This window comes from Faecalibacterium sp. AM43-5AT (assembly GCF_003603345.1).
Classification (GTDB): domain Bacteria; phylum Bacillota; class Clostridia; order Oscillospirales; family Ruminococcaceae; genus Faecalibacterium; species Faecalibacterium taiwanense.
The window spans coordinates 57,672-113,856 of sequence record NZ_QVGZ01000003.1; the positions used below are offsets into that span (position 1 = coordinate 57,672).

A 56,185-nucleotide genomic window follows, 5' to 3' on the forward strand; every position below is an offset into this window, starting at 1 on the left:
GATGCGGTATTTCTTGCGCAGCAGCACGCCGGCATCCTTTTCTTCATAAGCGGTGTTCCAGTAATCGTCAAAATATAAGCTGCGAATGAAGTAGCCGCCGTTCGTTGCATGGGGGTCCAGTTTGAGGATAGGGGACATCCGCGCGGTCAGCTCGGCCTTGTCAGCCCACGAGATAAGATACTTTAGTTCATGACGATAGTGCTCTGTGCCTGTGCATCGTGGAGGAGCCAACAACTGATGATACAGCATCGATATCTGAGGCTTAGACATCTTCATAGGTGTCCTCCGCAATGCTGCCGTCCGGCTGGACGTAAAAGCAGAGCATGCCATAATGCTTGCCTGCTTCGGTAACATAGTAGTCAAAGGCATCCTGCGTATAACCAGAGGCATTGGTCGCTCTTACGCGCAAAAAATACTGCCCGGCCGGGAGCGTATCCATGGTAAGCTCTGGCAGGATCAGATTCTCCTGCCGAAAGAACGTAGTCGTAAACAGATAATCCTTTGCAAGCTCAACAGTATAGTAAATGTTTTCAATCTCGAAGTTATAAGAGGGGTCCCAGGTCAGCAGAAGGGAGCCGTTTACCACCTGCGGCTCGCCAATATAAAATGGCATGGGTTTGCGGTAGCTCTCCCAATAGTAATTATAATTTTCATCAATTTCCGGCCAGATACTTTTCAGGACCTCTTCGTATTCGTCATGTGTGATGGGAACGTTCATTCGGTCCGGCATCTGCCAGACATATTTTTCCGTTACGCTTCGGTAATGCTCCATCATGGACTGAATGCGTTCCTCATTCATGTAAGCATAAAGCTCCTTCATGGCGGTATCCAGCATATCGCGGTAACTTTGCGTTTGCAGACAGCGCCGGAACAGGACATTGCCCCAGTAATTGCTTACACCACGTTCCCAACTTTCGGAGTCGGAGAAGTTAATGATCTCACGTTCCCGGCGGCGGAGCATACCGTCATTGTCCCAGTCCCACAAGTACCATTTGCTGGAGTTTTGAGGGCTGTACAAGTAGACGTTGCGATTTTGGGTGTCCGTATTGCCGGTTAACAACTGAAATGCCATCCAATATGCAATGTTTTCTTTATCAAAGTACGTTACAAATAGCTCATCGTCCATAGAAGAGGATTCATCATTGAGAACATCCAGCATTTTGATCAGTTTGGAATGGTCGCTGTTTCCTTTTATCTCCAAGTGCTTTTCGAACGCAGTTTGGTCATATGCTGGGTCTGTTGTAAGACGAATGACATCTTCATATCGGTAGAACTCAAAAGAATTGATTTTATACAGCTGTCCGTTTGGATCCACACCGTGCGCCTTAAGGGCTGTTTTATTCAGCTGTTCTACCTGCGTGTACAAACCATAATCCTCAAAAACACCGCTGGCGCTATCGGTCAGATCCTTCACATAAAGATGAACGAACTGGGTGCGCAAGCCCATCATCTGGTCGATGCCTTTAATAAGGTCATAGGCCATTTTGTTACGGAAGCGCAGTCCCTCACCCTGATGCTTATTCAGTGCGATCGTGCGCTGGCCTCGCCAGCTGCCTTTGTTTTTCTTTAATTTGACCTTGTAGTTTTTCTGAGTATAACGGCTGGAAGTCTGACCGCGTATTTGTACCGTGGCATTTGGGGCAAGTGTATCGTAACCAACTTCGCCGGCAAGGGGGCCGTTTTCATCGCCCACCTGCAAAAGACCATTCACCTGATAGCGTGCTACGCCCATCGCCGTGTAGTCGTAAGCGGAATAATGGTTGATCTCTGCCCAGCTGTGGTTTGTATTTTCGCTGTCATTGCCGCGGCTCACGGTAAGATACATCGTCACAATGCCGCTGTCATCGTAGACGTTGTACAGCTCTGCGTTGTCGCGCAGGTGGACACTGTTGATTTCAGATGCGGGAGCCTTTTCAATGGACTGGTTGCTTTCTGCACTGGCGGCAGCGGATCCGGCGCTGTCACTTTCCACAGGTAAAACTGCGCAGCCTGCGCACAGACCAGCCAGCGCAACGCTCAACCCCAGCATCCTGCGGCGCGAAATCAGAAACTCCTCATTCATGTGATCGATTTTCCCTCCTGATGGTCTGCCTTGCTGTTTTTGGCATCCTGTTTTTCAAGAAAAATGCCAAGGCGTGTAAAAAGATGTTCTTTGGTTTCGGCTACGATAGGCTGCTGACCCAATACCCGATAGGGCAGGTTGGCGGTAAAGGCATCCAGACGAAACAGAGCAACCAGATAAAAAAGCGCTGCACCTGCCAGAAATCCGAAACCATAAAATGCTGTGTTGAAGAGCAGTGAGAGCAGGGTAAAGGCAGTGGTGCTGGCTGCAAACACAGCTGCCGCCAGAACAGCACCCAGATAATCTGTAAAGTAAAGCAGGATCAGCAGCACCGTATTGCCAACGGCGTATAAGCCGTATCCCACGCACAATGTCCGGAAATAGCCATGCATCAGATCATTGAAGCCAAGCGGTAAAAGATTCAGCAGCGTGCCCGCCAGTGAAATGACCCCTGCCGTACAGAACAGCTGCTTGAGGGCAGTGAAGCGAAGCTCCCGGTTGAGCACTGCCAGCATTTCTTCTTCAGCGGTAACGATATCGCCCACAACACCGCCATCGTTGAACAGGCTGTAATAATCCCGGTATTTCGGATAGAAGTTTACCTCTACAGACACCACAAAGTTGATGCTGGTGATCAGGATGCTTAAAAAGGCGATCAGAGCCGGAACGTCGTAGTAAGGTGCGCCGTAAAACAGGCCCTTTACCTGCACGCCAATCGGCCCGGACCAATACAGGACCAGATGGGAGAACAGGCCGAGGTTTGTGCACAGGCCGGTAAACGCCAGAGGCAGAAACCGATCGACCCAGCGCAGAAAGGTCCATGGGCTGTCATCACTTTGCGGGAAATAGCGGTAGAGCAGCACCACATCCCACACCATCATCAGGCCATACCCCATCGTAATGGAAAACAGCATGCCTTCCAGTACAGGAGCACCCAGAATAAAGACGAGCAGATATCCCAGCCCGAAAGACAGCGCGATCGCCGCCAGAAAAGAGCACAGGATGCCCCGGTAATCTTTGATAGCGGTCAGGTAGCTCATGCCGTTCCAGTTCAGGATCATCTCGGCAAACAGCCATAAACATAACAGCCCCTGCAGGAGCGTTGCTCCGGAGAACAACAGAAAGATGCCGTACAGGGTGCAGCCAATCAGCAGCATCAGGACGCTGGATCCCCAGAAAGAGGGGAGAATTGCATCCTCGCGTTCTTCGTACAGCATATCGGCCAGATAACGGGTCACAGGCATGGAGAAAAAGCTGGTGACAGTCAGCGAGGACAGCAGCGTATAGGTGACCATACACACCAGCAAGTCCTGCTGGGTACGCTCGGCCCCGGCCCAGCTGCACAGCAACAGAATACCAAGCTGCAGCGCAATACCCAGCAGCATCGGTCCGGTGCAGATGATGCCGGCATAGCCGTAGGCGCGCAGCCATGCAAACAAACCCTTGCGCCGAAATAACTTTTTTAATTCAAATCCGATTCCTGCCATTTGTTACTCCAAATGAAAATGCTCTGCAGTTGCCTGGTACATCTTCCGATAGTTGTCTAACATTTGTTCGTGATGAAAATATCGGTCTACGCGCTGCTGACCGATGCGCCCCATTTCTTCCCGACGGGCACGGCTGGCACACATCCGTTCCATGGCATCCGCCAGACCCTGCCGGTACATGGGCGGCACACAGTACCCTGCTACCCCCAGATCATCGCCGGGCGCGCCTTCCAGCAGTTCCCGACAGCAGCCCACTTCAGTCGTCACGCAGGGGCGGCGTGCAGCCATGGATTCCAGTACGGAAAGTGGCTGACCTTCCGAGATACTGGTCAGGATAGTAAAGTCCAGCTTTTGCATGTACTGCACCACGTCCACACGTCCGGTAAAGATCAGATTGTCCAGCCGGAGCTGCTTCACCAGGGCATAACACTCCTGCGCATAGTCCTCATCGTCCACGCCGCCCATGATGTGCAGGCGAACCTGCGGAACCCGGGAGGAAAGCTCAAAGAAGGCGTAGATCATGGTTTTGATATCCTTGATAGGGGCCAGACGCACTACAGCGCCAATATCGACCCAACCGTCCTCAGGCTTGAGCGGGATGTCGCAAAAGCGCTGATACTGCACGCCATTGGGGATAACGATGCATTTGCTGCCATCACAGCCCATTTCGATCTGAGTACGGCGGGCGTTATAGAACAGACTGCTTACCCGGAACGCTCTGCGGTAGATATCCTCGGACAACATATAAAAGAAGCGGATCCAACGGCTTTTGAAAGAGGGAACGACCCAGTCGGCACGGATGATCTCTTCTTCGCGCTCGCGCGTATAGATGCCGTGCTCTGTCAGAAGCACCGGCGCATGGTTCATGCTGCCGCCCAGACAGGCCAACAGGCCGCCATATCCGGTGGAGATCGCATGATAGATCTGCGCTTTTGGCACGCGTCCGGTCAGCAGGTACAACACCGGCAGCAGCATGGAGCGCATGGTGTGAAAAGCGTCAGCATAGGGGACATAGGGATATTCCTCCAAGCAGATATCGGTAAACAGTTTCATAAACTCCCGGCTCTGCAAAAAGGAGAGAGGATGCACCTTTTTCTGCTGAAACAGCCGGAACAGCACGTCCCAGTCCGGCGTTCCGAGCCGCAGTAATTCCCGCAAGGCAGTACGCTCTTCTTCGGTAAACAAAACGGGCACATGTTCTCCGTGCAGGCGTAAGGCATCGTCCAGAAATACCTCTTCCACCTCAACAACATTGGATGGAAGGTCGTAGACGAATTTGCCGCGTCCTTCCGCTTTTGCGCCAATGACCCACAGCACAAACTCGTGCTCCTGCATGGCCTGAATATAGGCGTGCATCCAGGTGGAAACACCTCCATGCACATAAGGGTAGGAACCTTCCAGAATCAGACAGATCCGCATTCAGCTCATGCTCCTTTCCGCTCAATGTGCACCGTTCCGGCGGTGGCCTTCAGCAAGTAGAGATCTCCGGTCAGGTGGGTCAGCTCGCCATTTGTTACCCGGCCGGGCGTTCCTTCATTGGCACGGAAGAAAAGCCATGCTTCATCGATAAAATTGCCGAGATGCAGGGTCCACGCGGTGTCGGTGCTGTCCAGCGCAACGGTCAGCTGCGCGTACCGTTGGATGGCACCGGAACACTCGGTCCCGGTCTGACGGCGAAGATCCGGTGCAGAGGTGCTGAGCCATTTCAGATAGTCCTCCAGACCGCCTTTGTACACTTCCCAGCCTTCCGCTGCACCGCGGTCTTCATCCAACAAGTCATCCGGGTGCATAAAATGCGTGCTGACATAGTGCATATTCAGCTCACTCATAGCCGCTAGGCGCATATAAGTATCACCAACCATACCACCGGACACGATACGAGGCTGCTCCACGATACCATCCGTTGCCACACCGAACTCCTGTACATAGGGCAGATCTGTGCCGTCTTTAAAATAGGTGCTGGCAATGGTACGGATCTGCGGAACTTTTGTGCCAAGCACCCGTCGGCCTTCGGCAGAGAGAATGTTGGAGGGCGGAACATATACCGTGCCATTCGTGTAAGGGAGAACGGTTTGCTGAAATTCAATCAGCTCTTCCATGGCGGCTGTAATGGCTTCTTCGCTGGGCCACTGCCGATAGGCGTACAGACCCTTGTAATCGGTATTTGGCAGCACCAGAGGCTGGTGGTTGTAACCGTGAAACCCTATCTCGCCGCCCTGCCGCAGCAGAAGGCTTCCAAAATAACGAAACTGCTGTGTATCTTTTTGACGCGTCGGTTCATCCACGGTGTCATCCTCGTAGTTTTCAATCATGACACCGGTAAAACGAACTCCGTATTTCTGCGCCAGCTGCACCAGATCCGGCCACCAGACTTTGCTGTAAAAGTCGCTGATGCTCATGCTGTAATCTCTGCGGATATAGGTACCATCACCGCCGGGAACAGGAGAAGGAAAATCGTCCAGATAGAACACGGAACCGTTAATGACAGGGTAAGCAGTGGCATCGCATAGCAAGCTGAAGGATGCTGCATAGATACCGCGCATGATTTTGTCGTAAATGCCGATATTGTCTACCACGATTCTTCCGCTGCCCAGTGAAACACTCCACACCAGCGGCGTGCCCTCGTCTCCGGTACGGGCATGCACTGTGGCTTCTTCCCGGAGGCTGACACTCAGAGCGGATTCAAACGGGTCGCTGAATTCATAGCGCTGTCCACCGCCAAGCATAAATTCCTCCGCAGGAACGATGCTCTCTGCAAGTTTATAGTTCCAGGAAGAGGAAAGCACACCCAGTTTCAGAGAAATCACGTCAAAATAGGAGGTTTTGCTCGGCGTCATAGCAAACAGGATGCTGCCGCCCTGTTGTGCCCAGTTCATCAAAGTGATCAGATCCTGTCCCAGTACATCCAGATCAGGCACTAACACCACAACCGTCTTGTAATTGGAAAAGTCCGGAAGGAGAGTGGACGATTTGGAAATATCCACTGTCTGTGTACTGACTTTCATGTCCAGAAGGATCTGATCAAACTGCTTTTTTGCCTCGGACACATTGTCTTGGGTACTGTCATACAACAGGAGATTGGTGACTGGCTGGCCAAATAACGCATTTTGAGCCGGCAGCACAGAGGTCCGGCTCAGGTAATCGATCTTGAAATTGGTTGATGCATACTTTATGCCGCAGCGCTCTGCAAAAAGCACGCCGGCAATCAGCAGAAATACCAGCCAGATCAGCAGCAGTTTGCTCCAGCGAAATTGTTTTAGTTTTGATAGAAAGCGGAGTTTCATTTGGAATCCTCTTTGCCATACCAGAAATTTACGATTTCCTGTCCTTTGGAGGTAAGATAGACATTCTGCTCCTTGATTTTGTGCAGAATGTCCTGGATCGCAGTGCCATTGTGCAGTATGGCGGCCATTCGCAGCTGGAGCAGCCAAGGCTCTTCTCTCTGCGGCCAGCGTTCGGAAAGTGTGTCAATGGTCTGGCGGGCGGTATCATATTCCGCTAAGTCTAACTGGACAGAAGCCAGCTTGCACCCCAAGGTAAAATCCCGACGCGTGCCGATGCGTTTTTTCAGCAGCCGCTCCAACTGGCGCTGCTGGATCTCGGCCGCACGGCCCTGCACATACCCGGATTCGATGTAGCTTTCCAGATAATCGCAGTAACTGCACAGGATATCAGGGTCGTCCGGGTCAGAAGCATATTGCTGTTCATGCTGTTGCAGTGTGAGATCAGCTTCCTTGGAAATTTGCGCCAGAGCAGTGGAAGCATAGTGCACAACCTCACTGTCGTTATTCAGCCGGGCCTGCTGCAAAAGGTGATAATAACTGGTAGGAGCTTCTGTCAGAACTGAGAGGATCAGCTGCCGCTTTTGAAGGGGGTTGTTTACCAGAAGAGCTTCTTCCAGCGGAATGACCTGCTCCTCGTCTGCGTTTCCGGGAACAAGAATGCTTCGGTGGATCTCTTCGTTGATGTGCATTTTTTCCAACGTCTTTTCCAGCAGGTCATCGCCAAATAATGCCCGGTTGGTGTGCAGGATCAGAACACACAAAGGTCCCCAGATGGGGATCAACAGAATCACCGGAAAAAAGTATCCCTTTATATCCAGAATGCCGCAGCGTATAAGCAGCCATAGCACAAGACAGACCAAAAGATGAAGAAGTAACAATACCAATGTTGAAATACTAGCATTCATTAGCAGGATCCTTTTTTGCAGCAGCGATCAGGCGGTGCTGTCCATCCAACGATACAGATGTGACCTGAAATCCTTTTTCGGCCATGCGCTGGGTAAGGAGCGGCAGGTTTTCCTCTGTGGCCTGATTCAGCAGCAGGTAAACGTTCTCGTCTGTGCCAAGTCCGGCAATATCGCTGCTGCGGATGCTGCGCTCCAACTGCGCATAAAATTCCTCTGAAGTTGCAAACTTACCGGAGACGCGCAGCAGCAGATGCTGCGCCATCTTGTCCTCCTGTAAGGTGCAGGCGTTTGCGAGCTGCTCCGCGAATGGCACGGGCCGCATCAGACAGGTGCCCGGAAGATACCATGTTTCCTGAATGGCGCTTTCATATTCAAAAGCGCGGATCAGTGCGGTTTCTACCAGACCACACAGGATGCGGAACAGGTTCTGATAATAGAGTGTCATCTGGTTTTCCCCGGCTGTCCGCAGGCTGATGAGCACTACGATCGAACCGTTCTGGCGTACACCGGCTGCATACATGGGAAGATCCGGAGCAAACGTCCGATTGACCCACACACCATCCTGTTCAATGGCACGAAACACATCGATGTATTTATCAACGGCAAGTGAACGGGCAGGAGCAGGCTGCAATCCGGAGCTTGCTGCGGTCAGCCGCGCAAAGGCATACCCCTTTTCCAAGTGATAGATCGTGAGGCTGTGGTTTTCCAAAATATCTTCCATGACCTGTATGGTCTTGCGGTAAATCTCCTGCGGCTGCAGGGTGTTCAGCTGCTGCGTTACAGTATAGATCTTTCCAAAACTGTCTCTGCGGCCAAGGATCTGATGCCGGAAAAGCTGCTTATCCTCCAAGGTGTCCTCATAGAGCTCCTGCGTAAATTGAAGCCGCTGCCGCAGCAGGTTGTTTTCATTCTGTACAAAGCGCGAGGTTTCCGTATTGCGCAGCTGCACATATCCGCAGGAAGCACCTATTATGAAATAAATAAGGAACGGCAGCCAGTAGGACGGCTCGTAAAACAGCAGTACAAGCGTCATTCCCTGCCGAAAGTATCCGAAAATCAAAGAAAGAGACGCGAGAAAAGCTGCAAACACACCGGCGTTCAGGCCGTATACAGTGCCGATAAGCATTACGAAAGCCAACCGGAAATCAACCATCTGGAATTGCGCGTCTGTGTGGGTAAGCTGTACCAGAAGTTCCGTGACCCCCGATGCCAACAAGATCTCGAGAAAGCGCAGCAGCCGGATCTGATTGCGCAGAGTATCGACTATCCGGTGGAGCAGCGGCTTTTTCGGCGTTTGGCTTTTCTGCCATGCATGATAGATCTGTGGCAGGTCGTCCAGCAGACAATAGCGTTGAAACCACCCATATCGGTTGCGTACCACCTTGTCGTCTGCAGGATACGTCTGGAGCGTATCGGTACCGTAGGTCACTTCCAGTGTCGGGCGTAGTTTTTGCAGCGCGGTGCCCAGCATCCGGTAGTCGATGTGAAATACCCCCGGAAGCGTGAAAAGCTCCGGCTGAGGCGTCCATGTATCAAACACGCGATTTACAAGGCTGGCCAGTTCGTCAAAACAGAGTGCGCAAACAGGCTGCGCGGCTTGCTCGTCAAACGAAACCTTTTCGGTGGGGATCTGCTGGAAAAGCCGATCAAAGCATTTCGGCCCAGCTGCCGAAATGCTGTAGATGTAGGGAAGCCGGAAAACCTTGACCTGGATCTTGCTTGTTTTTGCATAGTGCAGACAAAGCTCTTCTGCCGTTCGCGTCAGTATGGATTGACTTGTGGGCGGTGTCAGGACGCTCTCCGGGCCGGAAAAGTAGATCAGCTCCACTTCCTTCTCCCGGAACTCCTGCAAAACGCGGCGAAGCCGATCCAGCTCGCCTTCCGGGTTGTTGTGAGGCAACAGATATTCTGAAAAGTAGACGATCCGGTCAAAATCGTAGGTAGTGTAAAGCCGATCCAACAGCTGCCTGCTATCCAGAATAACTGATTTTATGCGAGTGTCCGAAAGCATATCGTCTTTGCGATGTGTCGTCAGAACGTGATCATCGGGAAAGGCTTCCTCGATCCATTCCTTTGTCAGAAACATCGTGTTTCCTGTAAGCAAAACTTCCATGTCATTTTACCGTTATTGTTTAAGCTTCTGAGAAGAATAAGAGATTTTATAGAATAGTATCATATTGGGTAGAAAGTTGCAAGGACGGGTGCTGAATACAGGGAGATACAGCGAAAATCTTCTAAAAAAGACCATCCGCGGTGATATGTATGAAAATCAATCAATGTTTGCAATTCAAAATCTTTTTCAGTGTGTCCGTAAATTTCACATCCTGCTCCTTCGTCCGTTTCGCACTCCCCTTCGGGTGCTTGCCGGCACGAAGGAGCTTTTTGTTTTCGTACCGCCGCAGCATGAGGGCATCCATGTTGTCAGCAGTGTACTCCAAGCCGTTCTGATTCAGCACTCTGGCACACCGGGCAAGGCACATACTCGCCAGCCCATAGTCCTGTGTTACGACAATATCACCCGGCTTTACCCGGTTGACGAGGGCAAAGTCTACGCTGTCAGCCCCTTTATCGAACACCAGCGTCTGCGCACCTTCCCGCTCGATTTGGTGGGCGGTGTCGCACAGGATGATGACAGAAACGCCGAACTGTTTTGCAATCTGCAATGTCAAATCGACAACCGGACAGCCGTCTGCATCAATCAAAATATTCATCGGCTTTCCTCCATCGCCCACCGAAACGCCCTTGCCGTGCGCAGGTCGGTATCCTTGAAATGCCCGCCGCTGTTCCATTCAAGCGTGCAGTCTGTGCCACGCTCTATAAGCCGGCTGTGCAGGGTGCGGATGTTATCACCTACCGCAGCCATGACAGCGTTTTTCGTATGCTCTTCCTTGTCGCCAAGGCTCAGGTAAATGCACTGTGCCTGCATCGGGTGCTGCTGTTCAAACTCCATCCATCCCGGAAACCATACGGAAGGCGAAGCAGCCGCAACACCGGAAAACAACGCTGTCTGGGTGGATGCCCACAATGCAAACAGCCCGGCCAGCGAGTAGCCGCCCAGAATGATTTTGACGTTTTCCGGGAGAGGATACTGTTGCTTCAGTGTGGGAATGACCTGTTCTGTCAGGAAGCGCAGGGTTTCCGCTGCATTGCCGCCGAAACTTTCTTTGCCCCACACCGCAGGGGCTTCCCACGGGGAAAGTGCATCGTTCCAGCTTTTCACTGGAATGGCTGCAAACAAAAAGTGGTGCGCACTCTGTGCAATAGCGGCAACCTCGCTTTCCATGCTTTGCAGCTCGTGTTCGCCGGTCATTTGGAGCAGCAGGTATTTTGCATGGGCTTCGCCGTAAATGCGGCAAGGTCGGTTCCCGAGTTGCATTGTCTGTGCGGTCATTGCAGCATCCTCCCGAAAATTTTCGATAAGCCCAGTATAGCAACTGAAAAATCATTTTGCAATTCAAAAGGCGTTCGCATTCGCAAGCAGTGTCTTCGTAAAAAAGCTGGCACCTGATTTGAAGTTGTGCGAGGCTTCCAGAGTGATGTATCAGCAGTTTTTGAACGATCATGCCGTAGCCCATAAGCGGCAGACGAACCGGGCACGTGGGATCTGAACATGGCAGCGTTATTCAATACCGCTAAGCTCGCGGTACAGCGTGCGGGCATAGGAATCTGTCATGCCGCTGATATAGTCGGTGACCATCAGCAGCCGGAGGTACAAGTCAAAAGGTTCCGTGCCGGTTCGGGTGTTTTGGTAATCCTGCTTGTAATTGCCGGAGAAGATGGCGAGAAGCTTTTTGTCGGCCTTGGAAGGTGCCTGTCCGTCGGTGCAGTATGCAGAGTCATAGTACAGCACGGCGGGAACAAAATGATCCAGCAGAAAATCGAGAATGACCTGTCCGGACAGCTCCAGTTTCAGGATACCGGGCGTATCGAAGGCAAATTTCCGCATGGCCCCTTTCAGAATGTCAATGGTGATGGCGTGATTGGTTCCTTCAAACAGATCACCGCAGTAGGTCCCGGCCATGATCTCTTTATATTTGCAGGAAAAACGGTAGATGGCTACATACATCAGCCACTGACGCGTTTGGGTGAGCCATTTTTTAAATGCAGCGCTGTCGTTTTCTGGGGTGTGGTCTGCACCGCGCTGCTTGGAAAGCTCTTGGATCTGCTCATCGGAGAAGTACTCAGGGCTTCTGTGGGAAACGATCTTTGAATGGTCATAAGAATTTGTGTAATATTCAATGAACTGGTCAAGGGTGAACAGGCCCTTTTTAAAGGCATCTTCCAGATCGGCAGTAGAGTATGCAATGTCGTCGGCTGCTTCCAGCAGGTAGGTCAGCGGATGGCGCACGATGCCTTTGTCGGGAGTGGCGGTCCCAACCGCTTCCGAGATCTGCTCAAAAGTCTTCTGTTCTGCAGCGAAGAAGCCGAGTTTGTGCTTTCGGATATCCGCACTGCCTTTATCAACGGAGCAGGAGTCGGTGGGATATTTTACCAGCGTGCTGATGATCGCTTTGGACAGATTGAGGCTGGAACCGTGTTTTGCTTTCAGCAGGATCCGCAGCGCCTGTGCATTGCCCTCAAAATTTTCCAGATCAGCGATCATCTGCTCGGATAACCAGCTGCGAAGGGGCTGTCCTTTGTATTTTACATGGTCGAGGTTCTCTTTGAACCAGTCACCGATCACGGTCTCGCCGAAATGCCCGAAGGGCGGATTGCCGAGGTCGTGCAAAAGGCCGGCGCAGAGCAGGACTGATGCGATGGCTTCGGCATCCTCCGGAACGGCAATATCAGTTGGCTTGTACTGTGTTGTGTTTTTGGAGATCATGATGCCAAGCTGCCGGGCGATCGTGGAGACTTCGATCGAGTGCGTCAGGCGGGTTCGGATGAAATCACTCTTATCCAGAGGAAACACCTGCGTTTTATCCTGCAGCCTGCGGAATGCAGCGCTGGAAACGATCCGGCTGTAGTCCTTTTCAAATGCATTGATGGGATACTCCTTGAACGAATCGGGCTCAGGAGGTTCAGAAGAAAGTTTTTCAGTTGACAGCAATTTTGCCCATTCCATAATCAGTACACCTCGCTTTTGAAACGTCGTGATCAAAAATCTGCAAAAGGCATCGGCCTTCCATCACTGCCATTATACAAAAGAAACGCTGCTCCGGCAACAAAAAACGGATTCTCTGAAAAAAACACAAAAACTGCAGCTTGAACAGGTGCAGAGTTCCAATTTATTTCGGGATCCGAAAAAAGGAAAGCGGAGTGTTATGCTGCGGTGTACTACTTCCGTCAGATGCACCCGAAATTGAATCAGACAAAAGCTTCCCTTTCCGTGGGCTGTGTGCCTGCGGCGGGGAAGCTTTTTGTATGCCTGCGGGGCAGAAACGGCGGGATATCAGCCAGATTGCACAAAACGCATTGCACAAAATTGAACAGCTTTTCAGGAAAAAATCTTGCTATTCCGCTTGCGCTCATGTATAATGGACTTAACTTGAAAGGTAGGATGTTTAAAAACACTCTGCCGTATGCTGCTGCAGATGACTTGAAAGGTGGAACATGGGATGTTGTATAAGAAAGCTTCTGAGATGAAACCCACTCCGATCCCCCATTGCATGGGCGGCGAGGGCACCGTGATGATGGAACGCCTGCTGGATGCGCCTGCCGAAATGCTGGGCAAGGGCCGCGCGTACGTGCGCCACACGCTGGCACCGGGCGTGACCATTGGCAGGCACACGCATGAGCACGAGATGGAAAGCATGGTCATCGTCTCCGGCCGCGCTGTCCACATCATCAACGGCGAGGAGCAGATCTTGGAGAAGGGCGACATCATTGCCGCCATGCCCGGCGACACCCACCAGATCGCCTGCCTGGGCGACGAGCCGCTGGTGCTGATCGCACAGGTGCTGTACGAATAAAGGAGGAGCTTCAGATGGAACAGATCCGCAGTGCCGATGTTCTGGCCAATTTTCCGCAGGTGGATGAGGAAAAACTGAACGCCGCCCTTGCCGCCGAAGCTGCCGCCAGCAACCGCAAGATCATTGTGCTGGACGACGACCCTACTGGCGTACAGACGGTACATGATATCTATGTTTATACAGATTGGACGGTAGAAAGCCTGCGCAAGGGCTTTGCTGCGCCGGAAAAGCTCTTCTTTATTCTGACCAACAGCCGCGGCTTTACCGTGGCCGAGACCACCAAGGCCCACCGCGAGATCGCGGAGAACACCGCCAAGGTGGCCCACGAGTTCGGCATGGACTACCTTATCATCAGCCGCGGCGACTCCACCCTGCGCGGCCACTACCCGCTGGAGACCGACCTGCTGCGCGAGGTGACGGAGGCTGAGAACGGTTACAAAATGGATGGCGACATCCTGTGCCCCTACTTCCGCGAGGGCGGACGCTTTACACTGGACAACGTGCATTATGTGCGCTACGGCGCAGAGCTTGTGCCCTGCGGCCAGACCGAATTTGCCAAGGACGAGACCTTTGGCTACCACGCCAGCAACCTGTGCGAATACATTGAGGAAAAAACCGGCGGCAAAGTCCGTGCAGGAGACGTGACCTGCATCTCGCTGGAAAGCCTGCGCGCCATGGACTTTGACGGCATCGAGGCCCAGCTGCTGGCGGTGCACGATTACGGCCATGTGATCGTGAACGCAGTGGCGGACTGCGACGTGAAGGTGTTTGCAGTGGCACTGTACCGCGCCATGGCAAAGGGCCGTCACTTCACCATCCGCAGTGCGGCCGCACTGGTCAAGGCCATCGGCAATATTTCCGACCAGCCGCTGCTCACCCGGGAAAAGATGGTCACGCAGGAAAGCAAGGCAGGCGGCATCATCGTGGTGGGCAGCCACACCAAAAAGACCACTGCCCAGCTGGAAGAACTGAAAAAAGTACAGGGCATCGAGTTTATTGAGATGGACAGCGACAAGGTGCTGGTGCCGGGCGAGCTGGAAAAGGAAGCAGCCGCCATCGTGGCCCACTGCTCACAGCAGATCGCAAAGGGCATCACCTGCTGCGTGTCCACAAAGCGCGTGGTGCTCACCCTGCCGGACGACACCCCGGAAGCAGCCCTCGTGCGCAGCGTTGCCATCAGCGATGCACTGCAAAGCTGCGTGGGCAGGCTGACCGCTTCCCCGACTTTTGTGGTGGCAAAGGGCGGCATCACCAGCAGCGACGTGGGCGTGAAGGCCCTGCGCGTAAAATGCGCCAAGGTGCTGGGCCAGATCCGGCCGGGCATCCCGGTATGGCAGACCGGTGCCGAAAGCCTGTTCCCCGGCACGCCGTACATCATCTTCCCGGGCAATGTGGGCGAAGTGCCCACTCTGCGGGAAGCGGTGGAAATTTTACTGGGCTGACACTCTGATGATTTAGAATGTCCTCCGCTTCGCTCTGGACATATTCAGCGGAAAAATTATTTTTAATGATTGCAAAACAGCCAGACCGCGGTTGCGCAGCAATGAAAGCCCCAGTGGGGCTTTCAAGCGGCAGAACGTTCTTGCGGGAGCAAGATGGAGGGGCCTTGCCCCGACAAGTTCCGCGGGTCTGGCTGTTTTGCTTTTTCACGAAGATAAGATGCTTCTTGTGCAGTGGGTATTCGTGTGGGGCAGGTTTGTATGGCTTTTATAGAATGCATTGCCGCCGGATACGTTCTCTTTTGCGCGCCAAAAGAGAACCAGAAAGGACGGCGGTGCCCGCAGGGCATGAAAGCCCCAGTGGGACTTTTGAGCCGCAGACCGGGTTGCGAAGCAAATGCCACTACCTGTTACGACCCTTTCCCGTGAAAAAGCAAAGCCGGAATGACCGCAGTCATTCCGGCTTTACAATATACAAAAATAATAATTCCGCTGTTTATGGCGCAGCGCACGCGGAGCCATTTTAAAGGAACGATCACTCTTTTTTGGCTTTCTTTTTCTTCTTTGCTGCCTTTTCCTCCGGCTTGTTCTTCATCAGCCTGCCGAGGGATGCGGCAGTGTATACGCAGAAGCAGCCCACCACCACGATCAGCACGACGGCGCTTGCGTCCAGCGCCACGGTGCCGGCACGGACAGCGGCCAGATACAGTGCCAGCAGCACCACGCCGCCGCCCAGCCACAGGCTGCTGCTGTTCACCTGCTTTTGCCACTCCTGCTGTGGCGTGAGCGGATGCTGCTGCGCCTTGCCCTGCCGGGCCTTCTTTTTCCAGATGTTATCACTTTGAAACGGATTCATGTTCCGGTGGCTCCTTCCCTGTCTTTTTCTTTAAGGGTATTATACGCCGTAAGATGGGATGATGTCCAGAAAGAAGCGAATTTTTCACCACTTGCATCCCACATTTGTGCAGAACGACCAAAACCGGCCCGAAATATCGGCTATTCGCCAATTTACTTTTTGCGGGCCGAAGAGTAATCTAATGGTAGGATGTAAAGACGGACAAGCTGTTAAGATTGAACTAAAGGTAGGATGTAGCAAAGAACCTTTGCTGCGGGCTTGTCCGGCACGAGAACGCGAAAAACAAAAGGAGGCTTTTCCGTTATGAAGGTAGGTCTGATTTATACCAGCACCACCCCGGAACTGATCGAACTGGTGGAGCAGGAAGTCAAAAAGCAGCTGGGCGATGATGTGGAGCTGTACAGCCTGCAGGACCCCAGCATTCTGGCAGATGTCCGCGCGGCAGGCTATGTGACCACTGCACCGGCAGCACGCCTGATCGGCATGTACATGAAGGCCGCTGAGGAAGGCGTGGATGCCATGCTGAACCTGTGCAGCAGCGTGGGCGAAGTTGCCGACAGTGCACAGGATGTGGCAAAGTACATTGGTGTGCCCATCGTCCGCGTGGACGAGGAGATGTGCCGCGAGGCCGTCCGCAAGGGCCAGCGCATCGGCGTTATGGCCACCCTGCCCACCACTCTGGAACCCACCAAGGGCACCATCCTGCGCATGGCCCGCGAGTGCAACCGACACGTGGAGCTGGTGGACTGTCTGGTGGATGGCGCATTCGGTCTGGATCAGGACCAGTTCAAGGCCCGCATGACCGAGATGGCCGGTACCATTGCCGACAAGGTGGATGTAATTGTGTTTGCACAGGGCAGCATGGCCTACTGCGAACAGTATATCGCCGATAAGTTTAGCAAGGTGGTTCTCAGCAGCCCCCGCTTTGGTGCAGCCGAGCTGAAAAAGGCGCTGGAAAAGAAGGGCACCATTTAAAAAAGGAACAAGAGCCGGAGCACGAGACCGGCTCAGGAGAAGATATTTTTTGAAGGAGAATTCTTATGAAAAAGATGATTTCCCGTCGTGACTTTCTGAAGGTGGCCGGTATTTCCGCTGCTGCTCTGGGTCTGGCTGCCTGCGGCGGCTCCGGCACCAGCACTGCTGCTTCCACTGCCTCTACTGCAGCTTCCACCGGTTCTTCCGCTGCCGCTTCCGGTTCGGCTATCACCCTGAAGCTGGGCTTCTCCACCAACGAAGAAGACCCCCGTGCAAAGGGCGCAAAGCAGTTTGCAGAAGAAGTTGCCGAAAAGACCGGCGGCGCTGTGGAAGTTCAGCTGTACCCCTCCGGCCAGCTGGGCGGCGATGCTGACCTGATCAACTCCATCGCTCTGGATTCCGGCACGGTGGATATCATCATCACCGACGCTTCCAACTTTGCCACCTACGATGCAAAGATGGGCATTTCCGCACTGCCGTTCCAGTTCGAGACCTTCGATGATGCATGGGCATTCATGGACAGCGACATCGAGGCTGCCGCCGAGGAAGGTCTGCTGAGCCAGAATATGCGTGTGCTGGCCCACTACTGCAACGGTTTCCGCTGCGTGACCAACTCCAAGGGCCCCATCAACAGCCCTGCCGACATGAACGGTCTGCTGATCCGCACCCCCGAGAACCCTGTCATCATGGCTACCATGACCGCTCTGGGTGCCAACCCCCAGCCGCTGAGCTTCTCTGAGCTGTATCAGGCTCTGCAGCAGAAGACCTACGATGCACAGGAGAACCCCATCCCCGTTATCTACAACAATAACCTCTACGAAGTTCAGGAGTACCTGAGCATCACCAACCACATCTACTCCGGCATGTGCTTTACCATTGCCGAGAGCAGCTGGAACAAGCTGAGCGCTGACCAGCAGCAGATCGTTTCCGACGCTGCAAAGGCATCTGCCGATTACGACCGTGAGCTGAACGAGCAGCAGACCAACGACCTGGTCTCCGCTCTGGAAGAGAAGGGCATGAAGATCAACAGCCCGGAACTGGCTCCGTTTGCAGCTGCGACCGAAAAGGTCCTGACCGACAACGCTGATACCTACGGCGACCTGCTGGATCAGCTGAAGGCATGGAAAGAAGCCCGCTGAGATCACTGACCAGAAAACCTTGAAATAAAACCGAAGCAAAGGGACGAGGGGGCGTGCCCTTCGTCCCTTTGCATTTTATCTGAATCGCACTTGGAAAGGAGTTTGTACTGTGAAAAAACTGCAAACCACTCTGGACAAGATCACCACCCTCATTTCCGCCATTCTCTGCGCAGCTATGATGGTAATTCTGTTCGCAAACGTTGTGCTGCGCCTGATCCCCGGCATCGGCGGCTTCAAGTGGTACATGGAGAGCAGCCAGTATCTGAACGTCTGGTCCATGCTCATTGCCTGCATCGGCATCAACGCCATGGGCACCAACCTCCGCGTGGAAGTGGTGGATTCCATCCTCGGTAAGACCCCGCTGGGCAAAAAGATCGTTGTCATCATCCGTGATGTGTTCATCATCCTGTTCTACGTCATGGTCACCTACGGCGGCTACCAGCTGTGCACCCGCGCAAAGCAGGCCGTTTCCACCATGCCGCAGTTCACCATGGGTCAGGTGTACACCATCTTCCCCATTGCCGGTGTGCTGTGCATCCTGTCCGCCGTTCTCAACCTGATCGTTGAACTGACCGCAAAACCGGAAGGGGGCAAATCCAAATGATCGCATGGCTGCTGATCTCATTCTTCGTTCTGCTGTTTCTGGGCGTGCCCATCGCCATGAGTCTGGGCCTGTCCGCCATCGGCGGCATCCTGTTCCTGGGCGGCGGCAGCACCGTCACCATTGCCCAGCGCATGTTTGAGGGCATGAACAGCTTTGCACTGCTGGCCATCCCTCTGTACACCTTTGCCGGTTTCACCATGTCCAAGGGCGGTATTTCCAAGCGCCTGATGGACTTCTGTTACTCCATCGTCGGCCACATCTACGGCGGTCTGGCTCACGTGAACGTGCTTTCCAGCATGATCTTTGCGGGCATCTCGGGTTCCGCTGTTGCCGATACCGCAGGCGTTTCCGGTATGTTCATGCCGGAAATGGTGCGCAAGGGCTACTCCAAGAACTTTACCGTTGCCGTTACCGCCATTTCCTCCACCATCGGCATCATCATTCCTCCGTCCATCCCCATGGTGGTCATTGCCGGTATCTGCGGCATTTCCACCGGTAAGCTGTTCCTCGGCGGCATCATCCCCGGTGTCCTGTGCGGTCTGGCACAGATGATCGTCAGCTATTTCATGGCCAAGAAGGAAGGCGTGCCCAAGGAGCCGGGCCACTTCACCATCGGCCCCGTGCTGCATGGCCTGTGGGAGAGCTGGCCCGCCCTGCTCATGCCCATCATCATCGTGGGCACCATCACCATGGGCATCGTCAGCCCCACCGAGGCAGGCGTGATCGCTGTTGTTTACGGTCTGTTTGCCGGCGGCATCATCTACCGCGAACTCAAGTGGGAGGACATCAAGTTTGCCTTTGCAGAGACCGTCCGCACCAGCGGCCGTATCTTCATCGTTATCGGCGCTGCAAAGCTGTACACCGTCATGCTGACCACTGCGGGCTTTGATAAGTGGGTGGCCAAGACCATGCTGGGCTTCTCCACCAACCCCACTGTCATTCTCATCATGATCCTGCTGATCTTCTTCATCGTCACCATGTTCATGGAGTCCATCGCAACGCTGACCCTGTTCATGCCCATCCTGTATCCCATTGCTCTGGGTGTGGGCATCGACCCCATCGTGCTCAGCGTCCTGATCACCGTGGTCATCGGTGTTGGTCTGGTCACTCCTCCGGTGGGCATGTGTATTTACGTTGCCTGCGATCTGATGGATGTTACGGTCGGCGAGGTGTTCCCCACATTGGTGCCGTTTATTGCAGCTACCTTCGTCTGCATTGCGCTGATGGTCGCCTTCCCCCAGCTGATCCTGCTGCCCACCTATTTGATGGCGTAACCGTTGCGTCCGCTTTTCAGATATGGTAAAATAGTGGCGGAAATTCAACGTGTGATGTTTGGAGGCTTTCTGCCCCGGAACGTTCCACGCTGAACGACCCCGAATATCCACAAAACCGGATTTGGAGGCGGAACTATGTCAATGGAACATCCTGAAAAACAGAAGAATGCGGTAAAGTCTGTAGTCGATCAGGTCATGGATGGGATCATCTCCCAGATCATCGACGGCACCCTGCATCCGGGCGACAAGCTGCCTACCGAAATGGAACTGTGCAAGCAGTTCGGCGCGGGCCGCAACTCGGTGCGGGAAGCTGTGAAAAAGCTGCAGGCCTACGGCATCCTGTACATCAAGCGTGCCGACGGCACCTTTGTGAGCGAAAACTACAACCAGAAAATGCTGGACCCGATGCTGTACAGCATCATCCTGCAGAAGAACAGCTGGCAGGAATTTGTGGAGCTGCGCTCCGTAATTGATATCGGTACGCTGAATATTATCATTCAGCGCAAGGATATCGCATCCTTTCTGCCGGACCTGTACCGCACCTTCGGCGAGCTTTCTGCCGAAATGCACTCGCCGGAGCCTTCGGTGGATAAGGCGCTGGAGCTGGACAGCCGGTTCCACACCCAGATCGCCAATGCGGCCCAGAACCCCATGCTGGCCACCATCACCGAGTATATCACCCGGCTGACGCTGCCCAGCCGTCTGGAGACCACCCGCAAGGTGCTTGCCAAGGGCGAAGCGGAAATCGAGCGGTTCGTAGAGCTGCACCGCCAGCTGCTCAGCGTGATCGAGCGCAGGCAGGTGGACGAGATCGCCGCTACAGTGCAGGATCACTACATCTTCTGGAAGAAGTAAGCATACAGGCCTCCTGCCTGCCGTAAAAGGCGGGCTGGGGACTGTGAGTTTACAAGATAGGATGTTTGTGCTAAAATGACGTTAGCATCCTTTGTTAAGCTTCTCCAATGCGACATGCAAGGAGTGTTCATCCAATGAAAAAAATCATGATCTCCGTGGCCCCCGTTGCGGCCACAGACATTCTCATCAATCCGCGGGCCATTGCCCGGGATGTGTATGAGTGCTACAAAAACGGCGCGTCCATGGTGCATCTGCACTGCCGCGACCTGAACGGAAACCTCACCCCGGATCTGAGCCTGCTGGAAGAAACGGTGGCCTACATCCGCGAGATGTGCGACATCGTGGTGGAGATCTCCACCGGCGGCGTGTCCAACCTGACCATTGAGGAGCGTGTGCAGCCCTGTTACCCCTCTTGGGTGGAAGCCAACAGCCTGAATGTCGGCTCGGTGAATCTGGGCACCTCGGTGTACCAGAACCCCATCAAGGATGTGGAGTACTGCGTCAAGACCATCATGGACAACAAGAAGATCCCGGAGACCGAGGTCTTTGAGCTGGGCATGATCAACACCGTGCGGGAACTGAACGACAAGTTCCACTTTGTAAAACCCATCCTGTTTGCACTGGTGTTCGGCCATGGCGGCGAGATGCCTGCCACGGTGCCGGCCCTGCGCCACATGATCCAGGCGCTGGAAGAGAACTTCCCCAATGGCGACTACCTGTGGGGCTACACGCAGGCCCACCGCGAGGACTGGGAAATGGTCAAGACTGCGCTGGATATGGGCGCTTCCACCGTGCGCATCGGCTTTGAGGATTCGGACATGATCGCGCCGGGTGTCCATGTGGACAACAACGCAGCGCTGATCGCAAAGGTGTCGGACATCGTAAAGTCCAAGGGCATGATGCCCATGACACCCGACGAAGTGCGCGCCATGCTCAAGATCCCGCCGCTGCGCCGTTAAAAAGGAGGAAAGAAACGTATGGTGATTCAAGGCGTTGCTTACCTCTCAGACTTTGAGGCAAAAAAAGCCATCATCGAGATGGCCCGTCGGCTGGAAGCCAAGGGCTGGCTGGTGGCCGGTGACGGCAGCATGAGCGTCCGCGTCGGCCCGCAGGCCGTGTGGGTGACCGTTGCCGGTGCCGACAAGGCCGCGCTCACGCAGGATATGCTGGTGCGCGTGGATATGAATGGCAAGGCGATGCTCAGCGCAAAGCCCAAGCCCCTGCCCGAAGACCTGCCCATCCATCTGAAGATCTATCAGGAAAACGAGAACGCCCAGTGCGTGATGCACACCTATCCGGCCTGCGCGGCTGTGATGGGGATGCAGGGCCAGACCGTGCAGCCTGCAGCGTTCAGCCCCGCCGTGCGGGCGCTGGGGCGGGTGCAGCTGCTGCCTGCCCAGAACGTGGACGCACAGGCACAGGCTGTCAGCCTGTTGTGCCGCACCGATAAGGCTGTTCTGCTGGAAGATGACGGCTGCCTGACCTGGGGCAAGACCCCGGCAGATGCGGCCCATCTGGTGGAAGCACTGGATTACTACGCAGCCGTCACCGCAAAGCTGGGCTGCGCAGGCTGCTCCAAATGCGGCAGCTGCGGCGGTCACTGCACCGGCTGCAGCAAGTGCGGCGCACCTGCCGTGCAGCCCATGGCTCAGCCCGCTGCACAGCCTGTGGCAATGGCAGTACCCTCCGCACAGCCTGCCCAGCCGGTGAGCCTGCCGGGCGTTACCGGGCTGATCCAGCCGGGCATGGCGCTGCCCACCCTGCCCAAACAGCAGGCGGCTCCTGCCCCTGCCCCGGTGCCCGCCGCACAGCCTGCGGCAGTCCCTGCAACGGCAGCGGCCCCGGCCGCACCGAAGTCCGCAAATGCCCGCGATGCCGCAATGGCCGAGGTCATCCGCCGGACGCTGAAGAGTTTTCAATAACAAAAAGTTTCGTTTGATCCAACGGATATGACCTTTACGGAAAGGAACGAAAACCATGGATATCAGTTCGCAGGAAATTGAAGCGATCGTCAAGCAGGTGCTTGCCGGTATGGGCGGTGCACAGACAAGCGCCGCCCCTGCAGCCTATACCGCTGCACCCGGCGGTGCAGCAGGCGACCGCGGCGTGTTCGAGAACGTAGACGACGCAGTGGAGGCTGCATGGAAGGCCCAGCGCGACTGGGCGGCCAACTACAAGATCGAGGACCGCCAGCGCATCATTGAAGCCATCCGCCGCTGTGCCCGCGCACATGTGGAGGAGTGGTGCCACAAGATCGTGGAAGAGACCGGCATGGGCCGCTATGAGGACAAGGTGGAAAAACATCTGGCCGTCATCAACAAGACCCCCGGCCCCGAATGCCTGACCACCGAAGCCAAGAGCGGTGACGCGGGCCTGATGCTGGAAGAGTACGCACCCTTTGGTGTAATCTGCTCCATCACCCCCACCACCAACCCTACCGAGACCATCATCAACAACACCATCAGCATGATCGCAGGCGGCAACACCGTGGTGTTCAACGTGCACCCCCGCGCAAAGCGGGTGTCTGCCGACTGCCTGCAGGCGCTGAATACCGCCATCATCGAGGCGGGCGGCCCTGCAAACCTCATTACCATGACCCGTGAGCCGACCATGGAGAATGTGGACAAGATGGCCGCAAACCCCAAGATCCGCCTGATGGCAGGCACCGGCGGCATGGGCATGGTGAACGCCCTGCTGCGCAGCGGCAAAAAGTGCATCGGTGCCGGTGCAGGCAACCCGCCCGTCATCGTGGACGAGACCGCAGACATCGAGCTGGCAGGCCGCAAGATCTACGAGGGCGCTTCGTTCGATAACAACATCCTCTGCTTTGCAGAGAAGGAAGTGTTCGCCGTGAACACCGCCTACGACGGCCTGCTGCACGAGCTGCAGAAGCAGGGTGCCTACCTGCTGAACAAGGCCCAGACCGAACAGCTGGTGAACATCGTGCTGCAGCCCAAGAAGGGCGGCGGCCACGAGGTGAACAAAAAGTGGGTGGGCAAGGATGCCGCCCGCATTCTGGAGACCATCGGCGTGCATGTGCCGGATACTTGCCGCCTTGCCATCTGCGAGGTGCCTGCCGACCATCCGTTCGTTCTGGTGGAGCAGATGATGCCGGTGCTGCCCATCGTGCGCTGCCAGAGCTTTGAACAGGCTGTGGAAGATGCCGTGGTGGCCGAGCACGGCAACCGCCACACTGCTTCCATCTTCTCCAAGGATGTGGACCACATGACCCGCTTTGCCCGGGTCATTGAGACCACCATCTACGTAAAGAACAGCGCCACCAAGGCCGGTGTTGGCATTGGCGGCGAGGGCCACTGCACCATGACCATTGCCGGCCCCACCGGCGAGGGCATCACCTGCGCAAAGAGCTTCTGCCGCCGCCGCCGCTGCATGCTGGCCGAGGGCGGGCTGCGCATCATCTGAGTTTTTGAAGGACGAAACCATCACATACAATTTTTTCAGTGTTCTGACAGGAGGAACAACTTATGAAAGCTCTGGGTTTTATCGAGACGAAGGGTCTGGTTGGCAACATCGACGCTACCGATGCAATGCTGAAGGCTGCTGACGTTGAGTTCATTGGTTCCGACACCATCGGTGCCGGTCTGACCACCGTGATCGTTACCGGCGAGGTGGGCGCTGTCAAGGCTGCTACCGAGGCTGGCGAAGAGGCTGCTTCCCGCGTGGGTGAGCTGTTCTGCGTCAACGTCATTGCACGTCCCCACGCAGATCTGGCCCGCATCATGCCCGCCAAGGGCCCCGCGACCGGCAAGTCCGGCCTGCCCGCAGGCGAGCAGGTGCCGCTGGATGCCGCTCTGGGCATGATCGAGACCAACGGCCTGACCGCTTCCATCGAGGCAGCCGATGCCATGCTGAAGAGCGCAGATGTCTCTCTGGTGGGTCAGGAGAAGATCGGCGCAGGCCTTGTTACCGTGTTCGTGCAGGGCGACGTTGGCGCTGTGAAGGCTGCTGTTGAGGCAGGCCAGACCGCTGCTTCCCGCATTGGCGAAGTGGTCAGCGCACTGGTCATTCCCCGCCCGCACGCAAGCGTGTCCGAGTGCATGCCTGAGCTGCGCTGAGAACTGCGCTGACGCTGCATAAGAAAGGAGCGCTGTGCCTTGGTTTACCATGACATCAGTCAGGAACAGCTGCTGCTCCTGATCACGCAGGCCGTGCAGGCAGAGCTGCAAAAGCGCAGCCGTCAGGTGCCGGTAGGCATCTCGATGCGGCACATCCACCTTACCCGCGATGATGTGGACAAGCTGTTCGGCTATGGCTACCAGCTCACCCCCAAAAAGGCGCTGAGCCAGCCCGGCCAGTTTGCCTGCGAGGAATGTCTGGACATCATCGGCCCCAAGGGCGAACTGAAGCATGTCCGCATCCTTGGCCCGGAGCGCAGTGCCACCCAGATCGAGCTGGCGCAGACTGACTGCCGCAACATCGGCATCAAAGCGCCGGTGCGTTCCAGCGGGGATACGAAGGGTACGCCGGGCGTGACCCTGCGCGGCCCCAATGGCACCCTGACTGTGCCGGAGGGCGTGATGATCGCCGACCGCCACATCCATATGACCCCTGCACAGGCAGCTGCCTTCGGCCTTGCCGACGGCGACCGCGTGCAGGTAAAGATCGACGGCCCCAAGCCGGGCGTGATGGGCGGGGTGCTGATCCGCGCAAACGACAAATGTGCACTGGATTTTCACATCGACACGGACGATGGCAATGCCTTCCTGCTCAAGCAGGGGCAGCTGGTCACCGTGCTGGGCAAAGAGGAGTAAGCTATGATTTTAGGGATCGTCAAGGGGACCGTTGTCGCCACCCGCAAAATGCCGGAGCTTGTAGGCTATAAGTTCCTGCTGGTGGAGCCGGTGTTCGGCTCCAAAAAGGATACCATCGTGGCGGGCGACAACATCGGCGCGGGTGTAGGCGAGATGGTTCTGGTCACCACCGACGAGACCACCCAGCATGGTCTGGACCATCCGTCGCCCATTGATGCTTTCATCGTGGGCATCGTGGACAATCCTCCCACCCTGAGTAAGTAACACCCTGCAAGTTTTGCCGCAGAGAGGGGCTTCCTCCCGGCGGGATCGTGAGGCTTAAACAATGAAAATTATTATCATCGGCAGCATTGCCGCCGGGGTTTCGGCCGCCGCCAGACTTGCCGCCGCCCAGCGCGGAGCGCAGATCACCGTCTACGAAAAAGGCGGCTTCTACTCCTGCGGCACCGGCGGCCTGCCCCATTACCTGTGCGAGGACCTGGACAGCCTGAACAAGGCCATTCAGGCCAAGGAGACTGAGCTGAACGCGCAGGGCATCACCGCACATCTGCGCCATGAGGTGCGCGGCATCGACGCAGCCGCCCGCAAGGTGACGGTATGTGATCTTGCCACCGGACGCGTGTTTGAAGACCACTACGACAAGCTGGTGCTGGCCACCGGTTCTTCCAACCGTGTGCCGCAGGTGCCCGGCAGTGACCGCGTGGGCGTGCAGACCCTCAAGACCGTGGAAGATCTGATCTTCCTCAAGGAGTTCGTCCGCACCCCCTATGTGCGGGACATCGTGATCCTGGGCGGCAGCTGGGCCGGTTTGGAGATCGCAAAGTCCTTCCTCAAGCTGGGCCGCAATGTGCGTATCATTGAAAAAGAGCAGCAGCTTTTGCCCCAGTTTGACCCTGAGGTGAGCAAGCTGATCCAGAAGGAGCTGGAAGCGCAGGGCGTGCAGTTCAATCTGGGCGAGCAGGTGCGCTCCTTCCCGGGCCGCACCTTCGTGGAGCAGGTGCAGACCAACCGCGGCACCTACCCCTGTGACCTTTGCGTGGTAGCCATCGGCGTTACCCCCAACACCGGCCTGCTGGCCAGTACCGGGGCGCAGCTGGCACCCAATGGCGCTGTGCTCATTGGTGCCGACCTTGCCACCAGTGTGCCCAATCTCTATGCCGTGGGCGACTGCGCAGCCTGCCGCGACGGCTCTCTGCGCACCAGCAGCCTGAAGGTGGCGGATCTGGAGATCGCCCGCACCGGCCTGACCGAGACCGAGGCCCGCAAGGCCGGTCTGCGGGTCAAGAGTGCAATGGCCACCGGCACCGACCGTCCGGGCATCTGCCCGAACCCCCACCGCATCACCATCAAGCTGGTGTATGAGGCCAATACCCGTCAGGTGCTGGGTGCGCAGGCATGGGGAGAAAAGAATGTTTCGGCCCGCATCAACGCCATTGCCGTTGCCATCCGCGCCGGCATGACCGTGGAAGCACTGGGTCAGGTGGATTTCGTCTATTCCTCCTCGTCCTGTTCCATTTGGGACCCGGTGCAGATCGTCTGCGGTCAGGCACAGTAAGCGGAGGGTGAACACATGGCAGAACGCATCAACGCCGTCAAGACCAGCTTTTTTGGCAAGGGTGCCATCCGTCTTCTGGGACCGGAGCTTCAGAAGATGGGCATCCGCCGTGCTTTGCTGGTGACGGACCGCTTTCTCTATGATTCCGGTGCCGCTGCCCGGGTCGGTCAGGTACTGTCCGATGCCGGTGTGGAGTACGCCGTGTACTACAATGTGCAGCCCAACCCCACCGTACAGGTGGTGAACGACTGCATTGCCGCAGCCCGTACCCTGCAGGTGCAGCTGCTGGTGGCTCTGGGCGGCGGCAGCGCCATCGATACCGCTAAGGCAGCCAGCATCGTGGTGGCCTGCGGCGGTACCGTGGAACAGTACGAGGGCGAGAACAAGTCCTCCAAGCCCGGCCTGCCCATCGTGGCGGTGAACACCACCGCCGGTACCGGCAGCGAGTGCACCTCCTTCTACATCGTCACTGACCCTGTCCGCCACAGTAAAATGGCCATGGTGGACCCCAACTGCATGGTCAGCATTGCGGTGAACGACACCGACTTCATGTCCTCCATGCCGCCCAAGCTCACCGCAGCCACCGGCATGGACGCGCTGACCCACGCCATCGAGGCGGCGCTTTCCAAAAACGCCAACCCGCTCACGGACAAGGATGCCTACTGGGCCATGCAGGCGATCGTGCAGAACCTGCCCCGGGCCGTTGCCAACGGTCAGGATGAAGCCGCCCGCACCATGATGGCCTACGCCGAAAATGTGGCAGGCATGGCTTTCTCCAACGCGGGCCTTGGCATGGTGCATGCGATGGCACACGCGCTGGGCGGACACTACAACCTGCCCCACGGTGTGTGCAATGCGGTGCTGCTGCCCTACGTGCTGGCCTTCAACAGCCGCAGCCCGGTGTGCCGGGAGCGGTTCATGACCATTGCCGCTGCCATGGGCCTGCAGGGCACTTTTACCCCGGACACTGCCGCACCGGCAGTGATCCAGTTTGTCCGTCAGCTCAGTGCAGGCGTGGGCATCCCCGCCAATCTTGCGCAGCTGAACAAGGTGGACCCCACCGATTTTGCCGCGCTGGCAGAGCTTGCGCTGCACGACACCTGCATGTCTACCAACCAGATCACCCCCACCCGCGACGAGGTGGTGGCGGTGTATACCGCCGCATTCCGCGGATGAACTTTGAGACCTCCTCCATTTTCTCCATACCCAAACAAAGCCGCCGCTCTCCCTCTGCAAGGGAAAGCAGCGGCTTTGTGCTGTAAAAAAGGGGTGGTAGGATTGTTTTCAAAGAGGATTCTGTTATAATAAAATGAAAATGCGGTGCAGAAGTAAGAGGAGAAAACGATGGAAACAAGTGAAAAACAGGCGTACATGCTTATGGCACATCAGTGCAATGAGATGTTTTGGACTTTGCTTCGGATGCTGGATGCACCGTGGAATGATATTTTCATCCATATGGACAGCAAGAATGAAAACTACCAGCCAGAAACCGTTGAACGATATGTAAAATATGCCAAGGTTTTCCACGCACAGAGAACGAGCGCTGTTTGGGGTGGTATTACTTTAGTAAAGGCAGAGTTTGTATTGCTCAAGGCAGCGGTAGATCATGGCCCATACCAGCATTACCACCTGATCTCCGGTGCAGATCTGCCGATTCAGCCACCGGAAGATATCCGCGCATTCTTTGAGGCAAACCCGGACATGGAATTTGTTCATTTCGACCCGCACCCATTCAGCCCGTTCAATGATGAGCGCGTTTATTACCGGCACTTTTTTCAGAATATCGATCTGCGCCGCCATCCGGTGCTCGGCGTGATCAATGGAATCCTGCTGTCGGGCCAGAAGCTGCTGAGAATAAAGCGCAATCAGGACGTTCACTTCACAAAGGGCAGTCAATGGTTCAGCTGCACGGATGGCTTTGCACGGTATCTGCTGACAAAAGAAGAGTGGATCCTGCAGGTGCTGGACAAGACCTTTTGCTCGGACGAGTTCTTTGTGCAGACACTGATCGTGCAGTCGCCGTATCAGGATAAGATCTATCAGGGGCCGGGTGATACCAGTGCCCGTGCCATCGATTGGGACAGAGGCAATCCGTGGGTCTGGAAATACGCTGATCTGGAACAGCTGAAAGCATCGCCCTGCATGTTTGCCAGAAAATTTGATATCGAAAAAGAACCGGAGCTTGTGCATGAAATAGAACGCCTGTATGCACCTCATATATAAAAACAGTGCCGGACAGTTTTCAGGCTGTCCGGCACTGTTTTTTACGGTTCATTCTTTTTCGCCAGATCCTTGGTGTACAGGGCACGGGTGGCGTTGAGCACAGCCAGCACCATCACGCCCACATCGGCAAAGATGGCGGTCCACATGCTGGCCATGCCGATCGCACCCAGCACAAGGCAGGCAAACTTGATGGCCAGTGCAAACACGATGTTCTGGTACACGATGCGTAACGTGCGGCGGGCAATGCGCATGGCCAGTGCGATCTTGGCGGGGTCGTCGTCCATCAGCACCACGTCAGCGGCCTCAATGGCAGCGTCAGATCCAAGAGCGCCCATTGCAATGCCCACATCGGCACGGGACAGCACCGGGGCATCGTTGATGCCGTCGCCCACAAAGGCAAGGTTCTCTTTGGGCCGCTTTGCAGCGAGCAGCGTTTCGATCTGGTCTACCTTGTCGCCCGGCAGCAGGCCCGCATGGTATTCATCCAGCCCAAGCTCTGCGGAAACGGCCTTTGCAACCGGCTCGGCATCGCCGGTCAGCATCACGGTCTTGCGCACACCGGCGTCCTTCAGGCCCCGGATGGCCTGTGCACTGTGGGGCTTCACCACATCGGCGATCAGAAGATAACCGGCGTACATGCCCTCGATGGCCACATGCACGATGGTGCCGGTCTCGCTGACGGCGGGAGCCTTCAGGCCCAGCTTTTCCATCAGGCGGGCGTTGCCGGCAGCAATGGTCCTGCCGTCCACCTTGGCGGTCACGCCGTGGCCGCCCAGCTCCTGCACATCGGTGACACGGTTCGGATCGATCTCCCTGCCGTAAGCGGCCTTGATGCTGAGGGAGATGGGGTGCTTGGACCAGCTCTCGGCCAGCGCGGCAGCTTCCACCAGCTGCTCCTCGCTGGTGCCCTCTGCGGGGCGGATGCCGGTCACTTTAAAGGTGCCCTGGGTCAGGGTGCCGGTCTTGTCGAACACGACGATGCCGGTGCGGGCCAGCTCTTCCAGATAGGTGGAACCCTTGACCAGAATGCCGCAGGCAGATGCACCGCCGATGCCGCCGAAGAAGCTCAGGGGAATGCTGATGACCAGTGCGCAGGGGCAGCTGATAACAAGGAAGGTCAGGGCACGGTAGACCCAGTCACCAAAGCGGGCGGGCTGGCCCATGAGCAGCAGCACGATGGGCGGGATAAAGGCCAGAGCCAGTGCGCCATAGCACACGGCGGGGGTGTACACGCGGGCAAAACGGGTGATGAAGTTCTCGGCGCGGGCCTTCTTCATGCTGGAATTTTCCACAAGATCCAGAATTTTGGAAACGGTGGATTCGCCGAATTCCTTGGTGGTCTTTACCTTCAGCAGGCCGGTCATGTTCACGCAGCCGCTGATGACCTCATCGCCGGTCTGCACATCGCGGGGCAGGCTCTCGCCGGTCAGGGCGGCGGTGTTCAGGGCAGAAGCGCCCTCCACGATCACGCCGTCGATGGGCACGCGCTCACCGGGCTGGACCACGATCACGGTGCCGATCTCCACATCGTCCGGGTCCACCTGCTCCAGCCTGCCGTCCTCACCCTCAATGTTGGCGTAGTCCGGGCGGATGTCCATCAGGCTGGAAATGCTCTGCCGGCTCTTGCCCACGGCCACGCTCTGGAACAGCTCGCCGATCTGGTAGAAGATGATAACGGCACAGCCCTCCACGTAGTCGCCCAGTGCAAATGCACCCACAGTGGCAACGGCCATCAGAAAGCACTCGTCAAAGGGCTGACGGTTCTTGATGCCAAGCAGTGCCTTGCGCAGCACGTCCCAGCCGACCACCAGATACGGGATGCAGTACAGTACCAGCTCCACCGGCGTGGGGAACTGGGGCAAAAGCTTGAGGATGAGCACCAAAATCAGCGCAATGATGATGCGCTGCAGGTTCTTTTTCTGCTTTTTGTTCATACAAAACTCTCCTTTTGTGGGATCCATGGGCCGCATCACGCTGCGGCGGGCGGGGATTTCAACAACTTTTCCCCATAAAAATGGATATTCCACGGTTTTACCCGTGTTTTCCACACAGTTTTTCAGGCGTAAAAGCGCTTTTCCACGTTTATTTTACGCCTTTTCCGCAAATGGTGTTGAAAACTGAGTGGAAACTGTTGAAAACTGTCTGATTTTTCAACACGAAAAACATTCCCTATAAAAAACTCCCCCGAAGGGGAGCGGGGCATTTTGAAGGGAGAAAATGCACTTAGATGTCAAAGATCTCGCAGTCGTCCTCCACCTTCTTGCAGGCGGCAAGAACGTTCACCATGGTGTCGTGGGGGTCTGCACCTTCAGAGAACTCCACCTTCATCTTCTGGGTCATAAAGCTGACGGTAGCACTTGCCACGCCTGCAACGGTGTTGGCAGCGTCTTCCATCTTCTGAGCGCAGTTTGCGCAGTCCACTTCGATCTTGTAGCTCTTCTTCATAAGTAATACCAGCCTTTCGTTATTCTTCGATATGATCCATCCCCATGGAGAGGATGCTGCGCACATGGTCATCGTCCAGTGCGTAGTAAACGGTTTTGCCCTCGCGCCGGAACCGCACGAGCTTGGAATCCTTGAGCACCCGCAGCTGATGGCTCACCGCCGACTGGCTCAGCTGCACGGCGTTTGCAATGTCCTGCACGCACAGCTCGTTGTCGTGCAGTGCATACAGGATCTTGATGCGGGTGGAGTCGCCGAACACCCGGAACAGGTCGGCCAGCTCGTACAGCACCTCGTCGTCCGGCATATCCAAGGCTTCCGGCTGCGGCGCGGGCATTGCTTCCTTTATTTCCGCCATGTTGACATCTCCCTTCGCTGTGGATTCACATGAACGCTTGTTCATGTGTTCATAGTAGCACGCGGAATGCTCCTTGTCAAGGCTTTTTTAAAGATTTTCAGCGTCTGCTCTAAATTGATGAAATTTGCCTTAAAACGCAGAAAATTTGCGTTTTTGAATCGCAATAAGGATGCGGATTGGAGGAAAGGCGAAAACAAAAAAGAGGTCGCCGCATGGTCAGTGTCCTCGCCTTCTCCGTCACCTTCGGTGTCACCTCTCCCAAAGAGAGAGGACTTGGCAGCCCGTTTGCGCAAAAAGAAAAAGAGAAATTCACAAAAAAGTGCAAAATAGGGTGCGTTCTGGTGCAAAATGTGGTATCTTATAAAGGTGTTCAAAAATAAAATGCGCCATACGGCGCGCAAAAGGAGAGGAAAGTATATGACATTGGAAACCGGTATCCGCGGGGAACAGAGCGTGCTCGTCACCGCAGCCAATACCGCAAAGACCATGGGCAGCGGCACGCTGGAGGTGTTTGCCACCCCGGCCCTTGTGGCTCTGGCGGAAAAGACCTGCTGGATGAGCGTGGCCGACGCGCTGGGCGAAGGCAATGGCTCGGTGGGCACAAAGCTTGAGCTGGAGCACACTGCCCCCACCCCTGTGGGCATGACCGTTACCTGCGAGAGCGAGCTGGTGGCTGTGGAAGGCCGCAAGCTCACCTTCAAGGTGGCCCTGCGCGATGAAAAAGGCCCTGTAGGCGGCGGCACCCACGAGCGCTTTGTGGTGAACGACGCAAAGTTCGCCGCCAAGGCGGAGGCAAAGAAGGGCTAAAAGGCAAACGGGCTCGCCCTCTCAGTCACCTTCGGTGCCAGCTCTCCCAAGGGGAGAGCCCTTGGCAAAACTGGGAACTTTACCGTACTGCCAAAGGCTCCCACTTTGAGGAAAGACTTCCCCCCGGCCGGGACAGATTCTCCCCGGCCGGGGAGAAATGTCACCGTAGGTGACAAAGAGGGGAACGGATGCCGCATAAGCGGCAAAAGGGGGAATCTGTCGAGCGTATGCGAGACTGAGAGGGCGAGGACGCTGACCGAAGAAAACTATTCTTCATCCGTTTGCTCTGTTTGCTCCAATCGTATCGGCGGCGGGTCAGCTTCCAGCAGGTGCTGCTCGGCACGCTTCTGCGCGTCCTGCAAGAGCTGGGTGGCCTGCACGCTGGCCCGGAACAGCTCAAAATACATCGCTTTATAGTCCGGCGCGGCGCACACCTCCCTTTGCATTCGATGGGGATAGTTTTTCCTGCGCAAAGAGGGGTATGCATCCCCGGAAATTTGAAAAAAGAGGAATCCGTTATGAAAAATAAGAACCTTTCATGGTTCGCAGCTCTGCTGGTGTTTGCCCTGCTGCTGTGGTGCACAGCGGCAACGCCCGGCAAGATCGCGGACCCGTCCACCTATACCTGTGCGGTGTACAGCACCATCTTTTCGCTGCTGCCGCCGGTGATCGCCATTGTGCTGGCGCTGAACACCAAGGAGGTGTACACCTCCCTGCTGGTGGGCATCGCATCCGGTGCACTGCTGTATGCCAACGGCAATCTGGAGCTGGCCATCAACACCCTGTTCTTCAACGAAGACGGCGGCATGGTCGCCAAGCTCTCGGACAGCAGCAACGTGGGCATTTTGGTGTTCCTTGTCATGCTGGGCATCCTTGTGGCCCTGATGAACAAGGCCGGCGGCTCTGCCGCCTTTGGCCGCTGGGCCTCCACCCACATCCACTCCCGGGCCGGTGCGCAGTTTGCCACCCTGCTGCTGGGCGTGATGATCTTTGTGGACGACTACTTCAACTGCCTGACCGTGGGCTCTGTCATGCGCCCCGTCACCGACCGGCAGAAGGTGTCCCGCGCAAAGCTGGCCTACCTGATCGACGCCACTGCGGCCCCGGTGTGCATCATTGCACCCGTGTCCAGCTGGGCAGCTGCGGTCACTTCCAGCGTGCCCGAAGGCTCCGGCATCAATGGCTTTACCATGTTCCTGCGCACCATTCCTTATAACTACTATGCCCTGCTCACCATCGTGATGAGCCTGTTCCTCATCTTCACCGGCACGGACTTTGGCTCCATGAAGCTCAACGAGGACAACGCCAGAAACGGCGACCTGTTTACCACCGCCGACCGTCCCTACGGCAACGATGTGGACGATGGCACCGATACCTGCGGCCATGTGGCGGACCTGATCGCCCCGGTGCTGGTGCTGATCGCGGCCTGCATCTTCGGCATGATCTACACCGGCGGCTTCTTTGAGGGCGTGGACTTCGTTACCGCCTTTGCGGACTGCAACGCTTCTGCAGGTCTGGTGCTGGGCAGCAGCATTGCCCTGCTGTTCACCTTTGTGTTCTACCGCGTGCGCAATGTGATGACCTTTCAAGACTTTGCCGCCTGCATTCCCGAGGGCTTCAAGGCCATGGTCAGCCCCATGCTGATCCTCTCCCTCGCATGGACCCTGTCCGGCATGACCGGCCTGCTGGGCGCAAAATATTACGTTGCCAACCTGCTGAGTGGCTCTGCTGCAGCGCTGCAGTACATGCTGCCGGTCATCATCTTCCTTGTGGCGGTGTTCCTTGCCTTTGCCACCGGCACGAGCTGGGGCACCTTCTCCATCCTCATCCCCATCGTGTGCCATGCCTTCCCGGAGGGCGAGATGCTGGTCATTTCCATTGCGGCCTGCTTGTCCGGTGCCGTCTGCGGCGACCACTGCTCCCCCATCTCGGACACCACCATCATGGCATCCGCCGGTGCCCACTGCAGCCATGTGAACCATGTGTCCACCCAGCTGCCCTACGCCATTACGGCGGCTTCCTGCGCGGCAGTGTGCTATGTCATCACAGGCATTGCACAGGCTTTTCTGGGTGCCAACGGCAGCCTGTTCACCTCGCTGATCCTGCTGGCCGTTGCCATTGCCGTAGAGCTGGTGGTGCTCAGCGTGATCCGTGTGCGCACGAACAAAAAGGCAGCAGAATAAATTCCTGCCAAAATTTCAGCTGTTTCGCTTTGCGCCGCGGCCAAAACGTGGTATTTTTAAATAAAATGAACTATCGGAGGCACACGACCTATGCTGGAACAGGCATTTCAGGACGTATACACCAAATTCAAGCTGCATTTCTACCAGAATGTTTTTCAGCGTTTTGCCACCCGCGAAGCCACGCTGACCACGGTGGAGTCCTTCTGCATGGAGGGCATCATGGCTATGGGCGAACCCACCATTGCGGAGTTTTCCCGCATGATGCAGATTTCCACCCCCAACGCGGCGTATAAGATCGGCAGTCTGGTGAAGAAGGGCTATGTGGAAAAGATCCAGTCCACCACCGACCGGCGCGAGTACCACCTGCGTCCCACCCAGAAGTATATCGATTACTACAACATCAGCTATTCCTATCTGAGCACCGTGATCGAGCGGGTGCGCAGGCGATTCCCGGAAGAGGACGTGGACAAGCTGGAGCAGATGCTCACCATCATCAGCGATGAGCTGATGCCGGAGCTGGACCTGATGAACAAGACCCGGCAGCGGCTGTCGGAATAAAAAATGCGCCCGGGAGTATCCCGGGCGCATTTTTTGTAGGGCGGCTTTACAGCACCATAAACAGGGTGCCGACGGTGATCAGGGCACAGCCCACCAGGTTTTTGGCGGTAAAGGGTTCCTTCAGGATCACAAAGGCCAAAGCCAGGGTGATCACCACGCTGAGCTTGTCCACCGGAACCACCTTGGAGGCGGCCCCGATCTGCAAAGCGTGGTAATAGCACAGCCAGCTGGCCCCGGTGGCCAGGCCGGAAAGGATCAAAAACAGCCAGCTGTGGCGAGAGATATCCCCCACGCCGCCCTGGGTCCCGGTGAGGAACACCATGCCCCAGCTCATGACCAGCACCACCACCGTGCGGATGGCGGTGGCCAGGGTGGAGTTGACCCCCTGGATGCCGATCTTGGCCAGGATGGAGGTAAGGGCCGCAAACACGGCACTGCCCAGTGCAAACACGAACCACACAGTAAGATGCGCCTCCCTTTTTGTCTAGTGTAACACCGCAGCCCTCCCGGCGCAAGGGTGCACAGGCAAAACCGCCGGGCAAGCACTGGCCTGCCCGGCGGCTTTATCCTCAGTGATAGAAGGTGTCAAAGTTCACCTGACGGTAGAACCGCTGCTGCAGTTGGTCAAAGCTTTCGCAGTTCTGCGCCAGCAGCCACATGCTTTTGGTCACTACGGCCTCGATGGTCATATCGTGGGCTTCCAGAAAACGGAAGCGGTTCTTCACCCGCTTGCCCACCTCGTAAACGCCCACGTCGCTGCCCTCGTAGGTGACCTGCGTGGTCATGATGAGCACCTTATGGGTGGTCTCGTAGTCGCCCAGGCCTTCGGAAAAGGCATCCATCAGCTGCTGCGGAATGCCGCCCACGCCGAAGCTTTCCACGATGACGCAGTCGTACAGGCGGAAGATCTCCGGGATGAGCGCCGGGGACATGCCCGGGGTCAGCTTGAGCAGGAACACCTTCGGGTCCAGCACACGGCTGAACTCCACCGGGCCGGTGGGCCACGGCGAGGAAATGTACCGCACCAGCCGGTCACCCTGCACCAGCGCCAGCTCCGGGAAGTTGACTGAGGCAAAGGCATCGTAGCTGATGGTCTTGTTCTTCTTGGCACGAGTGCCCGCAATGACGTGCCCGCCAAACACCACCATTACGCCCCGGCTGCCCGGGTCGATGGCGCAGACCACGCTGTCCCGCAGATTTTTCTTGGCATCCGTGATCTCGTTGGAGATGGGCTGCTGTGCGCCGGTGAGGATGATGGGCTTATCCGCGTTCTGAATCAGGTAGGAGAGCGCCGCCGCAGAGTAGGCCAGCGTATCCGTGCCGTGGCAGATGATAAAACCATCGTATAAAGCGTAGTTTTCCTGGATAGCGCGTGCCATCATGAGCCAGTGCTCCTGCCCGAGGTCGGTGCTGTCAATGCTGCACAGCGCCAGCGTTTCCGGGCAGCACAGTTCTTTCAATTCCGGCAGATGGGCAAGCAGCTCCTCGCTGGTAAGCACGGGTTTTAACCCCTGCTGAGTGCGTACGCTGGCAATGGTGCCGCCGGTGGTGATGAAAAGGATACGTTGCTTGGTCATAAAATAAGCCTCCGTGGCAGAAAATTCAGATAACTGAAACAGTATAACATACTCTTTTCCGCTTGAAAAGCGGCCAGCCGCCGCAAAGCGCAATTTTTGCGACCCGGTCATAGAAGTTTGGGGGAATTTGGTGTATACTAAAGAAAATGATAAAAGGAGAATGTTATGCCCAATATTGTCATCATCGGTTCCGGCCCGGCGGGCGTATCCGCCGCGCTGTACGCTGTCCGCGCCGGTGTGGATACCACGGTGCTCACCAAAGGCCCCGGTGCGCTGGACCGCGCCGAAAAAATTGAAAACTACTACGGCTTTGCCCAGCCCGTTTCCGGGGCGGAGCTGGAACGCCGCAGCATCGAGAATGCAAAGCGCCTTGGTGTGAGATTCGTCACAGCCGAAGCCGTGGGCCTGACCTATACGGATAAACTCACCGTAGAAACAGTGGATAAAAATTACCCGGCGGACGCTGTGATCCTTGCCACGGGCGCATCCCGGGCGGTGCCGCGCATTCCGGGCCTTGCCGGGCTGGAGGGGCACGGCGTGAGCTATTGTGCCGCCTGCGATGCCTTTTTCTACCGTGGAAAGGACGTGGCGGTGCTGGGCAGCGGCGAGTACGCCCTGCACGAGGTGCAGGCTCTGCTGCCGGTGGTGCACAGCGTCACCCTGCTGACCAACGGCACGCCGCTGACGGCGGACTTCCCGCCGGAGGTCACAGTCTATCCGCAGGCCGTGGAGGCTGTTCTGGGCGAAACCGTTGTCACCGGCGTGCAGCTGTCTGGCGGTGTGCAGCTGCCTGTCAGCGGTGTATTTGTGGCACTGGGCGTGGCGGGCAGCACCGCACTGGCCAGGAAAATCGGCGCAGAGGTGGACGGGAACCGCATCGTGGTGGACGAAAAAATGCAGACCACCGTGCCCGGCCTGTATGCGGCGGGCGACTGCACCGGGGGCCTTCTGCAGGTGGCAAAGGCCGTGTATGAGGGCGCGCAGGCGGGCACTGAAGCCGCTAAGGCCCTGCGGAAAGGATGAAAAGCAATGTCGGAAACAACAAAGGAACACCGCGATTGTCTGGCCAAAGGTTTTCCCTTCTGGAACGACCTGACACCCGACGAACAGGACATGCTCTGCCGCTATACCCGTCCGGTGCACTACGCAAAGGGGGCAAGGGTGCACAGCCCGCTGGAAAGTTGTGTGGGCATCCTGCTGCTGCGCTCGGGCCAGCTGCGGGCCTACCTGCTCTCGGAGGACGGGCGGGACGTGACGCTCTACCGCCTGTTCGGCGGGGAGGTGTGCATCCTGTCGGCATCCTGCGTGATGGACTCGGTGAACATCGACCTGTATATTGATGCCGAAGAGGACACCGAGGCCTACTGCATCAGCGCGGGCGTTTTCCGCAGGCTGATGCAGCAGAACGTGCATGTGCGCTGCTACGCCTACCAGATGACGGCGGAGCGCTTTTCCGACAGCATGTGGACCATGCAGCAGGTGCTGTTCATGAGCGCAGACCGCAGGCTTGCCATTTTTCTTACCGATGAGCTGGCCAAGACCGGCGGTGATGAGGTACGCATGACCCACGACCAGATGGCAAAATACATGGGGTCTGCCCGCGAGGTGGTGAGCCGGATGCTGAAATACTTTGCGCAGGAGGGCTGGGTGCGGCTGTTCCGGGGCGGCGTGCAGGTGCTGGACAGGAAAAAGCTGCAGCAGCTGGCAAGAGGAGAATAACAAAAAAGGGGCGATGTGAACATCACATCGTCCCTTTTTGGGTCATAGGTTATCCTTTGCAGCCCTGTTCTTCCCAGTCGCCAAAGTCACTGGCTTCGGCGATCTTGGTGGGATCGAATTTTCCGCTCTCGTCTTTGGGAGCAACAGCGGGGCCTGCTTCCACAGGGTTCGGGTTGGGAGCTTCCGGGTCGAACACCGGCTTCTCACCGCCCTCTGCGGGTGCTGCCGGGGCAGCGGCTTCTTCGGCGGGCTGGGCAGCAGCTGCCGCTTCTTCGGCAGGAGCTTCCGGCGCAGCTTCTTCTGCAGCCTTTTCGTTGGCAGCATCGGAGGCTTTGGTTTCCGCTTCGGCGTAGGCTTCGGCAGTCTTGGCGGCTTCCTCAGCGTTCTGCTCGGCGTCCTCCGGGAATTCTACCTCCTCCACATGGAGCGGGTCTTTCTGGTTCAGGATCTTGTCCAGTGCCACAATGGCAGCACCGGTAACGGCTACCGCAGCGGCCGTGCCAAGGATACGAAACAGTGTTTTCATGCCAGGACCTCCTTGAAAGATCAGATCAAGAGAATGTTACCACATCGTTCAGCGGCTTTTCGGCAGGCTCCACCGAAATGGCGGTGAGCACCGGGCCTTTGCCGCGGTAGATGTTGTGGAACTTGTAGCCTACCTTTGCGGTCACCCGCACCCATGCGCGCTGCTCCAGCGCCTTGTAGCCATCGTAGCTGCAGGGAAAGCCCACGAACTGGATGTCCTGCACGCAGCAGGTCATGGCGAAACGGCCCGGCACGAAGCTGTTCTTGCCGGCACGGTTGGTCTGACACACCTGTGCAAGGAATTTGACCGTTTTTCCGGTATACTTCTGGGGCTCGTCCTGACAGTCCATGTACCAGATGCCGAAATCGTCATCCGGAATGTCGATGATGTCCGCGTTGATGTCAAAGGGCAGCGGATCAGGGATATCGTCGTAGGCCACGCTGCCGTCGGCAAACTCGTAGGCGATATCGCATTTGCGGGAAGCCTGACGCACTAGCTTGTGCAGCTCCTGACGGGCGGCATCGTTGTTCACGGCCTCAGCGCGGTTGAACACGATCAGCTCACTGCGGGCGATCTTGTCCAGCAGCAGGCTGCGCATGGAGTTGTCGCGGGCGTAGGTCAGGGCGGTGGTGCCGTCGGCGGTGGCGATGCACTGGTACACGATCCAGCTCTCGGGCAGAGCTTCGGCCAGATCCTGCAGAAGCCACATGCCGTTGTACTCAATGACCACGCGGCCTGCACCGGATTCCTTTTCCAGCTTGAGCAGATTCTGCGGGTTCAGCTCGGCCTTGTCCTCCAGCACCTTGACGGTCACACCGGGAAAGGCGAACTTCTTCTCGTTGTACTCCTCTTCGCCCTCCTCGCAGATCAGCAGCAAGGTCTTGTCGCCGGAGTCGAAGTTGGGGTCTTCAAAGGTCTCCTGAATGAATTTGGTCTTGCCGCTTTCCAGAAAGCCCACAAACAGGTAGACCGGAATTTCTTTTGCCATAGGAATGGTTTCTCCTTTTTACTTTAAGCTCAGCAGCCGAACAGCTCTGCAATGGCCTTTTCGTTCAGCTTGGAGCCGATCACGACCAGCTTGCCGCCCACATCTGCACCGCGGGCACGCACTTCCCATTCGCCGGGCACATAGTCGAACTCCAGCCAGCCGTCTGCACCGCCGTTCACGATGCCCTTGCTGCGCAGGATCATGCCGTAATTGCCGGTATCCAGCTCGGTGAGGGCGTGCTCCACTTCTGCCTTGGTGAACTTGCGGGCCGTCTCAACGCCCCAGCTGGTGAATACCTCGTCGGCATCGTGGTCATGATGATGGTGGTGATGGCCGCAGCAGCAGTGGCCGTCATGGTCGTGATGATGCTCGTGCTCGTCGTCATCATCGTCATCATCGTGGTCGTGATGGTGGCCGCAGCAGCAATGGTCGTGGTCGTCATGATCGTGGTGATGATGGTGCTCATGCTCATGCTCATGCTCATCGTGGTCATCATCTTCATCGTGATCGTGGTGATGTTCGTGCTCGTCCTCGTCGTCATCATCATCGTGATCGTGATGATGGCCGCAGCTGCACACACCGTTCTCGTGATCGTGGTGATGATGGTGGTGATGCTCTTCATCCTCGTCCTCGTGGGCGTGCTCCTCATTGGCCTTTGCAGCCATGGCGATCAGCTCTGCCTTGAAGTCGTCCTTGGTGGACATGGCCTTCAGGATCTGCTCACCGGTCAGCTCGTCCCATGCGGTGGTCACGATGGTAGCGGTGGGGTTCTTCTCGCGCAGCATGGCGACCGCAGCGGCGATCTTCTCTTCGCTGGCGGTCTGGGTGCGGCTGAGCAGGATGCAGCTTGCGTGGCTGATCTGGTCGTCGTAGAACTCGCCGAAGTTCTTCATATACATCTTCACCTTGTTCACATCGGCTACGGTGACAAAGCTGTTCAGCTGCACATCCAGATGCTCGGCCACGCCTTCCACAGCGCGGGTCACATCGGAGAGCTTGCCCACGCCGGAGGGCTCGATCACGATGCGGTCAGGATGGTACTGCTCCACCACCTGCTGCAGGGCGGTGCGGAAGTCGCCCACCAGAGAGCAGCAGATGCAGCCGGCGTTCAGCTCGTTGATCTGGATGCCGCTTTCCTTCAGAAAGCCGCCGTCAATGCCGATCTCGCCGAACTCGTTCTCGATCAGCACCACCTGCTGGCCGGCAAAGGCCTCTTTGATGAGCTTTTTGATCAGGGTAGTTTTACCGGCACCAAGGAAGCCGGAGAAAATATCGATTTTGGTCATGATTCAATTGCCTCTTTCTTCGAATAGCACACAGAGCCGCAGAGTGCTGGCTCAAAAAACTTACACTCCTATTATAACAAGGCTGTCAATGGGAAAACCGCCTTTTTCAAGAAAAAATTGTAACATTTTTTGCAAGAAAGTTGCGTTTTCAAGAAAAAAGAAGAAAACAACTCCTTCCGTCACGGCTGTTGCCGTGCCAGTGCTCCCCTTTTTGTCACTTGCGTGACATCTTCCCCCAACTGGGGGAAGTCCTTCTCAGAGAGGGAGCCTTTGGCAGTACGGAAAAGCTTCCGGTTTCGCCAGTGGCCCCATCTCCGAGGGGGCTGGCATCGCGCAGCGATGACTGGGGGAGTTCCCCCTGCATTGCAATCTTTTTCCCGGAATGATACAATAAGGCCAAACAGAAATGCACCGCTGCCGGGCTTTCCGGTGAGAGAAAAGGAAGCAAATCATATGAGCATGAATACCGTACCCGAGCGCCTTGCCGCGCTGCGTGCCGCCATGGCCGCAAACGGCGTGGCTGTTTATCTGATCCCGGTGGGGGATCCCCACGCCAGCGAATACCTGCCCTGCCATTACACCAGCCTGACCTGGTTCTCCGGGTTCCACGGCGAGAATTCCAACTTCGTGGTCACCCGCACCGAGAGCGCCCTGTGGGCCGACGGCCGTTATTTTGTGCAGGCCGAGAAGGAAATTGCGGGTACTGAGATCAAGCTGCAGCGCATGGGGGAACCCGGCGTGCCCACCGTGGAGGAATACTGCGCAAATGCCCTGAATGAGGGCGAAGCACTGGGCCTGTGTGGCCTGACCGCCAGCACGGCCCTTGTGAACGACCTGAAAAAGGCACTGGAAAAGAAGGGCGTTTCCATCAAGACCCTGAACCTTGAGGACGAGCTGTGGACAGAGGGCCGCCCTGCCCTGCCGGATACCCCAGCGTGGATCCTGCCGAAGGAATATGCGGGCTTCTCCCCGGCGGAAAAGCTGGATCAGCTGCGCAGCAAGCTCAAGGAGCTGGGCTGCACCGCTCAGTTTGTGGGCAAGCTGGATCATCTGGCATGGCTTTTGAACCTGCGCGCCATGGACATTGAGTGCACTCCCTATGCCATGGCCTACTGCTATGTGACCCCAAGCCGCGCGGTACTCTTCATCAACACGGCCCGCGTCACCCCGGAGGCAAAGGCAGAGCTGGAAGCCAACGGCATCACGCTGGCGGAGTACGACGATGTTCTGAAGTTCCTCGCTGCTGAGACGGAACCCCAGACCGTGCTGGCCGAGACGGCCACGGTGAACTACGCCGTGTATCAGGTGCTGGAGCAGAACCCTGCCCTCACCGTGAAGGACGGCACCGACCCGCTGCTGATGATGAAGGGCGTGAAGAACGAAACAGAGCTTGCCCACACAAAGCAGGCCCATATCCGGGACGCTGTGGCCATGGTGCGGTTCCAGATCGAGCTGGAAAGCCGCCTTGCTGCCGGTGAGACCCTGACCGAGCTGACGGTGGATGAAATTCTGCACAAGTACCGCAGCAACACCGATAAATTCATCGTGGAAAGCTTTGGCACCATTGCGGCCTACGGCGGCAACGCAGCCATGATGCACTACCACGCCACCCCGGAAGATCACGCTGTGCTGGAAAAGAAGGGCTTTCTGCTGGTGGACAGCGGTGCCACCTACATGGACGGCACCACCGACATCACCCGCACCTACCCGCTTGGCCCGCTGACCGAGGACGAAAAGCGCTTCTACACATGGACTCTGCAGAGCCACATCGACCTTGCCAAGGCCGTCTGGCTGGATTACTGCGAGTGTAAGATGATCGACACCATTGCCCGGGAACCGCTGTGGCGGAACCTTATCAACTACCGCTGCGGCACCGGCCACAGCGTCAGCTTTGTGGGCAATGTGCACGAGGGCCCCCATGCCCTGAACAGCCGCAACACCACCCGGATGCGCCCCGGCATGGTGGTCACCGATGAGCCGGGCGTTTACGAGACCGACCTCGTGGGCATCCGCATCGAGAACGAGCTGGTGTGCATCCACAAGGCAGATAACCAGTACGGTACCTTCCTTGGTTTTGAACCGCTGATGTTCGTGCCCATTGCCACCTCTCCCATCCTGCCCGGTGTGCTGGATAAGGACGAGATCGCATGGCTGAACGATTACCACCGTCAGGTGTTTGCAAAGCTGGCACCGCACCTGAACGACGAAGAGCGCAGCTGGCTGGCGGAGAAGTGTGCCGCCATCGGCTGCTGAGAAAGCGCAAAAAACACCCGGAGCCGTGCAGGAGCCAGAGCGGCTCTCGGCGGCAGCCGGGTGCTTTTTATAGGGTCACAGCTTGCAGCAGTGCGTCTGTGGGGTGTCCAGCGGCGGAAGAGTGAACTCGTTTTCGCCAAAGGGCGAACGCAGGATGGCGGCCCGGGTCTCCGGGTAGATGCCCAGTTCGGTATAGATGCTCTTGTACAGGCCCATCACCCGCCGCCGCAGCCGAAGGATATCGGCGGTGGTCACTCTGGAGTGGGAGACGCTCTGGCCGTTCTGCAGGTAGTAATAGCCGATGTCCGGGATGGAAACGGCAGTGTGCACGAAACGCAGATATTCGGTGTTGAACAGCTGATCCTCCGCAAACAATTCTTTGCGGAAATGGAGGCTGTACTTCCGCAGGAGGTCACGGCGGTAGAGCTTGTTGCAGGGACTGCCATAGTAGAAGGTGTTCGGCTTCTGGATCAGATGCTTTGCGTACTCCTGTCCGGTGTACACCCCGGCAGGCAGATAGCCATAGGCCCGGGTGCGGGGCGGATTGCGCTGGAGCACATGCTGCAGCGCCTTTTCCCATGGGCGGATGTGCTCCACATAGTTTTCCGGGTACACCATCCAGAAGGGCGCGATCACAAGATCGGCGGTGTGGGCCTCGGCGGCGGAGACCAGCTTTTCCGTAAAATCGGGGGCCAGCCAGTCGTCGCTGTCCACAAACTGGATGTATTTGCCGTGGGCCAGCGCAATGCCCTGATTGCGGGTATCCGCTGCGCCGGTGTTGGTTTTATCCACCAGTGCAATGCGGTGGTCGCTGGCGGCAAGGGCGCGGCAGACGGCAAGGGTGTCGTCGGTGGAGCCATCGTTCAGCAGCAGGATCTCAATGCTTTTATAAGTCTGGGCGCAGATGCTTTTGACACAGCGGGCAATGCACCCGGCAGTGTTGTACATGGGCACGATGATGCTTACAAGGGGAAATTCCATAGGTTCTCCTTTTCTCAGATGCGGCTGTGGGTGCGGGCAAATGCGTCGGAAAGTTTCTGCACCGGGCCGTTGGGCAGAGGGCTTTCAAACAGGCTCAGATAGATGCCGTGCAGCCGCAGGCGGAATTTATCGTACACGCCCAGCTGGATGCACAGTTCCTTGTAGGTGTGGTACATCCGGCTGCGGTGGCGCAGCATGTCCGCCGCGCTCACCTGCGTATGGCATACGCTCTGCGGGTTCTGGATGTAGCAGTAGGCGGCTTCGTCGATGGCGGCAAACCGCTGTGCCACCTGCAGATACCGGGTGTTGAACAGCTGGTCCTCGGCGTATACCACATGCTCGAACCGGATGTGCGCCATCTGGATGAGATCCCGGCGGTAGAGCTTGTTCCAGAGCACGCCGTAGTAAAAGGCAGCGGCATTGCCGGTGAGCTGCCACAGGTAATCCACCTTGTTGTACACCCCGGCGGGCAGCAGGCTGTACTCCCGGGTGTCATAGCCGCCATCCTTGCGGGGCACCATCATCCGATAGGGAGCCAGCACAAGGTCGGCATGGCTGCGCTGCATAGCAGCCACCAGGTTTGCGGTGCAGCCCGGCAGCAGGTGATCGTCGCTGTCCGCAAACTGGATGTATTCGCCGTGGGCAAGGGCAAGGCCGCAGCTGCGGGTGTCTGCTGCGCCGGTGTTGGGCTTGTCCACCACACGGATGCGGCTGTCGGCGGCAGCAAGCTTCCGGCAGACAGCAAGGGTGTCGTCGGTGGAGCCGTCGTTCAGCAGAAGGATCTCAAGCTCCGGGTAGCTCTGGGATGTGATGCTCTCCACACAGCGGGAGATGAAGCCCGCCGCGTTATAGGCGGGCACAATAACGCTGACAAGCGGCTGCGGCATGGCGGGTCCCTCCGTTTTTTCTTTTTTCGATGCAGCAAAGTTTTATTTATCATACTCCAGCCCTGCGCAAAAATCAAGGCGGGCGGCTGGCGGAAAGGAGAATGTGAGATGGTATTTCACATTGCGGTATGCAGCCCGGACGCGGCCTTGCGCAGCGGGCTGGAACGCCAGTGCATGGAATATTTTGCCCGGCGGCAGGATGCGTGCATCGTGCAGCAGCTGCCGGATGCAGATGCGCTGCTGCGCCGGGACACCGAGGGAGAACGGTTTGACCTGTATCTCATCGAGCTGGGCGCTGTAGCGGCCCCGGCAGGGCTTTCGGCGGCTGCGGAGCTGCGCCGCCGGGGCCGCAGGGCTCCGCTGGCCTTTGCGGCCCGCACACCGGCCCACGCCTACAGCGCTTTCCGGGTGGATGCCATGCAGTATCTGCTTCTGCCGGTACACCAGCAGGAGCTTTCGGCCCTGCTTGCCCGCGCCACCGAGCCGGAGTACGGCCCGGCAATGACCGTTGCCACCGCCGAAGGCATGCGGGCGCTGGCCTATGCACAGATCGAATATCTGGAGTGCACCCACCATGTGGTGCACTTCCATCTGCTCAGCGGCGAGGATGTGGTGTCCCTTTCGCTGCGGGTGTCCTTTGCCGAGGTAGCAAAGCCGCTGCTGGAAGACGGGCGTTTTTTGCAGCCGCACCGCTCCTATGTGGTCAATCTGGCGGCGGCACAGCTGCTGACGGCGGGCGAGCTGCAGATGTGCAGCGGTGCGCGCATCCCCATCCCGCGCGGACGGGAGGGTGCAGTGCGCGAAGCCTTCCGCAGCTGGATCGACCGGTAAAATGGTAAACAAAAAAAGAGCCGCTTTCACGGCTCTTTTTTTCGTGCCCGGAGATCAGGCATCGGGTTCGGTTTTGTGTTTCTTTTCCTTGTCGGAAGCATCCAGAACACCAAAGCCCCAGCGGTTGGCCATGTCCATGATGATCTTCTGGGGAGAACCGGAGGGATAGGCGTTCTCGGAGAACGCGGTCAGGAATTTATACAGCTGCGGCTGCACCTGATCGTACAGGCCCAGCTTTGTGTACAGCTCCTTGTAATAGCGGAACACCTGCAGTTTGTTCTGCACGATGGAAGCCAGATTGATCTGGGTGTGGCAGATGCTCTGGGGGTTCTGCACATAGTGGTAGCCCGCTTTGGAAATGGATACGAAAACATTGGCGTACAAAATGTATTCCAGATTGAAAACCAGATCTTCGGCCCAGCGCACCTCGCTGGTGAACTGCAGATGATGGTCTGCCAGAATATCCCGGCGGTAGAGCTTGTTCCACAGCACGCTGTAGAAGAAGGATGCGGGCTTCTCCATCAGGCGCAGGGCAAAGGTATCGCGGTCATAGATGCCCTCGGGCAGAAAGCCGTATTCACGGATATCATCAGGCTTTTTCTCGGCATCGATGCCAAGGTTCTCCTGCAGGTTTTCCAGTGCCTGCGTGGCCTTGGAAGAGTTGGCGGGAATCACCATCCAGTAAGGTGCAATGACCAGATCGGCGTTGTTCGCTTCGGCAGCAGTCACCAGCCGCTCGGTAAAATCAGGGTCGAGATAATCGTCGCTGTCCACAAACTGCACATACTTGCCCTTTGCAAGGGACATGCCGCAGTTGCGGGTCTCCGACACACCGGAATTGGATTTGTCCACCAGAACGATGCGGGGGTCCTTTTCACGGAATTGCTCACAGATGGAAAAGCTTTCGTCCCGGGACCCGTCGTTGACCAGAATGACCTCGATATCCTTCCATGTCTGGGCACAAATGCTCTCCAGACAGCGGGCAACACTATTCTGCACGTTGTACACAGGCACGATAATGCTGACGAGTGGGTTGTTCATGACGGAAGGTCTCCTCTTTACGGATATTATACCTTTATATTGAAAATCACAGAGTGTATTCTCACAAATAAGGACACTTCCCCCTTGGGGCAGTCCTATTTATAATATCATACTCTTCTTGCGCACAAAATGCAAGAGCAAAGAAGGATCAGATAAAGAAAAGAACCGCACGCTGCGGCCCTTTTTTATTACACACGTGTCCAGTCCAGCACATCCCACCGGGGCACGAACTGGCTGCAGATGCGGCGCATCTCCGGCTCGTCAGCGGCAGAGGTGCGGTCTGCGATGCCAATGACGTAATACCCGGCCTTGTGGGCGGTGGCGGCGGCGTATACGGCATCCTCGCACACGGCGCAGGCGGCGGGGTCTGCACCGCCCAGACGGCTCATGCACTCAAAGAACACCTCCGGGTGGCTTTTGTGCAGCACGCCCTGCGCTTCCACGATGAAGGAGAAATACTGCGCGATGCCCAGCCGGGTAAGCACGGTGCGGCACTGTTCGGCCCAGGTGTTGGAGCAGATGCACATGCGTGCGCCCTCGGCCTGCAGCTTTGCCAGCATCGTGCGCACGCCGGGCTTCAGCTCCACGGTCTCGTACAATTCGGCGATCACCTCGCGCATCACGGAAAAATAGCTTTCCTCGGTCAGCGGCAGGCCGTACTCCCGGATAAGATACTGTGCGCCCTCCTGCATTCCCATGTTCAGCAGTGTGGCGCGCAGATCCCCCCGCGGGGTGCGGCCATAGCGGCGCAGCAGTGCGTCGGGGGCACCCTCCCACACCACGGTCATGCTGTCGGTCAGGGTGCCGTCCATATCAAAGATCCATTGCTTGCAGTGCATGAGAATGCCTCCTTTTGAAATCCTGACAAGTATACCATGTTTCTTTGCCGGGAGAAAGGCATCAATTTACAAAAAACGGAAGAAATTTCTCTGGAAATATGCTATAATCTGAACAAAACCGGAAACGATCAAAGGAGGCGGATGCAATGGATGAACGCAGTGCTCCGTGCAAAGCTCTGGTGCTGGCGGGCGGCGGAGCCAGGGGCAGCTATCAGGTGGGTGTGTGGCGCGCGCTGATGGAGCTGGACTGGCACCCGCAGATCATTACCGGCACCAGCGTTGGCAGCCTGAACGGTGCCATGTTCGTGCTGGACCAGTACGAGACGGCCCGCGATATGTGGCTGGCCATCCGCAGCAAGGATGTGATGGAGCTGCCGGAGGAGGATGCCGACCTTTCGGTCCTGCACCAGTTCCTGCGCAGCGTGGTGAAAGCCGGCGGCATGGATGTGACCCCGCTGGAAGAGATCGTGGAGCGGGTGCTGGACGAGGATGCCCTGCGCGCGGCTCCCATCCGCTTTGGCCTTGTCACGGTGGAGCAGCGGGGCTTAAAGCCCCGGGAGCTGACGCTGGACGAGATCCCGGCAGGAAAGGTCAAGGACTACCTGATGGCCTCCGCTGCCTGCTTCCCGGCGCTGCGTGCGCGGGAGATCGACGGGGTCAAGTTTCTGGATGGCGGCTACAGCGACAACATGCCCACCGGCCTTGCCAAACGCATGGGCGCGGATGAACTGGTGTGCGTCGATCTGGAAGGCGTGGGCATCACCCGCCCCAACCTCACCGGCCTGCCCACCGTGATGGTGCGCAGCTACTGGGAGCTGGGCGATATCCTGCACTTTGACCCCGACACCGCCCGCCGCAACATCGAGCTGGGCTACTATGATACCCGCCGCGCTATGGGATATCTGCGGGGGTGTGCCTATGCTGTCTCCTGTGATGCCCAGAGCTGCGCGGACGCTGCTGCGTTCCACGCAAAATTTGAGCGGGTGCAAAAGGCCGTGCGGGAGAAATACCCGGTCACCCTGACGGCGGATGCGGCCCTGCTGCTGGCCAAGATGAAGGATGCCGACCTTGCCCCGCTGGAAGCCGCCGCGGAAGATGCCGGTGTGGACCCGGCCCATTACTACACCACCCATACTTTGTGCGATGCATTCCTTGCAAAGTGCGATCAGGCACGGATGCAAAGCTTTGCACCGCTGTTTGAGGGCAGTGCCGATGCGGCGCGGGCCGCACTGGCCGCGCTGCTGCCCAATACCTTTTTGCAGGCGCTGGTCTGGCGCACCCTGACCACGCCGGAAGCCGAGCTTTTGCCGGAGGTGACCGAACATGAAAGTGTATAAAGGTTCCTGCGCTTCTCCCGGCCTTGTGCTGGGGCAGGTGAGCCGTCTGGAGCACCATGTGGAGACCACGACCGTGGGCCCCTTTAAACCGTCCCGGGAGCTGCAGCTGCTCACCGATGCCATCCGCACGGCGCAGGACGAGCTGGAATCCATGGCAGACCGTGCCGCACCCAGCGAGCAGGCCATCTTCCAGTTCCAGAGCATGATGCTGGACGACGAGGGCATGATGAACGAGGTGCGCTTCTGCATCAATGCAGGCATTGGCGCGGCAGCGGCCATGAATCAGGTGGGCCAGCGCTACGCCGACCAGCTGGCCAACATGAAGGACAACCCTTACATGCAGCTGCGCAGTGTGGATATCCTCGACGCAAGCCGCCGGGTCATCAACATCATCACCAACCGCCCCCGCATGTGGCTGGCGCTGGATCACCCGGTGATCCTTGCCGCAGAGCGGCTGATGCCCACCGACCTGTTCAGCGTGCCCTCCGGCATGATTTTAGGCATCATCACGGCAGAGGGCAGCGGCCAGAGCCACGCGGCCATCATTGCCCGGGCAATGAATATCCCGGGCATCGTGCAGGTGGGCCGGGATTTTCTGGACGACTGCGACGGCCGCACCGTGATTCTGGATGCCACCGGGGGCCAGTGCACGCTGGACCCGGACGCTGCCGCCCGCCAGCAGGCCGAGACCCGCATCTGCGAGCTGCAGCGGGAGAACGAAGAGATGGGGCAGCTGCATGCTCTGCCCAGCAGGACAAAGGACGGCAAGCCCTTTGAGCTGCTGGCCAACTGCTTTGGGCCGGAGGACATCGACACGGCCATGCAGTCCGGCGCACAGGGCGTGGGCCTACTGCGCACCGGCTACATGATGCTGCCGGGCCGCATCCTCGATGAGCAGGAACAGTATTTCTTCTACTGCTCCTGTCTTGCTGCCGCCAAGGGCTGCCCGGTAACGGTGCGCACCTTCGACTTTGGCTCAGACCGTACCATTTCCGACGCCTATCAGGGCCTGCAGTCTTCCAAGCTTGGCCTGCGGGGCATCCGCAACAGTCTGCGCCAGCCCCACCAGTTCGAGACGCAGCTCTGTGCGCTGCTGCGCGCCGCCGCCCGCGGCCCGCTGCGGGTGATGTTCCCCATGGTGACGAATGTGGAGGACTGGGACGCAGCCATGCGTGTGGTGGAGCGCTGCCGCGAGCACCTGCGGGAGCGCGGCGTGGCGTTCAACGAAGATACAAAGTTCGGCGTGATGCTCAGCGTACCCGCTGCCTGCCTGACCGCTGAGGAATTTGTAGAGCACGGGGTCGATTTTCTTGTGGTCGGCACCAACGACCTGACCCAGTATACCCACGCCGCCGACCGGGAGCTTGCCAGCGCGGAGCACTACTACCGCCCGGCCAGCAAGGCCATGAAAAAGCTTATCACTATGGTGCTGGATGCCGCAAAGGTGCGCAATGTGCCGGTGACCATCTGCGGCCTTGCCGTAGGCAACCCGGCCAACACGGTGCAGTATTTGCAGCTGGGCCTGCGCAGCTTCTCGGTCAGCCCGCAGAACCTGCTCAACGTTAAAAAGGCTCTGCTGGAAAGCTGATAGAAAAACAAAGGGGACTGCATCGCAGTCCCCTTTGTTTTTGTAAATGTTATTCCAGATTCCCCGTCAGGGTCATCACGGCGGAAAGCACCGCCAGCGGGGCGGTCTCGCACCGCAGGATGCGGGGGCCAAGGCCCACCGTTCTGGCTCCGGCCTTTGCGGCCATCTCGGCTTCCTCGGCGGCAAAGCCGCCCTCGGCACCAGTCACGATGGCGATTTTCAGCTTCTGGCCGTCGGCAGGTGCTGCAGCCGCCAGCAGGTCCCGCAGGGGAGCACCGCCGCACTCGTAGCAAAACAGCACAAGGTCATACTGGTCAAAGGTGCGGCACACGGCCCCGAAGTTCGGCAGCGGCAGGGCCACATCCGGCAGAATGCCCCGGCCGCACTGCTTGGCGGCTTCCACCGCAATGCGGTTGTAGCGCTCGTTCTTCTGCTCCTCTTTTTTGGGGGCCGCCACGCAATACCGGCTGAAGAAGGGCACGATGTGGGCTGCGCCCAGCTCCACGCCGTGCTTGATGATCTGCTCCAGCTTGTCCTGCTTGGGGTAGCCGGCCAGCAGAGTGACCTCCACGCTGGGTTCGGCGGCGCTGGGATAGCCCGGCTCCACCCGGAACTCCACACACTCATCGCCAAAGCCGGTGATGGTGGCGGTGTATTCCACGGCATTGCCGTCGCATAGAATGACAGTATCGCCCAGCCTTGCGCGCATCACGCGGGCAAGATGGTGGGCATCGGCCCCGCGCAGGGTGGCGGTGCCGTCAGAGATCTCGGTGGTAAAATAACGGTGCGGCATAAAATCTCCTTACGCTTTCTTGCAGACGATGCACTCCCAGCCGCGCTTCTCCTTGACTTCCACAACGGCAAGGCCGGCTTTTTCCAGCCCGGCGATCACTTCGTCCTTGCGGCTGTCGATGATACCGCTGGCAATAAAGGTGGCACCCTCCGCCATCAGGCCCGGCACGGCAGGAGCCAGAGACAGGATGGCGTTGGCCACGATGTTGGCGGTGATGATATCGTATTTGCCGCTGGCCTTATCGGAAAGGTCGCCCACCAGCACGGTCAGCTTGTCCTGCACGCCGTTCAACGCGGCGTTCTCGCCTGCGGTGCGTACGGCCACAGGGTCGATGTCCACGCCCTCGGCCACAGCAGCGCCCAGCTTCAGCGCCGCAATGGCAAGGATGCCGCTGCCGGTGCCGATGTCCAGCACCCGCTCGCCGCCGGTCACCCGCTCGTCCAGCGCTTCCATGCACAGGCTGGTGGTCTCGTGGCCGCCGGTGCCGAAGGCAAGGCCCGGGTCAAGGATCAGCTTCACCCGGTCAGTGTCGTACTGCTGCCACGAGGGCACCACCGCCAGCCGTTTGCCGATCTCCATAGGGTGGTAATACTTGCGCCAGCCGTTCTGCCAGTCCTCCTGCTCCACGCCCTCGGTCTCCACGGTGTAGGCGATGTTTGCAGCTTCCATGCGGGCAGCAATGAGGGCCAGCGTCTCCACGGGGGAAGCGCCCGGCTCCAGATACATATGGATGATAACGGTATCGCGGGGCTTGTCCAGCAGCTCCTGCTCGATCAGATCCACATGGGCGATCTCGGCCACCTGCTGCTCGATGTCGCTGTAGTCTTCGATATAGATGCCGCCCTCGGCGATCATGGTGGCAACGGCTTCGGCGTTGTCAGCGTCGGCCTTGGCCACGGTCAGGCGGATATCAGTCCATTCCATAAAATAAACCTCCTTCGGGTTCCCGCTTTTCTTATAATAGTATAGTACCCGATTCGGCTGTGGGATGCAAGCCTTTGGGCAAAATGTACGTAAAAAGAAAAGAATTTTCAACACAAAGACGACTCTTGTGCGGAAAAACTAAAAATTATCGACTGAAAAACTGCCAAATGAGGACTTTTGATGCATTTTGATAGAAAAAAGACGAAAGGGACTTTCTTTTTTTGCGGAAATATGTTACTATTCTATTACGGAATTATGGACGGCCTGCAACCAGAGGCGTCTGTAAACACAAACATTTCTTAAGGAGGAATGTGCTTTATGATGAAGTATCTCCAGAAACTGGGCAAAGCTTTGATGCTTCCCGTCGCGGTCCTGCCGATCTGCGGCATCCTGATGGGTCTTGGTTATGCCCTTGCTCCGGGCGTTATGGGCGTTCCCGGTGCAGCAACTTCCGGCGCAGCATATACCGTTGGCTTCCTGCTGGTCAAGGCAGGCGGCGCTCTGATCGATAACATGGCATGGCTGTTTGCCATTGGTGCCGCTGTCGGCCTTGCAGACAACGACGGCACCGCAGGTCTGGCCGGTCTGGTCAGCTTCCTGATGATGCAGCAGCTGCTGAACCCCGGTGTGGTCGGCATGGTCCGTCACCTGGAAGAAGGCACTGCTACCTACATCGCCTTCCAGAAGGTCGCCGGCAACTCCTTCATCGGCATTCTGGCCGCTGTTGTGGGCGCTGCCTGCTACAACAAGTTCAAGGATATCCAGCTGCCTGACTGGCTGGCATTCTTCTCCGGCAAGCGCTTCGTTGCAATCGCTACCGGTCTGATCTCCATTCTGGTGTCCGTTGTTCTGCTGTTCGTCTGGCCCGTCATCTTCGACGCTCTGGTCGCAATCGGCAACGGCATCGCTGGCATGGGCGGCATCGGCGCCGGCATCTACGCCTTCCTGAACCGTCTGCTCATCCCCACCGGCCTGCACCACGCTCTGAACAACGTGTTCTGGTTCGATACCATCGGTCTGGGCGACCTGAGCCACTTCTGGGCTGGCGAGACCTCTGCTGATGTGGGCTGGAGCCTTGGCATGTATATGTCCGGCTTCTTCCCCTGCATGATGTTCGGTATTGCCGGTGCTGCTCTGGCTATGGTCAAGACCGCTAAGAACAAGAAGGCCGCCATCGGTCTGGTTCTGTCTGCTGCCATCTGCGCATTCGTCTGCGGCGTTACCGAGCCCTTCGAGTTCGGCTTCATGTTCCTGTGCTTCCCGCTGTACGTTGTGTACGCTGCTCTGTACGGCATCTTCACCATCATCACCTACTACTCCGGTTTCCGTGCCGGCTTCTGCTTCTCCGCAGGCGCTACCGACCTGGTGTTCTCCGCTTCCCTGCCCGCAGCTGCCAAGACCTGGATGATCATTCCTCTGGGCATCGCAGCCTTCGTGGTGTTCTACGCAGTGTTCTACTTTGCCATCACCAAGTTCGACCTGAAGACCCCCGGCCGTGAGGACGAGGACGAAGAGGCCGAGAAGAAGGTCGTTCTGGCAAACAACAACTATACCGAAGTCGCTTCCGCTGTTCTGGCTGCTGTCGGCGGCAAGGAGAACGTGAAGGAAGTTGGTTACTGCGCAACCCGTCTGCGCTTTGAGGTCAAGGATAACGCCAAGGTGGACGAGAAGGCTGTCAAGGCCGCTGGTGCTGCCGGTGTCATCCGCCCCAGCAAGAACGCTTGCCAGGTGATCATCGGCACCAAGGTCCAGTTCGTGTACGACGAGCTGAAGAAGATGCTGTAACGCACACAGCATTCTGAACGGAGTTTGTGCGGGAGACTGGTTGCTCCTGCATTCCCATAAAAGCCGCCGGGAGAAGGGCAGAGCCTGCCGCTCCCGGCGGCTTTTTGCGTTCCCGCGCGGAGTGTGCTATACTGGTTCAAAAGGCAGATACGGGAGGAAAAACCATGAGCAAAGTGTACAGCTGGCGGAAACTGAACGAAAAAGAACTGACGCAGGTCTATCTGGACGAAATGCGGCGGGACTTTCCGCCCACGGAGCTAAAGCCCCTGAGCATGATCCTGAACAGCGAAGCGGACGGCACAGCCCACACATGGGGCGTGTTCGACGGCGAAACATTGGCGGCGTACCTGCTCATGGTGCGCCCGGCAGGCAGCAGGGTGAGCCAGCTGGATTACTTTGCCGTGCTGCCGGAATACCGTGCTGCAGGGCTGGGCGCGCAGCTGCTGGCCGACCTGCCGCAGCACGAGCGCGGTGCGCAGGCCATCCTTATTGAGGCCGAATGCCCGGATAAGGCGGAGGACGAAGCTATGGCTGTGCGGCGGCTGGGCTTTTATGCCCGGTGCGGCGCGCGGGACACCGGCTTCACCGAGCACCTGTTTGATGCATGGTTCCGCATTCTGGTGCTGGACTGCCCGGGTGCCGGTACCTTTGCGGACCGGCAGGCCGTGGATGCCCTGGTGGACTGCTACCGCCGCACCATCAGCGAGACCGAGTGGCAGAAGTACGTGCAGTTCTACTGCCCGGACGGAACAAAATACTGCTGAGCAGAAGGCGCTCTGTGCAAATTATGTGTACAGAGCGCCTTTTTGTCATATTTTTGTTGACAGACTCCCAAAAAGTGGTACGCTAAAAGCACAGAAAAACGCTTTTAGAGGAGGGCAATATTATGGCAGAAAAAATGACCCGGCGTACCTTTATGAAGAGCGCAGCAGCTGCGGCTGCAGCAATCTCTTTGTCTGGCATTCTTGCAGGCTGCGGCGGCGGTCTGGCACAGGATGAGGTGAAGCTGGGCGCATATACGGTGAAACTGTACAGTGCGAATACACATGCAGAAGTACAGGGCACCGGCGGCTCTTCGTATAAGATCACGGCAAAGGCAGATATTACATTTGATAAGAATGCGGGAGGCACGTTCCAGGA

At 57.3% G+C, this 56,185-nt stretch carries 54 protein-coding genes and 2 pseudogenes (2 of these 56 only partly in view); 30 read left to right on the forward strand and 26 right to left on the reverse strand.

The window, feature by feature from the left end:
• The 10 genes from DW937_RS05455 to DW937_RS05505 form a co-directional block, all read right to left on the reverse strand.
• Positions 1 to 276, reverse strand: partial view of a polyphosphate polymerase domain-containing protein gene (locus DW937_RS05455; protein ID WP_097776861.1) — the 5' portion only. It extends 507 nt beyond the left edge of the window; the window shows 276 of its 783 coding nt (coding positions 1-276); it begins with the start codon at positions 274 to 276; its stop codon lies beyond the left edge, outside the window.
• Entirely contained in the window at positions 263 to 2,062 is a 1,800-nt protein-coding gene (locus DW937_RS05460; RefSeq protein WP_120120360.1) for a CotH kinase family protein, read from the reverse strand. The genes DW937_RS05455 and DW937_RS05460 overlap by 14 nt, the downstream gene beginning before the upstream one ends.
• Entirely contained in the window at positions 2,059 to 3,549 is a 1,491-nt protein-coding gene (gene pelG / locus DW937_RS05465) for an exopolysaccharide Pel transporter PelG (protein ID WP_118527517.1), read from the reverse strand. The genes DW937_RS05460 and pelG overlap by 4 nt, the downstream gene beginning before the upstream one ends.
• A gap of 3 nt (positions 3,550 to 3,552) precedes the next feature.
• Complete coding sequence (pelF, locus tag DW937_RS05470) at positions 3,553 to 4,968, reverse strand: GT4 family glycosyltransferase PelF (protein ID WP_118527519.1); 1,416 nt, start codon at positions 4,966 to 4,968, stop codon at positions 3,553 to 3,555.
• A gap of 5 nt (positions 4,969 to 4,973) precedes the next feature.
• A complete protein-coding gene (locus DW937_RS05475; RefSeq protein ID WP_120019958.1) occupies positions 4,974 to 6,833 on the reverse strand; it encodes a DUF2194 domain-containing protein in 1,860 nt (619 codons plus the stop codon).
• Positions 6,830 to 7,624, reverse strand: a complete 795-nt coding sequence (locus DW937_RS05480; protein ID WP_120019959.1) for a hypothetical protein — start codon at positions 7,622 to 7,624, stop codon at positions 6,830 to 6,832. Before DW937_RS05480 ends, DW937_RS05475 begins: the two co-directional genes overlap by 4 nt.
• Before the next feature lie 103 nt (positions 7,625 to 7,727).
• Positions 7,728 to 9,824: a DUF4118 domain-containing protein gene (locus tag DW937_RS05485; protein ID WP_120120361.1), complete on the reverse strand. Its 2,097-nt coding sequence runs from the start codon at positions 9,822 to 9,824 to the stop codon at positions 7,728 to 7,730.
• A gap of 187 nt (positions 9,825 to 10,011) precedes the next feature.
• The gene (locus tag DW937_RS05490; RefSeq protein ID WP_120120362.1) at positions 10,012 to 10,449 is read right to left on the reverse strand and encodes a DUF188 domain-containing protein; all 438 of its coding nucleotides are present in this window, start codon (positions 10,447 to 10,449) and stop codon (positions 10,012 to 10,014) included.
• Positions 10,446 to 11,114 carry an alpha/beta hydrolase-fold protein gene (locus tag DW937_RS05495; RefSeq protein WP_120120473.1) on the reverse strand — a complete coding sequence of 223 codons (669 nt, stop codon included), beginning with the start codon at positions 11,112 to 11,114 and terminating at the stop codon, positions 10,446 to 10,448. The genes DW937_RS05490 and DW937_RS05495 overlap by 4 nt, the downstream gene beginning before the upstream one ends.
• 243 nt (positions 11,115 to 11,357) lie before the next feature.
• Entirely contained in the window at positions 11,358 to 12,803 is a 1,446-nt protein-coding gene (locus tag DW937_RS05505) for a deoxyguanosinetriphosphate triphosphohydrolase (protein ID WP_120120363.1), read from the reverse strand.
• 493 nt (positions 12,804 to 13,296) lie between these two features.
• On the opposite strand from DW937_RS05505, the gene DW937_RS05510 reads away from it, so the two are divergent.
• Together DW937_RS05510 and DW937_RS05515 are read left to right on the forward strand one after the other, a co-directional pair.
• On the forward strand, positions 13,297 to 13,650 hold the full coding sequence (locus tag DW937_RS05510) for a cupin domain-containing protein (protein WP_097774654.1): 354 nt from the start codon (positions 13,297 to 13,299) through the stop codon (positions 13,648 to 13,650).
• A 14-nt stretch (positions 13,651 to 13,664) separates the two neighbouring features.
• Positions 13,665 to 15,092 carry a four-carbon acid sugar kinase family protein gene (locus DW937_RS05515; protein WP_120120364.1) on the forward strand — a complete coding sequence of 476 codons (1,428 nt, stop codon included), beginning with the start codon at positions 13,665 to 13,667 and terminating at the stop codon, positions 15,090 to 15,092.
• A gap of 532 nt (positions 15,093 to 15,624) precedes the next feature.
• Here DW937_RS05515 and DW937_RS05525 read toward each other — a convergent pair.
• Complete coding sequence (locus tag DW937_RS05525; protein WP_097774523.1) at positions 15,625 to 15,945, reverse strand: hypothetical protein; 321 nt, start codon at positions 15,943 to 15,945, stop codon at positions 15,625 to 15,627.
• A gap of 303 nt (positions 15,946 to 16,248) precedes the next feature.
• On the opposite strand from DW937_RS05525, the gene DW937_RS05530 reads away from it, so the two are divergent.
• The 15 genes and pseudogenes from DW937_RS05530 (at position 16,249) to DW937_RS05595 (ending at position 29,342) form a co-directional block, all read left to right on the forward strand.
• Complete coding sequence (locus DW937_RS05530; protein WP_120120366.1) at positions 16,249 to 16,920, forward strand: aspartate/glutamate racemase family protein; 672 nt, start codon at positions 16,249 to 16,251, stop codon at positions 16,918 to 16,920.
• A gap of 65 nt (positions 16,921 to 16,985) precedes the next feature.
• Complete coding sequence (locus DW937_RS05535) at positions 16,986 to 18,059, forward strand: TRAP transporter substrate-binding protein (protein ID WP_120120367.1); 1,074 nt, start codon at positions 16,986 to 16,988, stop codon at positions 18,057 to 18,059.
• Positions 18,060 to 18,168: 109 nt separating this feature from the next.
• Positions 18,169 to 18,663 (forward strand): TRAP transporter small permease subunit, encoded by a 495-nt coding sequence (locus DW937_RS05540; RefSeq protein WP_097774526.1) that lies wholly within the window; start codon positions 18,169 to 18,171, stop codon positions 18,661 to 18,663.
• Positions 18,660 to 19,937 (forward strand): TRAP transporter large permease, encoded by a 1,278-nt coding sequence (locus tag DW937_RS05545; protein WP_120120368.1) that lies wholly within the window; start codon positions 18,660 to 18,662, stop codon positions 19,935 to 19,937. The genes DW937_RS05540 and DW937_RS05545 overlap by 4 nt, the downstream gene beginning before the upstream one ends.
• Before the next feature lie 135 nt (positions 19,938 to 20,072).
• Complete coding sequence (locus DW937_RS05550; protein WP_120120369.1) at positions 20,073 to 20,792, forward strand: GntR family transcriptional regulator; 720 nt, start codon at positions 20,073 to 20,075, stop codon at positions 20,790 to 20,792.
• A 134-nt stretch (positions 20,793 to 20,926) separates the two neighbouring features.
• Entirely contained in the window at positions 20,927 to 21,751 is an 825-nt protein-coding gene (locus DW937_RS05555) for a 3-keto-5-aminohexanoate cleavage protein (RefSeq protein WP_097774529.1), read from the forward strand.
• Between the two features lie 18 nt (positions 21,752 to 21,769).
• Entirely contained in the window at positions 21,770 to 22,714 is a 945-nt protein-coding gene (locus DW937_RS05560) for a class II aldolase/adducin family protein (protein ID WP_120120370.1), read from the forward strand.
• A gap of 55 nt (positions 22,715 to 22,769) precedes the next feature.
• Entirely contained in the window at positions 22,770 to 24,215 is a 1,446-nt protein-coding gene (locus DW937_RS05565; RefSeq protein ID WP_097781116.1) for an aldehyde dehydrogenase family protein, read from the forward strand.
• Positions 24,216 to 24,277: 62 nt separating this feature from the next.
• Positions 24,278 to 24,541, forward strand: a pseudogene (locus tag DW937_RS15035) (BMC domain-containing protein); the annotation flags it as partial.
• 72 nt (positions 24,542 to 24,613) lie between these two features.
• Positions 24,614 to 24,868, forward strand: a pseudogene (locus DW937_RS15040) (BMC domain-containing protein); the annotation flags it as partial.
• Positions 24,869 to 24,907: 39 nt separating this feature from the next.
• Complete coding sequence (locus DW937_RS05575) at positions 24,908 to 25,564, forward strand: phosphate propanoyltransferase (RefSeq protein ID WP_120120371.1); 657 nt, start codon at positions 24,908 to 24,910, stop codon at positions 25,562 to 25,564.
• A gap of 3 nt (positions 25,565 to 25,567) precedes the next feature.
• Positions 25,568 to 25,828: a EutN/CcmL family microcompartment protein gene (locus DW937_RS05580; protein WP_005939597.1), complete on the forward strand. Its 261-nt coding sequence runs from the start codon at positions 25,568 to 25,570 to the stop codon at positions 25,826 to 25,828.
• Between the two features lie 61 nt (positions 25,829 to 25,889).
• Entirely contained in the window at positions 25,890 to 27,119 is a 1,230-nt protein-coding gene (locus DW937_RS05585; RefSeq protein WP_120120372.1) for an FAD-dependent oxidoreductase, read from the forward strand.
• A gap of 15 nt (positions 27,120 to 27,134) precedes the next feature.
• A complete protein-coding gene (locus tag DW937_RS05590; protein WP_118527547.1) occupies positions 27,135 to 28,295 on the forward strand; it encodes an iron-containing alcohol dehydrogenase in 1,161 nt (386 codons plus the stop codon).
• 168 nt (positions 28,296 to 28,463) lie between these two features.
• Complete coding sequence (locus tag DW937_RS05595) at positions 28,464 to 29,342, forward strand: beta-1,6-N-acetylglucosaminyltransferase (protein ID WP_120120373.1); 879 nt, start codon at positions 28,464 to 28,466, stop codon at positions 29,340 to 29,342.
• A 41-nt stretch (positions 29,343 to 29,383) separates the two neighbouring features.
• On the opposite strand, the gene DW937_RS05600 is transcribed toward DW937_RS05595, so the two are convergent.
• The 3 genes from DW937_RS05600 to DW937_RS05610 all read right to left on the reverse strand — a co-directional run bounded on the left by DW937_RS05600 (position 29,384) and on the right by DW937_RS05610 (position 32,142).
• Positions 29,384 to 31,276, reverse strand: a complete 1,893-nt coding sequence (locus tag DW937_RS05600; protein ID WP_120120374.1) for a heavy metal translocating P-type ATPase — start codon at positions 31,274 to 31,276, stop codon at positions 29,384 to 29,386.
• Between the two features lie 289 nt (positions 31,277 to 31,565).
• Positions 31,566 to 31,787, reverse strand: coding sequence for a cation transporter (locus DW937_RS05605; protein ID WP_097774536.1), 222 nt, complete (start codon positions 31,785 to 31,787; stop codon positions 31,566 to 31,568).
• Between the two features lie 19 nt (positions 31,788 to 31,806).
• On the reverse strand, positions 31,807 to 32,142 hold the full coding sequence (locus DW937_RS05610; RefSeq protein ID WP_044953513.1) for a metalloregulator ArsR/SmtB family transcription factor: 336 nt from the start codon (positions 32,140 to 32,142) through the stop codon (positions 31,807 to 31,809).
• Positions 32,143 to 32,354: 212 nt separating this feature from the next.
• Here DW937_RS05610 and DW937_RS14880 point away from each other — a divergent pair, with 212 nt between their 5' ends.
• Positions 32,355 to 32,522 (forward strand): hypothetical protein, encoded by a 168-nt coding sequence (locus DW937_RS14880; protein WP_165852895.1) that lies wholly within the window; start codon positions 32,355 to 32,357, stop codon positions 32,520 to 32,522.
• A gap of 37 nt (positions 32,523 to 32,559) precedes the next feature.
• Positions 32,560 to 32,949, forward strand: a complete 390-nt coding sequence (locus tag DW937_RS05615) for a hotdog domain-containing protein (protein WP_120120375.1) — start codon at positions 32,560 to 32,562, stop codon at positions 32,947 to 32,949.
• 266 nt (positions 32,950 to 33,215) lie between these two features.
• On the opposite strand, the gene DW937_RS14885 is transcribed toward DW937_RS05615, so the two are convergent.
• Complete coding sequence (locus tag DW937_RS14885; protein ID WP_165852896.1) at positions 33,216 to 33,356, reverse strand: hypothetical protein; 141 nt, start codon at positions 33,354 to 33,356, stop codon at positions 33,216 to 33,218.
• A gap of 111 nt (positions 33,357 to 33,467) precedes the next feature.
• On the opposite strand from DW937_RS14885, the gene DW937_RS05625 reads away from it, so the two are divergent.
• Together DW937_RS05625 and DW937_RS05630 are read left to right on the forward strand one after the other, a co-directional pair.
• Positions 33,468 to 35,132, forward strand: a complete 1,665-nt coding sequence (locus DW937_RS05625; RefSeq protein WP_120120377.1) for a Na+/H+ antiporter NhaC family protein — start codon at positions 33,468 to 33,470, stop codon at positions 35,130 to 35,132.
• A 90-nt stretch (positions 35,133 to 35,222) separates the two neighbouring features.
• Positions 35,223 to 35,690: a MarR family transcriptional regulator gene (locus DW937_RS05630; RefSeq protein WP_120120378.1), complete on the forward strand. Its 468-nt coding sequence runs from the start codon at positions 35,223 to 35,225 to the stop codon at positions 35,688 to 35,690.
• Positions 35,691 to 35,736: 46 nt separating this feature from the next.
• Here DW937_RS05630 and DW937_RS05635 read toward each other — a convergent pair whose 3' ends face one another.
• Complete coding sequence (locus DW937_RS05635; protein WP_120120379.1) at positions 35,737 to 36,150, reverse strand: EamA family transporter; 414 nt, start codon at positions 36,148 to 36,150, stop codon at positions 35,737 to 35,739.
• A 109-nt stretch (positions 36,151 to 36,259) separates the two neighbouring features.
• Entirely contained in the window at positions 36,260 to 37,267 is a 1,008-nt protein-coding gene (locus DW937_RS05640) for an asparaginase (protein ID WP_120120380.1), read from the reverse strand.
• A 165-nt stretch (positions 37,268 to 37,432) separates the two neighbouring features.
• Here DW937_RS05640 and DW937_RS05645 point away from each other — a divergent pair, with 165 nt between their 5' ends.
• Positions 37,433 to 38,290 carry an NAD(P)/FAD-dependent oxidoreductase gene (locus DW937_RS05645; protein ID WP_120120381.1) on the forward strand — a complete coding sequence of 286 codons (858 nt, stop codon included), beginning with the start codon at positions 37,433 to 37,435 and terminating at the stop codon, positions 38,288 to 38,290.
• A 6-nt stretch (positions 38,291 to 38,296) separates the two neighbouring features.
• Entirely contained in the window at positions 38,297 to 38,986 is a 690-nt protein-coding gene (locus DW937_RS05650) for a Crp/Fnr family transcriptional regulator (RefSeq protein ID WP_005943776.1), read from the forward strand.
• 49 nt (positions 38,987 to 39,035) lie between these two features.
• Here the strand turns inward: DW937_RS05650 and DW937_RS05655 are convergent, their stop codons facing one another.
• The 3 genes from DW937_RS05655 to DW937_RS05665 are packed head-to-tail and all read right to left on the reverse strand — an operon-like array spanning position 39,036 to position 41,786.
• Positions 39,036 to 39,512: a hypothetical protein gene (locus DW937_RS05655; protein WP_120120382.1), complete on the reverse strand. Its 477-nt coding sequence runs from the start codon at positions 39,510 to 39,512 to the stop codon at positions 39,036 to 39,038.
• 25 nt (positions 39,513 to 39,537) lie between these two features.
• Positions 39,538 to 40,500, reverse strand: a complete 963-nt coding sequence (locus tag DW937_RS05660; RefSeq protein ID WP_097774543.1) for a GTP-binding protein — start codon at positions 40,498 to 40,500, stop codon at positions 39,538 to 39,540.
• A 29-nt stretch (positions 40,501 to 40,529) separates the two neighbouring features.
• A complete protein-coding gene (locus DW937_RS05665) occupies positions 40,530 to 41,786 on the reverse strand; it encodes a CobW family GTP-binding protein (protein WP_120120383.1) in 1,257 nt (418 codons plus the stop codon).
• A 453-nt stretch (positions 41,787 to 42,239) separates the two neighbouring features.
• On the opposite strand from DW937_RS05665, the gene DW937_RS05670 reads away from it, so the two are divergent.
• On the forward strand, positions 42,240 to 44,039 hold the full coding sequence (locus DW937_RS05670) for an aminopeptidase P family protein (protein ID WP_120120384.1): 1,800 nt from the start codon (positions 42,240 to 42,242) through the stop codon (positions 44,037 to 44,039).
• 75 nt (positions 44,040 to 44,114) lie between these two features.
• On the opposite strand, the gene DW937_RS05675 is transcribed toward DW937_RS05670, so the two are convergent.
• On the reverse strand, positions 44,115 to 45,020 hold the full coding sequence (locus tag DW937_RS05675; RefSeq protein WP_120120385.1) for a glycosyltransferase family 2 protein: 906 nt from the start codon (positions 45,018 to 45,020) through the stop codon (positions 44,115 to 44,117).
• Between the two features lie 14 nt (positions 45,021 to 45,034).
• Positions 45,035 to 45,907, reverse strand: a complete 873-nt coding sequence (locus tag DW937_RS05680) for a glycosyltransferase (RefSeq protein WP_097774548.1) — start codon at positions 45,905 to 45,907, stop codon at positions 45,035 to 45,037.
• Between the two features lie 108 nt (positions 45,908 to 46,015).
• Between DW937_RS05680 and DW937_RS05685 the strand changes: the two genes are divergently transcribed.
• A complete protein-coding gene (locus DW937_RS05685; protein WP_118527571.1) occupies positions 46,016 to 46,738 on the forward strand; it encodes a LytTR family transcriptional regulator DNA-binding domain-containing protein in 723 nt (240 codons plus the stop codon).
• Between the two features lie 54 nt (positions 46,739 to 46,792).
• Here the strand turns inward: DW937_RS05685 and DW937_RS05690 are convergent, their stop codons facing one another.
• On the reverse strand, positions 46,793 to 47,779 hold the full coding sequence (locus DW937_RS05690) for a glycosyltransferase (protein WP_097776892.1): 987 nt from the start codon (positions 47,777 to 47,779) through the stop codon (positions 46,793 to 46,795).
• Between the two features lie 188 nt (positions 47,780 to 47,967).
• Positions 47,968 to 48,618 carry an HAD family phosphatase gene (locus tag DW937_RS05695; protein WP_120120386.1) on the reverse strand — a complete coding sequence of 217 codons (651 nt, stop codon included), beginning with the start codon at positions 48,616 to 48,618 and terminating at the stop codon, positions 47,968 to 47,970.
• Positions 48,619 to 48,764: 146 nt separating this feature from the next.
• Here DW937_RS05695 and DW937_RS05700 point away from each other — a divergent pair, with 146 nt between their 5' ends.
• Positions 48,765 to 49,955: a patatin-like phospholipase family protein gene (locus tag DW937_RS05700; RefSeq protein ID WP_120120387.1), complete on the forward strand. Its 1,191-nt coding sequence runs from the start codon at positions 48,765 to 48,767 to the stop codon at positions 49,953 to 49,955.
• The gene (locus DW937_RS05705) at positions 49,942 to 51,543 is read left to right on the forward strand and encodes a putative PEP-binding protein (RefSeq protein WP_120120388.1); all 1,602 of its coding nucleotides are present in this window, start codon (positions 49,942 to 49,944) and stop codon (positions 51,541 to 51,543) included. The genes DW937_RS05700 and DW937_RS05705 overlap by 14 nt, the downstream gene beginning before the upstream one ends.
• 49 nt (positions 51,544 to 51,592) lie before the next feature.
• Here the strand turns inward: DW937_RS05705 and DW937_RS05710 are convergent, their stop codons facing one another.
• Both DW937_RS05710 and prmA read right to left on the reverse strand, forming a co-directional pair.
• On the reverse strand, positions 51,593 to 52,336 hold the full coding sequence (locus tag DW937_RS05710) for an RsmE family RNA methyltransferase (protein ID WP_120120389.1): 744 nt from the start codon (positions 52,334 to 52,336) through the stop codon (positions 51,593 to 51,595).
• Positions 52,337 to 52,345: 9 nt separating this feature from the next.
• Positions 52,346 to 53,260: a 50S ribosomal protein L11 methyltransferase gene (gene prmA, locus DW937_RS05715; protein WP_120120390.1), complete on the reverse strand. Its 915-nt coding sequence runs from the start codon at positions 53,258 to 53,260 to the stop codon at positions 52,346 to 52,348.
• Between the two features lie 318 nt (positions 53,261 to 53,578).
• Here prmA and DW937_RS05720 point away from each other — a divergent pair, with 318 nt between their 5' ends.
• The 3 genes from DW937_RS05720 to DW937_RS05730 form a co-directional block, all read left to right on the forward strand.
• Complete coding sequence (locus DW937_RS05720; protein ID WP_120120391.1) at positions 53,579 to 55,045, forward strand: PTS transporter subunit EIIC; 1,467 nt, start codon at positions 53,579 to 53,581, stop codon at positions 55,043 to 55,045.
• A gap of 164 nt (positions 55,046 to 55,209) precedes the next feature.
• Positions 55,210 to 55,809: a GNAT family N-acetyltransferase gene (locus DW937_RS05725; protein WP_120120392.1), complete on the forward strand. Its 600-nt coding sequence runs from the start codon at positions 55,210 to 55,212 to the stop codon at positions 55,807 to 55,809.
• 122 nt (positions 55,810 to 55,931) lie between these two features.
• Positions 55,932 to 56,185: the 5' portion of a twin-arginine translocation signal domain-containing protein gene (locus DW937_RS05730; RefSeq protein WP_120120393.1), read on the forward strand. Its footprint extends 292 nt past the window's final position; the window shows 254 of its 546 coding nt (coding positions 1-254); the start codon lies at positions 55,932 to 55,934; its stop codon lies beyond the right edge, outside the window.

What these genes read in the sequence shown, in the direction of transcription:
- DW937_RS05530 (WP_120120366.1), top strand. Translation starts at nt 16,249, where the DNA reads ATGAAGGTAGGTCTGATTTATACCAGCACCACCCCGGAACTGATCGAA.
- DW937_RS05495 (WP_120120473.1), bottom strand. Translation starts at nt 11,114, where the DNA reads ATGCAACTCGGGAACCGACCTTGCCGCATTTACGGCGAAGCCCATGCA.
- DW937_RS05665 (WP_120120383.1), bottom strand. Translation starts at nt 41,786, where the DNA reads ATGACCAAAATCGATATTTTCTCCGGCTTCCTTGGTGCCGGTAAAACT.
- DW937_RS05660 (WP_097774543.1), bottom strand. Translation starts at nt 40,500, where the DNA reads ATGGCAAAAGAAATTCCGGTCTACCTGTTTGTGGGCTTTCTGGAAAGC.
- DW937_RS05460 (WP_120120360.1), bottom strand. Translation starts at nt 2,062, where the DNA reads ATGAATGAGGAGTTTCTGATTTCGCGCCGCAGGATGCTGGGGTTGAGC.
- DW937_RS05545 (WP_120120368.1), top strand. Translation starts at nt 18,660, where the DNA reads ATGATCGCATGGCTGCTGATCTCATTCTTCGTTCTGCTGTTTCTGGGC.
- DW937_RS05600 (WP_120120374.1), bottom strand. Translation starts at nt 31,276, where the DNA reads ATGAACAAAAAGCAGAAAAAGAACCTGCAGCGCATCATCATTGCGCTG.
- DW937_RS05640 (WP_120120380.1), bottom strand. Translation starts at nt 37,267, where the DNA reads ATGACCAAGCAACGTATCCTTTTCATCACCACCGGCGGCACCATTGCC.
- DW937_RS05595 (WP_120120373.1), top strand. Translation starts at nt 28,464, where the DNA reads ATGGAAACAAGTGAAAAACAGGCGTACATGCTTATGGCACATCAGTGC.
- DW937_RS05585 (WP_120120372.1), top strand. Translation starts at nt 25,890, where the DNA reads ATGAAAATTATTATCATCGGCAGCATTGCCGCCGGGGTTTCGGCCGCC.
- DW937_RS05700 (WP_120120387.1), top strand. Translation starts at nt 48,765, where the DNA reads ATGGATGAACGCAGTGCTCCGTGCAAAGCTCTGGTGCTGGCGGGCGGC.
- DW937_RS05720 (WP_120120391.1), top strand. Translation starts at nt 53,579, where the DNA reads ATGATGAAGTATCTCCAGAAACTGGGCAAAGCTTTGATGCTTCCCGTC.
- DW937_RS05590 (WP_118527547.1), top strand. Translation starts at nt 27,135, where the DNA reads ATGGCAGAACGCATCAACGCCGTCAAGACCAGCTTTTTTGGCAAGGGT.
- DW937_RS05515 (WP_120120364.1), top strand. Translation starts at nt 13,665, where the DNA reads ATGGAACAGATCCGCAGTGCCGATGTTCTGGCCAATTTTCCGCAGGTG.
- DW937_RS05555 (WP_097774529.1), top strand. Translation starts at nt 20,927, where the DNA reads ATGAAAAAAATCATGATCTCCGTGGCCCCCGTTGCGGCCACAGACATT.
- DW937_RS14885 (WP_165852896.1), bottom strand. Translation starts at nt 33,356, where the DNA reads ATGTATTTTGAGCTGTTCCGGGCCAGCGTGCAGGCCACCCAGCTCTTG.
- DW937_RS05685 (WP_118527571.1), top strand. Translation starts at nt 46,016, where the DNA reads ATGGTATTTCACATTGCGGTATGCAGCCCGGACGCGGCCTTGCGCAGC.
- DW937_RS05705 (WP_120120388.1), top strand. Translation starts at nt 49,942, where the DNA reads ATGAAAGTGTATAAAGGTTCCTGCGCTTCTCCCGGCCTTGTGCTGGGG.
- DW937_RS05690 (WP_097776892.1), bottom strand. Translation starts at nt 47,779, where the DNA reads ATGAACAACCCACTCGTCAGCATTATCGTGCCTGTGTACAACGTGCAG.
- prmA (WP_120120390.1), bottom strand. Translation starts at nt 53,260, where the DNA reads ATGGAATGGACTGATATCCGCCTGACCGTGGCCAAGGCCGACGCTGAC.
- DW937_RS05625 (WP_120120377.1), top strand. Translation starts at nt 33,468, where the DNA reads ATGAAAAATAAGAACCTTTCATGGTTCGCAGCTCTGCTGGTGTTTGCC.
- DW937_RS05615 (WP_120120375.1), top strand. Translation starts at nt 32,560, where the DNA reads ATGACATTGGAAACCGGTATCCGCGGGGAACAGAGCGTGCTCGTCACC.
- DW937_RS05695 (WP_120120386.1), bottom strand. Translation starts at nt 48,618, where the DNA reads ATGCACTGCAAGCAATGGATCTTTGATATGGACGGCACCCTGACCGAC.
- pelG (WP_118527517.1), bottom strand. Translation starts at nt 3,549, where the DNA reads ATGGCAGGAATCGGATTTGAATTAAAAAAGTTATTTCGGCGCAAGGGT.
- DW937_RS05645 (WP_120120381.1), top strand. Translation starts at nt 37,433, where the DNA reads ATGCCCAATATTGTCATCATCGGTTCCGGCCCGGCGGGCGTATCCGCC.
- DW937_RS05535 (WP_120120367.1), top strand. Translation starts at nt 16,986, where the DNA reads ATGAAAAAGATGATTTCCCGTCGTGACTTTCTGAAGGTGGCCGGTATT.
- DW937_RS05710 (WP_120120389.1), bottom strand. Translation starts at nt 52,336, where the DNA reads ATGCCGCACCGTTATTTTACCACCGAGATCTCTGACGGCACCGCCACC.
- DW937_RS05655 (WP_120120382.1), bottom strand. Translation starts at nt 39,512, where the DNA reads ATGAAAACACTGTTTCGTATCCTTGGCACGGCCGCTGCGGTAGCCGTT.
- DW937_RS05525 (WP_097774523.1), bottom strand. Translation starts at nt 15,945, where the DNA reads ATGAATCCGTTTCAAAGTGATAACATCTGGAAAAAGAAGGCCCGGCAG.
- DW937_RS05605 (WP_097774536.1), bottom strand. Translation starts at nt 31,787, where the DNA reads ATGAAGAAGAGCTACAAGATCGAAGTGGACTGCGCAAACTGCGCTCAG.
- DW937_RS05580 (WP_005939597.1), top strand. Translation starts at nt 25,568, where the DNA reads ATGATTTTAGGGATCGTCAAGGGGACCGTTGTCGCCACCCGCAAAATG.
- DW937_RS05725 (WP_120120392.1), top strand. Translation starts at nt 55,210, where the DNA reads ATGAGCAAAGTGTACAGCTGGCGGAAACTGAACGAAAAAGAACTGACG.
- pelF (WP_118527519.1), bottom strand. Translation starts at nt 4,968, where the DNA reads ATGCGGATCTGTCTGATTCTGGAAGGTTCCTACCCTTATGTGCATGGA.
- DW937_RS05550 (WP_120120369.1), top strand. Translation starts at nt 20,073, where the DNA reads ATGTCAATGGAACATCCTGAAAAACAGAAGAATGCGGTAAAGTCTGTA.
- DW937_RS14880 (WP_165852895.1), top strand. Translation starts at nt 32,355, where the DNA reads ATGGTCAGTGTCCTCGCCTTCTCCGTCACCTTCGGTGTCACCTCTCCC.
- DW937_RS05505 (WP_120120363.1), bottom strand. Translation starts at nt 12,803, where the DNA reads ATGGAATGGGCAAAATTGCTGTCAACTGAAAAACTTTCTTCTGAACCT.
- DW937_RS05630 (WP_120120378.1), top strand. Translation starts at nt 35,223, where the DNA reads ATGCTGGAACAGGCATTTCAGGACGTATACACCAAATTCAAGCTGCAT.
- DW937_RS05670 (WP_120120384.1), top strand. Translation starts at nt 42,240, where the DNA reads ATGAGCATGAATACCGTACCCGAGCGCCTTGCCGCGCTGCGTGCCGCC.
- DW937_RS05560 (WP_120120370.1), top strand. Translation starts at nt 21,770, where the DNA reads ATGGTGATTCAAGGCGTTGCTTACCTCTCAGACTTTGAGGCAAAAAAA.
- DW937_RS05675 (WP_120120385.1), bottom strand. Translation starts at nt 45,020, where the DNA reads ATGGAATTTCCCCTTGTAAGCATCATCGTGCCCATGTACAACACTGCC.
- DW937_RS05475 (WP_120019958.1), bottom strand. Translation starts at nt 6,833, where the DNA reads ATGAAACTCCGCTTTCTATCAAAACTAAAACAATTTCGCTGGAGCAAA.
- DW937_RS05680 (WP_097774548.1), bottom strand. Translation starts at nt 45,907, where the DNA reads ATGCCGCAGCCGCTTGTCAGCGTTATTGTGCCCGCCTATAACGCGGCG.
- DW937_RS05565 (WP_097781116.1), top strand. Translation starts at nt 22,770, where the DNA reads ATGGATATCAGTTCGCAGGAAATTGAAGCGATCGTCAAGCAGGTGCTT.
- DW937_RS05650 (WP_005943776.1), top strand. Translation starts at nt 38,297, where the DNA reads ATGTCGGAAACAACAAAGGAACACCGCGATTGTCTGGCCAAAGGTTTT.
- DW937_RS05510 (WP_097774654.1), top strand. Translation starts at nt 13,297, where the DNA reads ATGTTGTATAAGAAAGCTTCTGAGATGAAACCCACTCCGATCCCCCAT.
- DW937_RS05490 (WP_120120362.1), bottom strand. Translation starts at nt 10,449, where the DNA reads ATGAATATTTTGATTGATGCAGACGGCTGTCCGGTTGTCGATTTGACA.
- DW937_RS05610 (WP_044953513.1), bottom strand. Translation starts at nt 32,142, where the DNA reads ATGGCGGAAATAAAGGAAGCAATGCCCGCGCCGCAGCCGGAAGCCTTG.
- DW937_RS05485 (WP_120120361.1), bottom strand. Translation starts at nt 9,824, where the DNA reads ATGTTTCTGACAAAGGAATGGATCGAGGAAGCCTTTCCCGATGATCAC.